At 69.8% G+C, this 57,516-nt stretch carries 49 protein-coding genes, 1 pseudogene and 1 riboswitch (2 of these 51 running past the window's edge); of the genes and pseudogenes, 33 read left to right on the top strand and 17 right to left on the bottom strand.

The features are described 5' to 3' along the window. From ACIRQP_RS31175 to ACIRQP_RS31155, 5 genes are all read left to right on the top strand, one after another. Window positions 1–527: the 3' portion of an FHA domain-containing protein gene (locus ACIRQP_RS31175; protein WP_403895859.1), read on the top strand. Its footprint begins 310 nt before the window's first position; the window shows 527 of its 837 coding nt (coding positions 311–837); the start codon falls outside the window, past its left edge; it ends in the stop codon at window positions 525–527. A gap of 16 nt (window positions 528–543) precedes the next feature. Further along, a complete protein-coding gene (locus ACIRQP_RS31170; RefSeq protein ID WP_403895828.1) occupies window positions 544–1,281 on the top strand; it encodes a MerR family transcriptional regulator in 738 nt (245 codons plus the stop codon). 53 nt (window positions 1,282–1,334) lie between these two features. Further along, window positions 1,335–1,808, top strand: coding sequence for a bifunctional nuclease family protein (locus ACIRQP_RS31165; RefSeq protein WP_006123076.1), 474 nt, complete (start codon window positions 1,335–1,337; stop codon window positions 1,806–1,808). Between the two features lie 178 nt (window positions 1,809–1,986). Then, window positions 1,987–2,556, top strand: coding sequence for a MerR family transcriptional regulator (locus ACIRQP_RS31160; protein ID WP_030353031.1), 570 nt, complete (start codon window positions 1,987–1,989; stop codon window positions 2,554–2,556). 47 nt (window positions 2,557–2,603) lie between these two features. Further along, a complete protein-coding gene (locus tag ACIRQP_RS31155) occupies window positions 2,604–4,160 on the top strand; it encodes a DNA polymerase IV (protein ID WP_403895825.1) in 1,557 nt (518 codons plus the stop codon). Here the strand turns inward: ACIRQP_RS31155 and ACIRQP_RS31150 are convergent. Then, window positions 4,055–4,453, bottom strand: coding sequence for a PRC-barrel domain-containing protein (locus ACIRQP_RS31150; RefSeq protein ID WP_403895822.1), 399 nt, complete (start codon window positions 4,451–4,453; stop codon window positions 4,055–4,057). The two genes, ACIRQP_RS31155 and ACIRQP_RS31150, sit on opposite strands and share 106 nt — an antisense overlap. Before the next feature lie 123 nt (window positions 4,454–4,576). Beyond that, window positions 4,577–4,674: riboswitch (glycine riboswitch) on the top strand. Between the two features lie 177 nt (window positions 4,675–4,851). Between ACIRQP_RS31150 and gcvP the strand changes: the two genes are divergently transcribed. After that, window positions 4,852–7,737: an aminomethyl-transferring glycine dehydrogenase gene (gene gcvP / locus ACIRQP_RS31145; protein ID WP_403895820.1), complete on the top strand. Its 2,886-nt coding sequence runs from the start codon at window positions 4,852–4,854 to the stop codon at window positions 7,735–7,737. A 131-nt stretch (window positions 7,738–7,868) separates the two neighbouring features. Here the strand turns inward: gcvP and ACIRQP_RS31140 are convergent, their stop codons facing one another. Further along, window positions 7,869–8,075: a DUF5999 family protein gene (locus ACIRQP_RS31140; protein ID WP_030353035.1), complete on the bottom strand. Its 207-nt coding sequence runs from the start codon at window positions 8,073–8,075 to the stop codon at window positions 7,869–7,871. A gap of 429 nt (window positions 8,076–8,504) precedes the next feature. Then, window positions 8,505–9,113 carry a hypothetical protein gene (locus ACIRQP_RS31135; protein ID WP_403895817.1) on the bottom strand — a complete coding sequence of 203 codons (609 nt, stop codon included), beginning with the start codon at window positions 9,111–9,113 and terminating at the stop codon, window positions 8,505–8,507. Window positions 9,114–9,616: 503 nt separating this feature from the next. On the opposite strand from ACIRQP_RS31135, the gene ACIRQP_RS31130 reads away from it, so the two are divergent. After that, window positions 9,617–11,140 (top strand): glutamate--cysteine ligase, encoded by a 1,524-nt coding sequence (locus ACIRQP_RS31130; protein WP_403895814.1) that lies wholly within the window; start codon window positions 9,617–9,619, stop codon window positions 11,138–11,140. A gap of 40 nt (window positions 11,141–11,180) precedes the next feature. On the opposite strand, the gene ACIRQP_RS31125 is transcribed toward ACIRQP_RS31130, so the two are convergent. Continuing rightward, the gene (locus tag ACIRQP_RS31125) at window positions 11,181–12,983 is read right to left on the bottom strand and encodes a substrate-binding domain-containing protein (protein ID WP_403895811.1); all 1,803 of its coding nucleotides are present in this window, start codon (window positions 12,981–12,983) and stop codon (window positions 11,181–11,183) included. 182 nt (window positions 12,984–13,165) lie between these two features. Between ACIRQP_RS31125 and ACIRQP_RS31120 the strand changes: the two genes are divergently transcribed. Continuing rightward, window positions 13,166–13,966 (top strand): CPBP family intramembrane glutamic endopeptidase, encoded by an 801-nt coding sequence (locus ACIRQP_RS31120; protein WP_403895808.1) that lies wholly within the window; start codon window positions 13,166–13,168, stop codon window positions 13,964–13,966. An 84-nt stretch (window positions 13,967–14,050) separates the two neighbouring features. On the opposite strand, the gene ACIRQP_RS31115 is transcribed toward ACIRQP_RS31120, so the two are convergent. Then, window positions 14,051–14,872, bottom strand: a complete 822-nt coding sequence (locus tag ACIRQP_RS31115) for a PhzF family phenazine biosynthesis protein (RefSeq protein WP_403895805.1) — start codon at window positions 14,870–14,872, stop codon at window positions 14,051–14,053. A gap of 139 nt (window positions 14,873–15,011) precedes the next feature. On the opposite strand from ACIRQP_RS31115, the gene ACIRQP_RS31110 reads away from it, so the two are divergent. The 4 genes from ACIRQP_RS31110 (at window position 15,012) to ACIRQP_RS31095 (ending at window position 18,670) form a co-directional block, all read left to right on the top strand. Beyond that, window positions 15,012–15,641, top strand: a complete 630-nt coding sequence (locus ACIRQP_RS31110) for a PadR family transcriptional regulator (RefSeq protein WP_403895803.1) — start codon at window positions 15,012–15,014, stop codon at window positions 15,639–15,641. 238 nt (window positions 15,642–15,879) lie between these two features. Further along, window positions 15,880–16,431 carry a Clp protease N-terminal domain-containing protein gene (locus ACIRQP_RS31105; protein ID WP_403895800.1) on the top strand — a complete coding sequence of 184 codons (552 nt, stop codon included), beginning with the start codon at window positions 15,880–15,882 and terminating at the stop codon, window positions 16,429–16,431. Between the two features lie 106 nt (window positions 16,432–16,537). Further along, complete coding sequence (locus tag ACIRQP_RS31100; RefSeq protein ID WP_403895797.1) at window positions 16,538–17,521, top strand: EamA family transporter; 984 nt, start codon at window positions 16,538–16,540, stop codon at window positions 17,519–17,521. 183 nt (window positions 17,522–17,704) lie between these two features. Then, on the top strand, window positions 17,705–18,670 hold the full coding sequence (locus tag ACIRQP_RS31095) for a DMT family transporter (RefSeq protein ID WP_403895794.1): 966 nt from the start codon (window positions 17,705–17,707) through the stop codon (window positions 18,668–18,670). 55 nt (window positions 18,671–18,725) lie between these two features. Here the strand turns inward: ACIRQP_RS31095 and ACIRQP_RS31090 are convergent, their stop codons facing one another. Next, window positions 18,726–19,445: a pyridoxamine 5'-phosphate oxidase family protein gene (locus ACIRQP_RS31090; RefSeq protein WP_403895791.1), complete on the bottom strand. Its 720-nt coding sequence runs from the start codon at window positions 19,443–19,445 to the stop codon at window positions 18,726–18,728. 23 nt (window positions 19,446–19,468) lie between these two features. Between ACIRQP_RS31090 and ACIRQP_RS31085 the strand changes: the two genes are divergently transcribed. Next, window positions 19,469–20,800, top strand: a complete 1,332-nt coding sequence (locus ACIRQP_RS31085) for an aminotransferase class I/II-fold pyridoxal phosphate-dependent enzyme (RefSeq protein ID WP_403895788.1) — start codon at window positions 19,469–19,471, stop codon at window positions 20,798–20,800. A 28-nt stretch (window positions 20,801–20,828) separates the two neighbouring features. On the opposite strand, the gene ACIRQP_RS31080 is transcribed toward ACIRQP_RS31085, so the two are convergent. Beyond that, on the bottom strand, window positions 20,829–21,851 hold the full coding sequence (locus tag ACIRQP_RS31080; RefSeq protein ID WP_403895785.1) for a DMT family transporter: 1,023 nt from the start codon (window positions 21,849–21,851) through the stop codon (window positions 20,829–20,831). A 73-nt stretch (window positions 21,852–21,924) separates the two neighbouring features. Between ACIRQP_RS31080 and ACIRQP_RS31075 the strand changes: the two genes are divergently transcribed. Further along, entirely contained in the window at window positions 21,925–22,884 is a 960-nt protein-coding gene (locus tag ACIRQP_RS31075) for a LysR family transcriptional regulator (RefSeq protein ID WP_403895782.1), read from the top strand. 72 nt (window positions 22,885–22,956) lie between these two features. Here ACIRQP_RS31075 and ACIRQP_RS31070 read toward each other — a convergent pair whose 3' ends face one another. Both ACIRQP_RS31070 and ACIRQP_RS31065 read right to left on the bottom strand, forming a co-directional pair. Beyond that, window positions 22,957–23,427: a Rieske (2Fe-2S) protein gene (locus ACIRQP_RS31070; RefSeq protein ID WP_403895779.1), complete on the bottom strand. Its 471-nt coding sequence runs from the start codon at window positions 23,425–23,427 to the stop codon at window positions 22,957–22,959. 80 nt (window positions 23,428–23,507) lie between these two features. Then, the gene (locus tag ACIRQP_RS31065) at window positions 23,508–25,613 is read right to left on the bottom strand and encodes a prolyl oligopeptidase family serine peptidase (RefSeq protein ID WP_403895856.1); all 2,106 of its coding nucleotides are present in this window, start codon (window positions 25,611–25,613) and stop codon (window positions 23,508–23,510) included. Window positions 25,614–25,724: 111 nt separating this feature from the next. Here ACIRQP_RS31065 and ACIRQP_RS31060 point away from each other — a divergent pair, with 111 nt between their 5' ends. Together ACIRQP_RS31060 and ACIRQP_RS31055 are read left to right on the top strand one after the other, a co-directional pair. Further along, the gene (locus ACIRQP_RS31060) at window positions 25,725–25,850 is read left to right on the top strand and encodes a hypothetical protein (protein WP_403895862.1); all 126 of its coding nucleotides are present in this window, start codon (window positions 25,725–25,727) and stop codon (window positions 25,848–25,850) included. Window positions 25,851–26,196: 346 nt separating this feature from the next. Beyond that, complete coding sequence (locus tag ACIRQP_RS31055) at window positions 26,197–26,424, top strand: hypothetical protein (RefSeq protein WP_403895776.1); 228 nt, start codon at window positions 26,197–26,199, stop codon at window positions 26,422–26,424. 221 nt (window positions 26,425–26,645) lie between these two features. On the opposite strand, the gene ACIRQP_RS31050 is transcribed toward ACIRQP_RS31055, so the two are convergent. Both ACIRQP_RS31050 and ACIRQP_RS31045 read right to left on the bottom strand, forming a co-directional pair. Then, complete coding sequence (locus ACIRQP_RS31050) at window positions 26,646–27,473, bottom strand: transposase family protein (protein WP_403895853.1); 828 nt, start codon at window positions 27,471–27,473, stop codon at window positions 26,646–26,648. Window positions 27,474–27,881: 408 nt separating this feature from the next. Beyond that, entirely contained in the window at window positions 27,882–28,292 is a 411-nt protein-coding gene (locus tag ACIRQP_RS31045; protein ID WP_403895773.1) for a MarR family winged helix-turn-helix transcriptional regulator, read from the bottom strand. 62 nt (window positions 28,293–28,354) lie between these two features. Between ACIRQP_RS31045 and ACIRQP_RS31040 the strand changes: the two genes are divergently transcribed. Beyond that, complete coding sequence (locus tag ACIRQP_RS31040; RefSeq protein WP_403895770.1) at window positions 28,355–29,131, top strand: alpha/beta fold hydrolase; 777 nt, start codon at window positions 28,355–28,357, stop codon at window positions 29,129–29,131. A gap of 200 nt (window positions 29,132–29,331) precedes the next feature. Here ACIRQP_RS31040 and ACIRQP_RS31035 read toward each other — a convergent pair whose 3' ends face one another. After that, window positions 29,332–30,105 carry an IS4 family transposase gene (locus ACIRQP_RS31035; RefSeq protein WP_403895767.1) on the bottom strand — a complete coding sequence of 258 codons (774 nt, stop codon included), beginning with the start codon at window positions 30,103–30,105 and terminating at the stop codon, window positions 29,332–29,334. A gap of 214 nt (window positions 30,106–30,319) precedes the next feature. Between ACIRQP_RS31035 and ACIRQP_RS31030 the strand changes: the two genes are divergently transcribed. The 10 genes from ACIRQP_RS31030 (at window position 30,320) to ACIRQP_RS30985 (ending at window position 47,424) form a co-directional block, all read left to right on the top strand. Further along, a complete protein-coding gene (locus tag ACIRQP_RS31030) occupies window positions 30,320–37,876 on the top strand; it encodes an RHS repeat-associated core domain-containing protein (protein ID WP_403895764.1) in 7,557 nt (2,518 codons plus the stop codon). After that, window positions 37,873–38,163, top strand: a complete 291-nt coding sequence (locus ACIRQP_RS31025; RefSeq protein WP_403895761.1) for an immunity 53 family protein — start codon at window positions 37,873–37,875, stop codon at window positions 38,161–38,163. The genes ACIRQP_RS31030 and ACIRQP_RS31025 overlap by 4 nt, the downstream gene beginning before the upstream one ends. A gap of 1,677 nt (window positions 38,164–39,840) precedes the next feature. Next, the gene (locus tag ACIRQP_RS31020; RefSeq protein ID WP_403895758.1) at window positions 39,841–41,112 is read left to right on the top strand and encodes a tyrosine-type recombinase/integrase; all 1,272 of its coding nucleotides are present in this window, start codon (window positions 39,841–39,843) and stop codon (window positions 41,110–41,112) included. A gap of 79 nt (window positions 41,113–41,191) precedes the next feature. After that, complete coding sequence (locus tag ACIRQP_RS31015; RefSeq protein ID WP_403895755.1) at window positions 41,192–42,061, top strand: HipA family kinase; 870 nt, start codon at window positions 41,192–41,194, stop codon at window positions 42,059–42,061. Further along, a complete protein-coding gene (locus ACIRQP_RS31010; protein WP_403895752.1) occupies window positions 42,058–42,441 on the top strand; it encodes a DUF3037 domain-containing protein in 384 nt (127 codons plus the stop codon). The genes ACIRQP_RS31015 and ACIRQP_RS31010 overlap by 4 nt, the downstream gene beginning before the upstream one ends. Before the next feature lie 243 nt (window positions 42,442–42,684). After that, complete coding sequence (gene fabG, locus ACIRQP_RS31005; RefSeq protein ID WP_403895749.1) at window positions 42,685–43,446, top strand: 3-oxoacyl-ACP reductase FabG; 762 nt, start codon at window positions 42,685–42,687, stop codon at window positions 43,444–43,446. 17 nt (window positions 43,447–43,463) lie between these two features. Further along, entirely contained in the window at window positions 43,464–44,252 is a 789-nt protein-coding gene (locus tag ACIRQP_RS31000; protein WP_403895746.1) for an SDR family oxidoreductase, read from the top strand. A 151-nt stretch (window positions 44,253–44,403) separates the two neighbouring features. Next, the gene (locus ACIRQP_RS30995; RefSeq protein ID WP_403895850.1) at window positions 44,404–45,939 is read left to right on the top strand and encodes an ABC transporter substrate-binding protein; all 1,536 of its coding nucleotides are present in this window, start codon (window positions 44,404–44,406) and stop codon (window positions 45,937–45,939) included. Between the two features lie 90 nt (window positions 45,940–46,029). Beyond that, a complete protein-coding gene (locus ACIRQP_RS30990) occupies window positions 46,030–46,722 on the top strand; it encodes a uracil-DNA glycosylase (protein ID WP_403895744.1) in 693 nt (230 codons plus the stop codon). Window positions 46,723–46,863: 141 nt separating this feature from the next. Continuing rightward, window positions 46,864–47,424, top strand: coding sequence for a hypothetical protein (locus ACIRQP_RS30985; RefSeq protein ID WP_403895742.1), 561 nt, complete (start codon window positions 46,864–46,866; stop codon window positions 47,422–47,424). A gap of 68 nt (window positions 47,425–47,492) precedes the next feature. On the opposite strand, the gene ACIRQP_RS30980 is transcribed toward ACIRQP_RS30985, so the two are convergent. From ACIRQP_RS30980 to ACIRQP_RS30970, 3 genes are all read right to left on the bottom strand, one after another. Next, complete coding sequence (locus tag ACIRQP_RS30980; RefSeq protein WP_403895739.1) at window positions 47,493–47,945, bottom strand: hypothetical protein; 453 nt, start codon at window positions 47,943–47,945, stop codon at window positions 47,493–47,495. A 183-nt stretch (window positions 47,946–48,128) separates the two neighbouring features. Next, window positions 48,129–48,644 (bottom strand): DinB family protein, encoded by a 516-nt coding sequence (locus tag ACIRQP_RS30975; RefSeq protein WP_403895847.1) that lies wholly within the window; start codon window positions 48,642–48,644, stop codon window positions 48,129–48,131. Window positions 48,645–48,722: 78 nt separating this feature from the next. Then, window positions 48,723–49,343: a TetR/AcrR family transcriptional regulator gene (locus ACIRQP_RS30970; protein ID WP_403895736.1), complete on the bottom strand. Its 621-nt coding sequence runs from the start codon at window positions 49,341–49,343 to the stop codon at window positions 48,723–48,725. A 105-nt stretch (window positions 49,344–49,448) separates the two neighbouring features. Between ACIRQP_RS30970 and ACIRQP_RS30965 the strand changes: the two genes are divergently transcribed. Together ACIRQP_RS30965 and ACIRQP_RS30960 are read left to right on the top strand one after the other, a co-directional pair. Then, on the top strand, window positions 49,449–50,672 hold the full coding sequence (locus ACIRQP_RS30965) for an FAD-dependent monooxygenase (protein ID WP_403895734.1): 1,224 nt from the start codon (window positions 49,449–49,451) through the stop codon (window positions 50,670–50,672). A 61-nt stretch (window positions 50,673–50,733) separates the two neighbouring features. Continuing rightward, window positions 50,734–51,642 (top strand): Gfo/Idh/MocA family protein, encoded by a 909-nt coding sequence (locus ACIRQP_RS30960; RefSeq protein ID WP_403895732.1) that lies wholly within the window; start codon window positions 50,734–50,736, stop codon window positions 51,640–51,642. On the opposite strand, the gene lnt is transcribed toward ACIRQP_RS30960, so the two are convergent. Together lnt and ACIRQP_RS30950 are read right to left on the bottom strand one after the other, a co-directional pair. Beyond that, window positions 51,563–53,143, bottom strand: a complete 1,581-nt coding sequence (gene lnt, locus ACIRQP_RS30955; RefSeq protein ID WP_403895730.1) for an apolipoprotein N-acyltransferase — start codon at window positions 53,141–53,143, stop codon at window positions 51,563–51,565. The genes ACIRQP_RS30960 and lnt overlap by 80 nt on opposite strands. A 114-nt stretch (window positions 53,144–53,257) precedes the next feature. Next, entirely contained in the window at window positions 53,258–53,716 is a 459-nt protein-coding gene (locus ACIRQP_RS30950; protein ID WP_403895728.1) for a nuclear transport factor 2 family protein, read from the bottom strand. Window positions 53,717–54,178: 462 nt separating this feature from the next. On the opposite strand from ACIRQP_RS30950, the gene ACIRQP_RS30945 reads away from it, so the two are divergent. The 4 genes and pseudogenes from ACIRQP_RS30945 to ACIRQP_RS30930 all read left to right on the top strand — a co-directional run. Continuing rightward, complete coding sequence (locus tag ACIRQP_RS30945) at window positions 54,179–55,360, top strand: NAD(P)/FAD-dependent oxidoreductase (protein ID WP_403895726.1); 1,182 nt, start codon at window positions 54,179–54,181, stop codon at window positions 55,358–55,360. After that, on the top strand, window positions 55,357–55,674 hold the full coding sequence (locus ACIRQP_RS30940; RefSeq protein WP_403895724.1) for a (2Fe-2S)-binding protein: 318 nt from the start codon (window positions 55,357–55,359) through the stop codon (window positions 55,672–55,674). Before ACIRQP_RS30945 ends, ACIRQP_RS30940 begins: the two co-directional genes overlap by 4 nt. Then, window positions 55,628–56,986, top strand: a pseudogene (locus ACIRQP_RS30935) (NAD(P)/FAD-dependent oxidoreductase); the annotation flags it as partial. The gene ACIRQP_RS30940 and the pseudogene ACIRQP_RS30935, both read left to right, overlap by 47 nt. A gap of 180 nt (window positions 56,987–57,166) precedes the next feature. Beyond that, on the top strand, window positions 57,167–57,516 hold the 5' portion of the coding sequence (locus tag ACIRQP_RS30930; protein ID WP_403895844.1) for a dihydrodipicolinate synthase family protein. 595 nt of this gene lie beyond the right edge of the window; the window shows 350 of its 945 coding nt (coding positions 1–350); it begins with the start codon at window positions 57,167–57,169; its stop codon lies off the right edge, out of view.

Here is a 57,516-nt window from a genome sequence, read left to right as displayed (position 1 = left end):
CTGTTTGTACGAGGTGCGGACACCGGAACGCCGAAGCCAGTCGGTTCTGCTCCAACTGTGGCGCGCCGCTGCGGGGCGCGGCGCCCGCGGAGCGCGCTTCGGAGACGACCTCGACGATCTCCATCTCGGGCCTTGAGGCGTACGACTCCGAGGTGACCGGCCAGACGTCGCTTCCCTCGCTCACGCCGGAGGCGCAGGCGGCGGTCGACGCGCTGCCGATGGGATCGGCGCTCCTGGTGGTGCGCCGCGGTCCGAATTCGGGCAGTCGCTTCCTGCTGGACGGTGAGCTGACCACGGCCGGCCGCCATCCGGAGAGCGACATCTTCCTGGACGATGTGACGGTGTCGCGGCGCCATGTGGAGTTCCGCAGGGGCGCCGACGGCCGCTTCACCGTCTCGGACGTGGGCAGTCTGAACGGTACGTACGTCAATCGTGAGCGGATCGATTCGGTCCTGCTGGCGAACGGCGACGAGGTCCAGATCGGTAAGTACCGGCTGGTCTTCTACGCGAGCCAGCGGGGCGTGTGACCCTCAGGGAAGGTCCATGCTGCGCACACCGAAGGGCGGTGCCGGATCCGGCACCGCCCCCACGGGCGAGCCGCTGCTGAGCATCGGCGCGGTGCTCGCCAGGCTGCGGGACGAGTTTCCCGGCATCTCCATCTCCAAGATCCGGTTTCTGGAGGCGGAGGGCCTGGTCGAGCCGGACAGGACCCCCTCCGGTTACCGGAAGTTCAGTCCCGGGGATGTCGAGCGGCTGGCCCGGGTGCTGCGGATGCAGCGGGACCACTATCTGCCCCTGAAGGTCATCAGGGAGCAGCTGGACGCCCTGGGGCGCGGCGAGCACGTCCAGATGCCGGGCCCCCAGCGGGGGCCGCTGAGTGTAGTCCCGGATGCGGAGCCCGGGGTTCCGACCGCCGCGCGTATCGGCCGTGACGAGCTGCTGGCCGCCGCCGGAGTTGGTGAGAGCCTGCTCGACGAGTGGGAGTCGTACGGCCTCATCACGCCGTTGACGGACGGCGGCTATGACGCCGGTGCCGTCACGGTGGCCCGGCTCGTCTCGGATCTCGGACGATTCGGTCTGGAACCACGGCATCTGCGGGTCATGAAGGCGGCCGCGGAACGCGAGGCCGGGTTGGTCGAACAGGTCGTCTCGCCGCTGCGCCGGCACCGTAATCCGCAGACCAGGGCCCGTGCCGAGGAGACCACCAAGGAGCTGGCCGCGCTCTCCACGCGGCTTCACGCGGCTCTGGTCCGGACCGCTCTCGGGGTCCGGCCGGACTGATCATGGGGGAGTCCGACTACCCAAACCTGCCGGGCACGTCCTAGGGTTGCTGTGTGAACGAGCTCGACGTTGTGGGTGTCCGGGTGGAAATGCCCTCCAACCAACCGATCGTGCTCCTGCGTGAAGTGGGAGGCGACCGGTACCTCCCCATTTGGATCGGACCGGGGGAGGCGACCGCCATTGCCTTCGCCCAGCAGGGCATGGCCCCGGCCCGGCCGCTGACCCATGATCTCTTCAAGGACGTGCTGGAAGCGGTGGGCCAGGAGCTCACCGAGGTCCGGATCACGGACCTGCGTGAAGGGGTCTTCTACGCGGAGCTGGTCTTCGCGAGCGGGGTCGAGGTGAGCGCCAGGCCGTCCGATGCCATAGCGCTCGCGCTGCGCACGGGCACGCCGATCTACGGCAGTGACGGGGTTCTGGACGATGCCGGCATCGCCATCCCGGATGAGCAGGAGGACGAGGTGGAGAAGTTCCGCGAGTTCCTCGATCAGATCTCTCCGGAGGACTTCGGGACCAACAGCCAGTGAGCGGCCGGTGAGCGCTGCGCCGGGCTTTGTCAGCGCATTCGGTCAGCCTTTCCCCGAAAGGGGCACGGGAAACCACACTCAGGGTGATTATCACTCGGCGTGGCGAGTGTGGCGATCGTTGACGCACCCCGGGTGACTGCCTACCTTCGACAGGGCAGGTCAAGGACGGAGGGTCGGCGTGAGAAGCAGCGGCGACAGTACGGCGGCGGGCGGTCCGTATCCGCTTCACGGCAGTGCCCCCGACCCCGGCGCGGAGACGGTCGGATACCGGGGCCCGACCGCGTGCGCGGCGGCGGGGATCACGTACCGCCAGTTGGACTACTGGGCACGCACGGGACTCGTCGAGCCGAGTGTGCGCCCGGCGTACGGGTCGGGCACCCAGCGGCTCTACAGCTTCCGGGATGTGGTCGTCCTCAAGATCGTGAAGCGGTTCCTGGACACCGGGGTCGCCCTGCAGAACATCAGGGCGGCGGTCCAGCATCTGCGGGCGGGCGGCTTCCAGGATCTGGACCGGGTGACGCTCATGAGCGACGGCGCGACCGTCTACGAGTGCTCCTCGCCCGACGAGGTGGTGAGCCTGCTCCAGGGGGGCCAGGGGGTCTTCGGGATCGCGGTCGGTGTGGTGTGGCGGGATGTCGAGGCCGCGCTGTCCCAGCTCCATGGGGAGCGGATCGACACCGGCGAGACGCTGATCGGCAACAACCCCGCCGATGAACTGGCCAGACGGCGGCGGGACCGGGCTGTCTGACCCGCGTCTCCGGCCGATTGTCAGTGGCGTGAGGGAGCATCGGTGATGTGAGATCCGCGCCGACGATCCTGCATCTGGACATGGATGCCTTCTTCGCCGCCGCCGAGCAGGCGGCGAAGCCGAGTCTGCGCGGAAAGCCGGTGGTGGTCGGCGGTCTGGGCCCGCGTGGGGTGGTCTCCACGGCCTCGTACGAGGCGCGACGCTTCGGGGTGCACTCGGCGATGCCGATGGCCCAGGCGAGGCGTCTGGCGCCCAACGCCGCCTATCTCGTGCCGCGCTTCGCGCTCTACCGCGCGGTCAGCGAGCAGGTGATGGAGCTGGTGGGGAGGCTCTCGCCGCTGGTGGAGCCGCTGAGTCTGGACGAGGCGTTCGTGGACCTGGAGGCGGGCGGCTCGGCCGACGACACCGCTTCGGCGCTGGCGGCGGGTGAGAGGCTGCGCAGGGAGATCAGGGCGGTGACGGGGCTCAGTGGTTCGGTGGGGCTCGCGGGATCCAAGATGCTGGCGAAGATCGGCTCCGAGCAGGCCAAGCCGGACGGCCTTGTGCTCATCGAGCCGGGTACGGAGCGCGCGCTGCTGGGGCCCATGTCGGTGCGTACGCTGCCCGGGGTCGGGCCGGCGACGGGGGACCATCTGCGCCGGGCGGGCATGACCACGGTCGCCGATCTGGCCGGGGCGGGTGAGGACGAGCTCGTACGGCTGCTGGGGAAGGCGCACGGCGCCTCGCTGTACCGCATGGCGCTCGGACGTGACGACCGGGCCGTGGTGTCCGAGCGCGATGCCAAGTCCGTGTCGGTCGAGGACACCTTCGATGTCGATCTGCACGACCGGGTCAGGGTGCGCACGGAGGTGGACCGGCTCGCGGACCGGTGCGTGGAGCGGTTGCGCGCGGCCGGGCGCTCGGGGCGGACCGTCGTCCTCAAGGTGCGGCGGTACGACTTCTCGACCCTGACCCGCTCGGAGACCCTGCGCGGGCCCACGGACGACCCGGGGGTGGTGCGGGAGGCCGCGGGGCGGCTGCTGGAGTCGGTGGACACCACGGGCGGTGTAAGGCTGCTCGGGGTGGGTGTGACGGGGCTCGCGGACTTCACGCAGGAGGACCTCTTCGCCCAGGCGGCGGCCGACGAGGCAGCCGCCTGGGCGCACGCGTCGGCGGACGGGCGCGAGCGCGAGCCGGTGGGTGCGGACGCGGCGGGGACCGCGGGTGCGGGCGCGGGAGGGGCGGTCGGTGACGGGACCGCGGCGCCCGGGGCGGCCGGGCGCGGCGGCGGTGGGCCCGCGGAGATACCGGAAGCGCCCGCCGAGCGGCGTTTCCCGGCGGGACACGACGTACGCCATCGGGAGTTCGGTGCGGGCTGGGTGCAGGGCAGCGGGTTGCGGAGGGTCACCGTACGATTCGAGGAGCCGGGGTCCGCGCCGGGGCGGGTACGGACCTTCTGGGCCGACGACCCCGATCTGGAGCTCTCCGAGCCGCTGCCCCTGGTGCCAGGGGAGGCGGGTCAGTCGTCCTGGCCGGCCAGCCGACCGAAGTCGCGTTCGGAGTCACGGTCGGACAGGGACGAGGGCCGTTCGGGTGGCTCGGGGTCCGGAAGGGCCAGGCCGTAGTGGTGGTAGAGCTGGAGTTCCTGGTCGGGGGAGAGATGCCGGCCGACACCGAAATCGGGGGCGTCGCGGATCAGCGCACGCTCGAACGGGATCCGCAGACCGTCCTGGGACAGTGTGCTGGGGGCGAGGGGGACGAAGGCGTCGCGACTGAAGAGTCCGGTACGGACGGCGGCCCACTCCGGGATCCCGGTGGCGTCGTCGAGGTACACCTCGTCGACTGTCCCGAGCTTATGGCCGTTGCGGTCGAACGCCTTGCGGCCTATCAGACTGCGCGGATCAATGTCGGTCTCCACGGTCCCTCCAACTGGTCGCAACTGGTCGCAACTGCTTGTGAATACTACAAAAGTGCAGATTTCGGACGTCGGCCACTCGAAAGTTGTGCCGAGGGCCGCGCTGGTAGGCTGGCAAGCGGCTGCTGACCCCGTGCGGGAGAGTCCTCCGGAGAGATGGCCGGAGGCGCCGAAGGAGCAAATCCTCCCCGGAATCTCTCAGGCCCCCGTACCGCACGGACGAGGTCACTCTGGAAAGCAGGGCGGGCGTCGGACGGCATCCGCTCTCACCGACGGTGAAAGCCGGGCTGCCTCCGGGCGGGCCGGTGAAGCTCTCAGGTCGAGATGACAGAGGGGGAGGCCGTTCGGGCACCCGTGTCTCGGTGCCCCTCACAGGTCGCGTCGACCAGGAGGCCTCCGCAATGACCGTCAACCGCATTCCGCTCTCCCAGCTGGAGCGAGGCACCCCCTTCGAGCAGCGCCACATCGGGCCCGACGCGCCGGCGCAGGCGAAGATGCTGGCGCAGGTCGGCTACGGCTCGCTCGACGAGCTGACCGCCGCCGCGGTGCCGGACGTCATCAAGAGCACGGAGGCTCTGCGGCTTCCGGGGGCACGCACCGAGGCCGAGGTGCTGGCCGAGCTGCGCTCCCTCGCGGACCGCAATCAGGTGCTCGCGCCGATGATCGGGCTCGGCTACTACGGCACGTACACGCCGTCGGTGATCCTGCGCAATGTCATGGAGAACCCGGCCTGGTACACCGCGTACACGCCGTACCAGCCGGAGATCTCCCAGGGCCGGCTGGAGGCGCTGCTCAACTTCCAGACGGTCGTGGCCGAGCTGACCGGGCTGCCGACCTCGGGGGCCTCGCTGCTGGACGAGGGCACCGCGGCGGCGGAGGCCATGGCGCTCGCCCGCCGGGTCGGCAAGGTCAAGGGCGGTGTCTTCCTGGTGGACGCCGACGCGCTGCCGCAGACCATCGCCGTGATCGAGACCCGCGCCGAGCCGACCGGTGTCGAGGTCGTCGTCGCGGACCTGAGCGAAGGAATTCCGGCCGAGGTCGCCGAGCGCGGGGTCTTCGGAGTGCTGCTCCAGTACCCGGGCGCCTCGGGGGCCGTACGGGACATCAGGCCCGTGGTCGAGCAGGCGCACGGCCTCGGCGCGATCGTCACCGTCGCCGCCGATCTGCTCGCGCTGACGCTCCTCACCTCACCGGGTGAGCTGGGCGCCGACATCGCGGTGGGCACCACCCAGCGCTTCGGGGTCCCGATGGGCTTCGGCGGACCGCACGCCGGATTCATGGCCGTACGCGAGAAGTTCGCGCGCAGCCTGCCGGGCCGGCTCGTCGGGGTCTCCGTGGACGCCGACGGCAACAAGGCGTACCGGCTGGCGCTCCAGACCCGCGAACAGCACATCCGCCGCGAGAAGGCCACCAGCAACATCTGTACCGCGCAGGTGCTGCTCGCCGTCATGGCCGGGATGTACGCGGTCTACCACGGCCCCGAGGGGCTGCGGTCCATCGCACGCCGTACCCACCGCTACGCCACGCTGCTCGCCGAGGGGCTGCGTGCCGGCGGCGTCGAGATCGTGCACGGCGCGTACTTCGACACGCTGACCGTCCGCGTCCCGGGCCGCGCCGCCGAGATGGTCGCCGCCGCCCGTGAGGGCGGGGTCAATCTCCACCTGGCCGACGCCGACCATGTCTCCCTCGCCTGTGACGAGACCACCGGCCGTACGCAACTGGCCGCCGTGTGGACGGCCTTCGGTGTGAGCGGGGACATCGAGGCGCTGGACGCGGCCACCGGGGACGCGCTGCCCGGCGCGCTGCTGCGGACCGACGACTATCTGACGCACCCCGTCTTCCACCAGTACCGTTCCGAGACCGCGATGCTGCGCTATCTGCGCCGACTCGCGGACCGTGACTACGCGCTGGACCGCGGCATGATCCCGCTCGGCTCCTGCACGATGAAGCTGAACGCGACCACGGAGATGGAGCCGGTCACCTGGCCCGAGTTCGGCGCGCTGCACCCCTTCGCGCCGGCCGAGCAGGCGCAGGGCTATCTGACGCTGATCAGGGAACTGGAGGAGCGGCTCGCCGAGGTCACCGGCTACGACGCGGTCTCCCTCCAGCCCAACGCCGGTTCGCAGGGCGAACTCGCGGGCCTGCTCGCGGTACGGGCGTACCACCGGGCCAACGGCGACACGGGACGCACCGTCTGTCTCATCCCGTCCTCCGCGCACGGCACGAACGCGGCGAGCGCGGTGATGGCCGGCATGAAGGTCGTCGTCGTCAAGACCCGCGAGGACGGCGATGTCGACGTCGAGGACCTGCACGCCAAGATCGCCCGGCACGGTGCCGAGTTGGCCGTCCTGATGGTCACCTACCCGTCGACGCACGGGGTGTTCGAGGAGCACATCGGTGACATCTGCGCGGCCGTGCACGACGCGGGCGGCCAGGTGTACGTCGACGGCGCGAACCTCAACGCGCTGGTGGGGCTGGCGAAGCCGGGCAGGTTCGGTTCCGACGTGTCGCATCTCAATCTGCACAAGACGTTCTGCATCCCGCACGGCGGCGGCGGTCCCGGCGTCGGCCCGGTAGGGGTACGGGCCCACCTCGCCCCGTATCTGCCCAACCACCCGCTCCAGCCCGCGGCCGGGCCCGAGACGGGTGTCGGCCCGATCTCGGCGGCTCCGTGGGGCTCGGCCGGCATTCTGCCGATCTCCTGGGCGTATGTACGGCTGATGGGCGGCGAGGGCCTCAAGCGCGCGACGCAGGTCGCCGTGCTCGCCGCCAACTACATCGCCAAGCGTCTGGAGCCGCACTACCCGGTGCTCTACACCGGTCCGAACGGACTGGTGGCCCACGAGTGCATCGTGGATCTGCGGCCGCTCTCCAAGGCGACGGGCGTCAGCGTCGACGACATCGCGAAGCGGCTGATCGACTACGGCTTCCACGCGCCGACAATGTCGTTCCCGGTGGCGGGGACCCTGATGATCGAGCCCACCGAGAGCGAGGACCTGACCGAGATCGACCGCTTCTGCGAGGCGATGATCGCGATTCGCGCGGAGATCGAGAAGGTCGCGTCGGGTGAGTGGGCCGCGGACGACAACCCGCTGTGCAACGCCCCGCACACGGCCGCCGCGTTGGGCGGTGCGTGGGAGCACGCCTACAGCCGCGACGAGGCGGTCTTCCCCGCCGGGGTCTCGGCGGCGGACAAGTACTGGCCGCCGGTGCGCCGTATCGACGGTGCGTTCGGCGACCGCAATCTGGTCTGCTCCTGCCCGCCCTTGGACGCGTACGACAACTGACGCCTACGTCCTGTCCGGCCGGACAGGGCCTACGGGCTCGCGGGGCCGGACATGCGTCGGGGCCGGTGCGGAGGAAGGTCTCCGGGCCGGCCCCAGTCATTCCGGCGGCGTTCGGACGCCGCCGGGCGGCGTCAGGCCGCCGTCACCACCTGTTCGGTCCGCAGCGGCCGGTGCGGGGCGATGATCTTCCCGTCGGGCAGCAGTTCACCGGTGTCTTCGAAGAGCAGAACGCCATTGCACAGCAGACTCCAGCCCTGCTCCGGGTGGTGAGCCATCAGTCGGGCGGCGTCGCGGTCGGCGGAGTCGGCTGTGGGACAGGCTGGTTGGTGCTGGCACATGGGCGAGTTCTTTCGCTGTGTCGTAGTGAGTGTCCTGCGGCTCGATGTGGTCATGGCCGCCCCCCGTATTCTGTCTGGTCCAGTCCTAGGTCGTGTCTGACACATCCCGCCTGGCCTCCGGGCGGACGGCGCTATTTATCAGACACGCCCTAGTGTTGCCCTACGGACGGCAATCCGCAGGGATTTCGCGGCAGCGCTTCCTTCTGCTCAAGGACGTGTCACCCAGCCGGATGGTTCAGTTCAACTTGACCATCTTTTTGGGTGGTTCGGGGTGGCCGAACCGGGCCAGGCCGGGCTCGCCCTTCGGGTGGACGGCGCTACTTTCAGGACACGCCCGGGGCTGGATGGACAGAAAGGTACCCCGCGACCATAGCGGCCGCGGGGTACGGGAGGATTACGCGACGCGGGCGCGCTGCCCGCGCTCCGGTTTCACGCCGGTGTACGCAGGAGTGGCGCGGGCGCGAGCCGCATTCCGATCATGGGCAGCAACTCGGCGACCAGGTGTGGACGGTGGGCCGCGATGCCGGGCGGGGCCGGCGCGAGAGGCACCAGGATGTCGGCCGGCGCGGGGGACCCCGTGGAGGCGTCCGCTTCCGTGTCCCCGTGCAGCCAGAGCGTCAGCATGTAGAGCTCGGGCACCGAGAGCAGCCGGGGCTGGTACGCGGTCCCCAGGGTCTCCGCTTGCCGTACCGCCCGCTCCGTCGCGGTGACGTACGGGCCCTCGAAGAAGCGCGAGAAGGCCCAGCCGTCCGCGGTGAGCATCGTGTCCGCGGCGGCGATGGCGCGGTCACCGCTGCGGATCAGGAAGCGCCAGCCGGCCAGCCTGGTGCGTGGCGTACGTCCCTCGGGGGCGGTCGCCCGAACTGCCGGGCTGACGTGGTCGAGCACATGGACAGGCAGCGGGAGTTCTGGGCTCAGCGGCCCCTGGACGGACTGCAGAGCGGGGGTGCGGGCATCGCGCACGGCGGTAGGGGAACCGAGTGCCGCGAGAACGCTGCGCAAGGCGGGCGCGGGAGCCGGGGGAACATGCAGATGCATGGTGGGTTGCCTCTCACTCAGGAGACAGGGGTGACGCTTGAGGTGGAGCATGGGCGGGTGCGGACGTCGCTGTCAGCGTGCGGGGTCAGAGGTGGGCGCATGGCTGTACGGCCGATGCCGACTCTCTGCCTCGTATACGGGAGTTTATACGACACGTGTTCGTGCCATGTTTCTGCTAGCTGTCCCGCATATTGCGGACAAGGCACTATTAAGTCCATCTCCTGCGTAGTTTCTGCTGATAAGCGTGGAACGCAGGCGTCTGGCCTGGGGCGTTTCATCCGGCGCGGACGGCCGAAACTCGTCGGCGTTTTTCGCGGCCGGTCGGGCAGTGGATACAGAACGCCACGCCATGCCAAAGGAATGTGCCGCACGACCGATGTCCACACTCTACTCGGTACACGGCGTCGGCGGGGCGTTACGGATCACTCCGTGTGGGCATTATCGATCGTGACGCGAGCGCCCGGTGCCGCGGGCTGCCCACTCGATCGAGGAGGGACACTTCGATGGGTGAGAAGGTCGAGGCGGGCGGTTCCGGACTGTCCGATCGCCAGAAATACCGCAGAAAGCTGCAGCAGTGCCTGGCGGTGCTGGGGCGACTCCTGGCGGAGGAGGGGTTCGATCGGCCCAAGAATCTGATGGGTCTGGAGATCGAGCTGAATCTCGCGGGCTCCGACGGGATGCCCCGGATGACGAATGCCGAGGTGCTGAAGCGTATCGCGAGCGGTGATTTTCAGACCGAACTCGGAATGTTCAACATGGAAGTGAACGTGGCTCCGCACCGGCTGGCCGGACGGGTTCTCGACCAGCTCGCCGAGGAACTCCGTACCGGCCTCGGATATGCCCACCGCAAAGCGAGTGAGGTCGATGCGGGGATCGTGATGATCGGAATTCTCCCGACCCTCACCCGGCATGACGTGGTCTCCGCGAATCTCTCCGACGTCGACCGCTACACCCTGCTCAACGAACAGATGCTGGCGGCCAGGGGCGAGGATTTCACCCTCGACATCGAAGGGGTCGAGCGGCTCACATGCACCTCGTCGTCGATCACTCCGGAGGCCGCCTGCACCTCCGTGCAGCTCCATCTCCAGGTGACGCCCGACCGGTTCGCCGATGTGTGGAACGCGGCCCAGGCCATGGCATCGGTGCAGGTGGCACTCGGTGCCAACGCGCCGTTCCTGTTCGGCCGGGAGCTGTGGCAGGAGTCCAGGCCGCCGCTCTTCGAACAGGCCACCGACACCCGGCCGCCGGAGCTGAAGGCTCAGGGGGTACGTCCCAGAACCTGGTTCGGGGAGCGCTGGATCGACTCCGCGTACGACCTCTTCGAGGAGAATCTGCGCTACTTCCCGCCGCTGCTGCCGATCTGCGACGACGAGGACCCGATGCGGGTGCTCGACAGTGGTGGGGTGCCGGAGCTCCAGGAACTCGCACTGCACAACGGCACGGTCTACCGCTGGAACCGGCCGGTGTACGAGGTCGCCGACGGCGTACCGCATCTGCGGGTGGAGAACCGCGTCCTGCCCGCGGGCCCCACCGTCACCGACGTGATCGCCAACACCGCCTTCTACTACGGGCTGGTGCGCGCGCTCGCGGAGGACGCCCGGCCGGTCTGGAGCCGGCTGCCCTTCGCCGACGCGGCGGCCAACTTCGACCTCGCCTGCCGCCATGGCATCGACGCGGAGCTGCGCTGGCCGCGCCCCGGCCGGGCCTCCGGTCTGACGACCGTGCCGGTGGTGAAGCTCGTACGCGACGAACTGCTGCCGCTCGCCGCCGCCGGTCTGGACGCGTGGCAGATCGAGCCGGCGGACCGTGACTTCTATCTCGGGGTGATCGAGGAGCGCTGCAAACGGCGGATGAACGGAGCCTCGTGGCAGGTGGACACCTTCCACCGGGCGCTGGAGGCCGGGCTGGAACGGGACGCCGCGCTGGCGGCCACCACCCGCCGCTACTGCGAGCTGATGCACCGGGGCGAGCCGGTGCACAGCTGGCCGCTGGGGTTCCGGGGGTCCCCCGCCGACGGGATCGGCTGAGCCGTGCCGTACGCCCCGGCGCCCCGTCGGCGGGCCGTACTCAGGGCCGGCCGGCCGCCGTCGAGTCGGGGCCGGTCAGTCCGGCCGACAGCATGACCGCCCGGAGCAAAACGGCCTGGATCTCGGCGGGATCGCTCACCTCGTAGCCCGCGCCTCCGGTGGCCCTGGCGATCGTGTCGACCTCGTTCCGGTCGGCGTCCGGGCCCACCGCGATCGCGATCAGCGGTACCGGGCGGCGGCGGTCCACGACGGTCTTCAGCCGCTTGATCAGTTCGGCCCGTGAGATCGAGTCGTCGTCCTTGTTGGAGCCGTCGGTGAGGATGACGAGCGCGTTGAACGTGCCGCTGACGTACGTGGCCACCGCTTCCCGGTAGGCGGCCAGTGTCGTGTCGTACAGACCGGTGTCGCCGCCCGGGACGGGCTTGAGCGCGGTGAAGGCATCCGAGAGCCGGTCCCGGTGGGTGCCGCCGCCCTTCACCGGCTCGCCCAGCGGGGCCGTTTTCTCCAGCTCGCGGTAGTCCTTGGCGCCGTCCAGCCGGGTGGAGAACTCCCACAGGCCGATCTCGTCCTCGGGGGTGAACCCCGCGAGAGCCCGGAGCAGCGAGGCTTTCGTGACATCCATCCGGCTCTGGCCGCCCCGGCCGGGCACGGCCGCCGCCATGGAACCCGAGGTGTCCACGACCGTCGTCAGCCGGGCGCTGCGCACCGTCACCGTCCACAGGCCGAGCGCCCACTGAAGCGACTCCGAGGACGGCGGTCCCGCGTCGTTCCCGTCGTACGGCTGGGGGGAGAGGCCGCCCGCCGTACGCACCAGGGTGGGGTTCGGCGCGGTGTCCGCCACCCGGAAGCCGTGCTCCTGGAGCGTGCGGTACGCGGCCTCGTCGCCGAGCAGCGCCATGAACCGCATGGCGGCGCGGCTCTGGTCGGTGGTCAGCTCCGTCTCGTCGACGAGGCTGTACGGGTAGTCGAGTACGGGCGCGCCGTCCGTGGGATAGAAGAGATTGAGGTTGGCGGCGCCGCTGCTCGCGGAGTTGTGGGCGAACGCGGCCTGTTCGGAGAGCAGCACCGCCTCATTGCGGCGGGGGCTGCCCCTCTCCGCGCCCGAGTCGTCCTGTGCCAGCGTCTCCAGCACATGCGTGTCGGTGCCGGAGACGTGCTGGGTGAGGAGTTCGGCGGTGGCGGCGGTACGGGTGTCGCCGTCGGCGCCCTCCCGCCGCGAGGACTCGGCGATGCTGCTGAGCGCGAGCAGCCCCGTGGCACTGTGGGCGGGGTCGCCCGAGCCGAGCAGCAGCCCGTCGCCGCCGGTCGCCGTCGCGGCCACCTCCGCCCATGTATAGCTCTTGCGGGGCCACCCCAGGGCGCGCGCGGTCGTGGGGACGGTGGCCAGCGTCACCGGAGAGAGGGCGACCGTACCGGCCGGGGTCAGTGAGACGCCGTCGCCCAGTCCCTTGGCACGCTCCACCCAGATGTCGGAGTCGGGCACCCATACCTGGTACCCGGGTGTCCCGGAGCCGTCGGCGAGCACGGCGGCGATCTGGTGGTTCTCGCGTGCCTCGACCCGTACGTCGAGACAGTGGCCGTCGGTGGTCACCCGGTCCCGTCGCGCGCGGTCCGCGATGGCGCGCAGCGCGGGGGCGATATCGGGGGAGGCCGCCAGGTCCAGCCGTACCGGAGCGTCCGCGCAGGGGTCCGCGAAGGAGAGGAGACCGCTCTGTGCCGCCACCCCCGTCCCCGCCGCCACGGCCAGGACCAGCGCGGTGGCGATGGAGACGGTACGACGACGCGGTGAACGGGCCCTGCCCGTACCGGTCGCCTTCGCGTCGGGCAAGCTGTGACGTCCCATGGCAGTGGCGCCCCTCCTTCATGAAGGGTGTACAAGGGCTGGAAGAGTGGACGAGAACGGGCCTCGCCACGCGAACGGCGAATTGCTCCCCCGGCCTGTCGCGCGCGATCTTCGTACCTGCATTCGAGACCCTAGCGGCACCGCGTGAGGCATGAGGCGGGATTACCCAACTGGAGGCAGGTGTGCAGGCGGAGGCGGGCCAGGAGGACGGTTTCCAACCCCGGGAGGCCATCTCACGCGGGACGTTGCGGTCCGAGACGGTACTCGTACTGGCGCTCTCGCTCGGCGCGAGCGGAGTGTCCGCGCTGATCAGCTTTATCGGCTCGCTGACCAGACCGGAGGCGCTGAGCGACCAGGCGGCGAAGCTCAACACGTCGGCGGCGCCCGGCCGGCCGTGGCTCGACCTCACCTGGCAGCTCTTCGGGATCTGTACGGCGCTGGTACCGGTCCTGCTGGTGGCGCATCTGCTGACGCGGGAGGGCAGCGGGCTGCGCGCCATCGGCTTCGACGGCCGGCGGCCCTGGCCCGACCTGGGGCGCGGCACACTGATCGCGGCCGGTATCGGGAGCGCCGGGCTGGCGTTCTATCTGGCGATGCAGGAGGCGGGCTTCAATCTGACCGTGGAGCCGGAGTCGCTGCCCGACGTGTGGTGGAAGTTTCCGGTGCTGATTCTCTCCGCGGCGCAGAACTCCGTGCTGGAGGAGGTCATCGTCGTCGGGTATCTGCTGCGCAGACTGGGTCAGCTGGGATGGTCGCCGATGGCCGCGCTGGTGGCCAGCTCGGTGCTGCGCGGCTCGTACCACCTGTACCAGGGGATCGGCGGCTTCATCGGCAACATGGTGATGGGCGTGGTGTTCGTACTGCTGTACCGGCGCTGGGGGCGGGTCGGGCCGCTGGTGGTGGCCCACACACTGCTCGACATCGGGGCGTTCGTCGGATATGCGCTGCTGGCCGGGAAGGTGGGCTGGCTGCCCACGGTGTAGCTCCGCGTCCATTGTCCGCGTCCGGCGGATGAGGTGGTGAAGGGGCGTACGGGATGTTCATGTCCGTACGCCCCTTCCGCCGTCTCAGGGGGAGCTGAGCAGCTCGCCGTCGATGACCGTCACCGCGCGGCCGGTGAGCAGGGTCCGTTCGCCCCGCAGCGAGGTGTGGACGAGGCCGGTACGGGCGGAGACCTGGAGGCCGGTCAGTTCGGTACGGCCCAGTCGCGCGGACCAGAACGGGGCGAGCGCCGTATGGGCGCTGCCGGTCACCGGGTCCTCGTCGATCCCGACGCCGGGGAAGAAGCCGCGGGAGACGAAGTCGTAGCCCAGGCCCGGGTCCCCGGCGACGGCGGTGGCGATGATGCCGCGCCGGGAGAGAGCGGCGAGCGACGCGTGGTCGGGGGTGAGCGCGCGTACGGCCCGCTCGTCGGAGAGTTCGACCAGCAGATCGCCGATGTGCTCCGAGGTGTCGTGGACCGCGACCGGCGCGGCGCCCAGCGCGGACGCGAGCCCGTCCGGGACCGGTACGGGCGTCAGCGAGGACGTCGGGAAGTCGAGGGTGAGCGAGCCGTCCTCGTGCGCGACGGCACCGAGGATCCCGGAGCGGGTGGCGAAGCGCAGGGCGCCGCTCGCGCGTCCGGTGGAGCGCAGCACATGCGCGGTGGCCAGTGTGGCGTGGCCGCACAGATCCACCTCGGTGGCCGGGGTGAACCAGCGCAGCGCCCAGTCGGCGTCGCCGCCGGGCGGCAGCGGATGGGCGTAGGCCGTCTCCGAGAGGTTCACCTCGGCGGCGACCCGCTGGAGCCAGCCGTCGTCCGGGAAGCCGGCGGAGTCCAGGATCAGCACCCCGGCGGGGTTGCCCGTGAAGGGGCGGTCGGCGAAGGCGTCGACGATTCGAATACGCATGGGCGGAGCGTAGAGCGCACGGAAAGCCGCAGGCCAAGGCCAATCGGGGAACCGCGGCCCGATAGTGCTTGCCGAGTGAGCTATTCCGATATATCGTTGACGCATCGCGACAGATCAACGATGTAAGGAGTGAGTAGCGATGCGTTCACATGGACATGACCATGGACACGAGCGGGAGCACGGACACGGTCCGGGGCCCGGCAACTGCGGACCCGGTCACCTGGGCCGGGGCGACTTCGAGGGGCGGCGCGGGGCCTTCGGCCCGTTCGGGCCCGGCTTCGGCGGACCCTTCGGCGGCGGTGGCCGCGGGCGTGGCGGCGGCAGGGGACGGGCGCGGCGCGGTGATGTACGCGCGTCGATCCTGGCCCTGCTGAAGGACCGGCCCATGCACGGATACGAGATGATCCAGGAGATCGGCGAGCGCAGCGGCGGGGCCTGGCGCCCCAGCCCCGGCTCGGTGTACCCGACGCTCCAGCTGCTGGAGGACGAGGGGCTGATCACCAGCCAGAGCGAGGGCGGCAAGAAGCTGTTCACGCTCACCGAGACCGGTCGCACGGAAGCCGAATCGGGACCCGAGGCCCCGTGGGAAGAGGCCGGCCGGGGCATCGACTGGGACACGATGAACGAGATCCGTCAGGCCGGCTTCGGGCTGATGGAGGCGTTCGGACAGGTCTGGAAGACCGGCACGCCCGAGCAGCGCCAGAAGGCTCTGGCGGTGATCACCGAATCACGCAAGAAGCTCTATCTGATCCTCGCCGATGAGGACTGAGCGCGCTTCGGCGCGTGGCGGAGGCCCTGCGGTCAAGCCTGTACCCGAGGCGCCGCGGGGCCTCTTCGTGTCCCCGCCCGCCGCGCGGAGGCAAGGCGGCGCGCCTCGCCGGGGAGATGCGGGGGGCGATCTCATTCGCAAGGAGGAGGGCCGGTCCGGATGTGCCCAACTCCGGTGGGATGCGGAAATGCTCCCCGCCGGGGATGTCCGGCAGGCCCGGGACTGATGGGGTGAGAGGGTGCAGAGCCCACCTCCGCGGGTGCCGGAACAGTCCGCACCGAACCGACCCGATACCGCGTCCGCGCGCGCCGATGTCGAGGCCCGGCTGACCCCGGAGCTGGCTTCCGTCGTCTCGGGCGCGCGCAGAAGGGCGCACCGCGACGGTGACAGCCAGATCGACACCGCCCATCTGCTGCACTCGCTGCTGGAGACGGACCCCGAGGTTCGGGCCGCGTTCGACGGCGACCCCCAACTGGCACGGGTGCTGGGCTATCTCGTCCAGCGGAGCATCGGCTACGGACTGCGCTGGCAGGGAACCGTGGAGGACTCCGGGGCCGTGCCCGCGGTGCGGGACCACCCCGTGACGGGCTGGTCGCCCCCGGCCGTCACCGCCATGGCGGGCGCGCTGGAACGCGCGGAGCGCCGTGGTGAGCCACTGGCCGGCGGACTCGATCTGCTCGCCGCGCTCTCCGCCGACCAGGAGTGCCGGGCGGTCGATGTGCTCGAACGGGCCGGGGTGGACGCGCGGTCGCTCTCCGGGCGACTGTCCGGTACGTCACGATCGGTCTGACCACGGGCGATTCGGCCCGCCGCGTCATGGCGTCCCGGCGGAGATCGGCTGTCTCGACAGGTGTCATGAGGGTGACGCTCCTGACGTCGGCTGTCATGATGACGACATGCGCATGTCTCAGGGGAGGAGCGTCGGCCTGGGCCTTGCCCTGGCGTCGGCGTTCGCGTTCGGCGGTTCGGGCGTGGCCGCCAAGCCGCTGATCGAAGCGGGGCTCGACCCGCTCCATGTCGTCTGGCTACGGATCACCGGCGCCGCCCTGGTCATGCTGCCGATGGCCTGGCGCCATCGTGCGCTGGTACGGCGACGGCCCGCGCTGCTCGCCGGATTCGGCCTGCTGGGCGTGGCGGGGGTACAGGCCTGCTACTTCGCCGCGATCTCCCGTATCCCCGTCGGGGTCGCGCTGCTCATCGAGTATCTGGCCCCCGCGCTGGTCCTCCTCTGGGTCCGGTTCGTCCAGCGGCGGCCGGTGACCCGCGCCGCCGCGGTCGGGGTCATTCTCGCGGTGGGCGGGCTCGCCTGTGTGGTCGAGGTCTGGTCCGGGCTGAGCTTCGACCCGGTGGGGGTGCTCCTCGCGCTCGCCGCCGCCTGCTGCCAGGTCGGCTACTTCGTCCTCTCCGACCAGGGCGCCGACGGCGAGAACGCGGCCGATCCGCTGGGCGTGATCGCGTACGGACTGCTTGTCGGGGCCGTCGTACTGACGGTGGTCGCCCGGCCCTGGGGGATGGACTGGTCGCTGCTCGGCGGGAGCGCCGACATGGGCGGGGCGAGTGTGGCCGCGGCGCTGCTGCTCGGCTGGATCGTGCTGATCGCCACCGCGCTCGCGTATGTGACCGGAGTGATCTCCGTACGCCGTCTCTCGCCGCAGGTGGCCGGGGTGGTCGCGGCTCTGGAGGCGGTCGTCGCGACCGTACTGGCCTGGGTGCTGCTGCGGGAGCATCTCTCCGCGCCGCAGATCATCGGCGGCGTGGTGGTGCTGACCGGTGCGTTCATCGCCCAGTCGTCGACGCCGAAGGCGCCTTCCGGGCCGATGGCGGGCGGTGCGGGGGTGGGCGACCCGGCGCGGTTGTCCGCCGGACACACCGCGACGTAGGGTGCTGATCATGCACTTGACCGTTCTTCCGCCTCCCGCGTCGTAACGCGGGCGGCCATCCGCTGACGAAGACCGGGCTCGGACAGGACACGCCGTACAGGCGCCTGTCCCGAGCGGTTCGTCGCTGCCCGCGCGCCGGAGCCGAGCGACCACACCATCCCGCTCTTCACACGGAGACATCACGTGTCGAATCCTGTTTCCTCCGTTCCTCCCGGCCTGCCCGTCGGACGGAGTCTGTTCTTTCTGATCGTCGCCGGGGTCGCCTGGGGGACCGCCGGCGCCGCCGCCTCGCTGGTCTACCGGATCAGCGACCTCGGACCGCTCGCGCTCTCCTTCTGGCGCTGCCTGGGCGGTCTCGTTCTGCTGCTCGGGGCGCTCGTGCTGCGGCGGCGCAGGGAGCCCACGCCCGCGGAACCGCGCCGACGGCGGCTGTTCCGGATCCTCGGTACCGGTATCGGTCTCACCGTCTTCCAGAGCGCCTACTTCGCCGCCGTGGAAACGACCGGTCTCGCGGTCGGCACGGTCGTCACGCTCGGCGCCGGGCCCGTCCTCATCGCGCTCGGCGCCCGCGTCACCATGGGCGAGCGGCTGGGCGGTGGCGGTCTGGTCGCGGTGACGGGCGCGCTCGCCGGGCTCGGAGTGCTGGTGTTCGGCGATGAGGGCGGCTCCGTACGACCGGCCGGTGTGGCGCTCGCGATCCTGTCCGCCGCCGGGTACGCGGGGATCACCCTGCTCACCCGGTGGCTGGGGCGCGAGGGCGGCGCCGGCGACTCGATGGCCACCACCGCGTGGGCGTTCGCCATCGGTGCCGTCCTGCTGCTGCCGATCGCCTGGGGCGAGGGACTGCTGCCGCATACGGCGGAACCGGCCAGGGTGGTCTGGCTGCTGGTGTACGTCGCGGCCGTGCCGACCGCGCTCGCCTACGCCCTCTACTTCGCCGGGGCCGCGGTGGTGAGGGCCGCGACCGTCTCGGTGATCATGCTGCTCGAACCGGTGAGCGCGGCGGTGATCGCGGTCGCCCTGCTCGGGGAGCGGCTGACCTTCGCGACCCTGCTGGGTACGGTCCTGCTGCTCGCGGCGGTGACCGGTCTCGTGGTGGCCGAGGCCCGGCTCGCGGCGGTACGGCGCCGGGCGGCGGCGGTGGTCTGACGCCGCCGCCCGCACTCCGCGTGGTGTCGTCCGTGGTGTCGACCGTGGCGTCGTCTCAGAGCACGGAGAGATAGTCGGGCAGTGCGATGGCCGGGTCGAGATCGTCGGACGGGACGGGCATGCCGTAGCCGCGCGTGAGCGGAACGACCCCGGCCCAGTGCGGCAGCGTCATGTCCTCGGGATCGTCGTTGGGGCCGCCCGTACGGACCTTGGCGGAGACCTCGTCGAGATCGAGACGGATCACGGCGGTCGCGGGCAGTTCACGGGCGTTGGCCGGGCGCGAGTCGTGGGAGCGGCCCGGTACGACATGGTCGACGATCGCGTCGAGCGCGGTGCGCCGTTCCGCGGGGTCGGTCACCTGGCGGGCGATGCCGTGGACCACGACGGAGCGGTAGTTGATCGAGTGGTGGAAGGCGGAGCGCGCCAGCACCAGACCGTCGACATGCGTCACGGTCAGGCAGACGGCGAGGCCGGTCCCGGCCTCGTCGTCCGCGCTCTCCGTACCGGCGCCGCCACCGCCGTCGGCCGACGTCATGCGCAGCGGACGTGAACCGGTCGAGCCATGGACGTACAGCCGCTCGTCCACCCGGCCGTAGAGCGTCGGCAGGACGACCGGAGCGCCGTCGCGGACGAAACCGAGGTGGCAGACATACGCCTCGTCGAGTATCCCGTGCACCAGCTCGCGGTCGTATGCCGCGCGCTCCCGGGCGCGGGTGGGGACGGTGCGCGGGGTGGGCTGGTAGGCAGCGGTGCTCTCCGGCATTGCGCTCTCCATTGCACTAGTGCATAATCTTCTTTGTGCTAGGAGAGTATCGGATTGTGGGTCGGCGCGCGGCGGAGATTTCCGCCGACGTGGAGCGCGCGGTGGGTTCCGGGGAGCTGGCCCCGAACCAACTTCTCCCGCCGATGCGGGAGTTGGCGACGAGGCTCGGAGTCAACCCGAATACGGTCGCGGCCGCCTACCGGAGCCTGCGGGACCGCGGGGTGATCGAGACGGCGGGGCGCCGGGGGAGCAGGGTGCGTGCCCGCCCCGCCAGTACGGCGCGTGGCTCGATCCGGGTCGAGGCGCCCCCCGGTGTACGCGATGTGTCGGAGGGCAACCCCGATCCGGCGCTGCTGCCCCCGCTGCACGACGCCCTCGCCGCCGCCGCGCTGCACAACGCGGAACATCCGGGGCTGTACGGACAGGCGCCCGTCGACCCGGAGTTCGCACGGCTCGCGCGCGCGGGGCTCGACGCCGACGGCGTGCCGGCCGGACCGGTCGCCGTGACCTCCGGATCCCTGGACGCGATCGAACGCGTCCTGGCGGCCCATCTGCGACCGGGCGACGCGGTCGCCGTCGAGGATCCGGGCTGGGGGAGTCTGCTGGATCTGGTGCCCGCGCTCGGGCTGCGGCCCGAACCGATGGGCGTCGACGACCAGGGGCCGCTCCCCGCCGGCCTGGCGCGGGCGCTGCGGGCCGGTGCCCGCGCGGTTATCGTCACCGACCGCGCGCAGAACCCCACCGGTGCCTCGGTGGGGGCGGCCCGCGCCGGGGAACTGCGCGCCCTGCTCGCCGACCGTCCCGAGGTGCTGCTCATCGAGGACGACCACGGCCATGGCATGGTCGATCTGCCGCTCCACCCGCTCGCCGGGACCACGGGCAATTGGGCGTTCGTACGCTCCACCGCGAAGGCGTACGGCCCGGATCTGCGGATCGCGGTGCTCACCGGGGACGCCCTGACCGTGGACCGGGTGACGGGGCGTCAGCAGCTCGGTCCCGGCTGGGTCAGCCGGCTTCTCCAGCGCGCCGTCGTGGAGCTGTGGACCTCGGGGGCGGTGGATGCGCCGGCCGTGGCGCGGTCGTACGGCGAGCGGCGCGACGCGCTCGTACGGGCCCTGGCGGAGCGGGGCGTCGAGGCGCACGGACGCAGCGGGATGAATGTCTGGGTGCCGGTGGCCGACGAGACCGGAGCGGTGGCGCGGCTGCTGCACGCGGGCTGGGCGGTCGCGCCGGGCGCGCGCTTCCGTATGGCCACGCCGCCCGGCGTGCGGTTGACGGTGTCGGAGATGACGGGCGACGACATCGGGCCGGTCGCCGACGCGGTGGCATCGGCGGCCGGCCCGGCGCCCGCGCGCACCTACGGCTGAGTCGCGCACTGACGGCTGAGTCGCGCGGCTACGGCTGCGTCGCGGGCCGCTTCCTGGCCCTGCTCTGGGTGAGCGCGGCTCCCGCGAGGACGATCAGGGCGCCGACGGGGGTGTTCCAGGTCAGCTCCTCGTCGAGCAGCGTGACACCGGCCGCCGTGGCGATGACCGGGATGAAGTACGTGACCATCTGGCCCGTCGTCGGGCCGACCTCGGCGACCACTCCGTACTGGAGCAGGATCGCCAGCCCGGTGCCCAGCGCGCCGAGCACCAGCACCGCGAGCAGCGGACCCACCGGGAACGAGGTCGGCATGGTGGTGAACAGCGGTGTCACGACAGCGAGTTGCAGCATGGCGAGGAAGAGCTGCGCGCCGGTCAAGGAGAGATGGGAGCTGCTGTTGCCCGCCAGGGTGCGGCGTACGTAGATCCAGCCGATCGGATAGCTGAGCGACGCGAGCAGCGCCATCGCCGTACCCGTGACATCCACACCGGAGAAGCCCTGCCAGGCGCCCAGCACGGTCAGCACACCGAGAAAACCGAGGCCGAGCCCGGCGACCCGGCGCCGGGTGGGCCGGTCCTCGGAGAGCGCGACCAGCGACAGGGCCATGCCCCAGAGCGGCGACGTGGCGTTGCAGATGCCCGCGAGCGTCGAGGGAATCGTCAGCTCGGAGTAGGCGAACAGCGAGAACGGCAGCGCGTTGAGGAAGAACGCCGCGACGGCGAGATGCCCCCAGGTGCGGAGCCCGCGCGGGAGGCGGTCCCGCTTGACCGCCATCGCCACGGCCAGCACCGCCGTACCGAAGAAGAGCCGGCCGAAGGTGACCTGGAAGGGGGCGAAGCCGTGGGTGCCCACCTTGATGAGCAGAAAGCTGAAGCCCCAGATGAGCGCCAGCACCGCGAACCGGACGCGCCAGTCCACGGCGGGGAAGGTACGGCGGGTGCCCGGAAGGGCCGGATCGACGGCAGCGGGCGTGGCCGCGACGGCGGGGGACAGGGCGGTGGCCCCGCCGGCGGACGGGTCCGGCCCGGGACGGGGCGGGGTGGCGGTGCTCATGCGGACAGCCTGGCGTGGACCATCTCGTAGGACAAGCGAGATTATCTCCACCATTCTGATTAGTATTGCTTACATGTTGAATCTGGAGCGCCTGCGCACGCTGGACGCCCTGGCCCGCTACGGCTCGGTGAGCGGCGCCGCCGAGGGACTGCACGTCACCACCTCCGCGGTCTCCCAGCAGATGGCCAAACTGGAGCGGGAGGTGGGCCAGCGGCTGCTGGCCAGGAACGGGCGCGGTGTACGGCTCACCGACGCGGGGCGGCTGCTCGCCGATCACGCCGCGCGGATTCTCTCCCAGGTCGAGGTCGCCCAGTCGGACATCGAGGCGCAGCGCGGCCGGGCGGTCGGGGAAGTGCGGATCTCGGCCTTCCCGACGGCCGCCCGCGGGCTCCTCCCGGCGGCGATCCGCGCGCTGCGCGAGGGCCATCCGGAGCTGCGGGTCCGGTCGCGTGAGCTGGAACCCGAGGCCGGGATCCGCGGGGTCGTCAGGGGCGATCTCGATCTCGCCGTGGTGCTGGATTGGAGCAACAAGCGGCTGCCGGTGCCGGGCGGCCTGGCGACGGCGCATCTGCTCGACGACGTCCCCGATGTGGCCATGCCCGCGGACCATCCGCTCGCGGGCCGGTCGGAAGTGGAACTGGAGGAGTTCGCGGGCGACCCCTGGGTCTCCTGGCCGGAAGGCGAATTCTGCTACGAGTGGCTGATATTCACGCTGCGCTCGAAGGGGTTCGAGCCGCGGATCGCGCATCTCGCGGGGGAGCACCACACGCAGCTCGCGCTGATCGCGGAGGGACTCGGGGTCTGTGTCGCGCCCCGGCTGGGACGCGGCGCCGTGCCGGTGGGCGTGGCGGTCGTGCCCGTACGGCAGCGGATGCGCCGGCACGTCTACGCCGTGTGGCGGACGGACGCGGACCGCCGTCCGTCGATCCGGGCCGCGGTCGAGGCGCTGGAGGAAGCGGCCGAGGCCGCGAACCAGGTGGTCGGGGGCGGAGCGGGGCGGCCGGGGGCCTCACCTCCTGCCGACGAAAAGTGAAGCCCGCCGGCCGCCGGTCATGGGTGCGGACGTCCGCCGGTCATGGGTGCGGACGTCCGGACAGGCATCAGGTCACGCGAGCGTGATCGAGTCCCCGGCCACCTTGATCGGTGTCGCGGGCAGCGGCTGCGTCGCGGGTCCGGCCTTCACACTGCCGTCCGCCGCACTGAACCGGCTGCCGTGACAGGGGCAGTGGATGATCCCGTCGGAGATGTCCTTCACGGCGCAGCCCGCGTGGGTGCACTTGGAGGAGAACGCCTTGAACTCGCCCGCCGTGGGCTGGGTGACCACCACGCCCTGGTCGGCGAAGACCTTTCCGCCGCCCTCCGGGATCTCGGAGGTCTTCGCGAGGACATCGGCCGGGCCCGCGCCGCCGCCCGCTCCGTCGTCGGGTGTCGTGGACGTGGGCTTCCCGGCAGCGGACTCCTCTGGAGTGTCCGAGCCGCCGCACGCGACCAGCGCCGCCGCCAGCCCCGTCGCGCCCGCCGCCGCGACCACGGTCCGGCGTGTGACGACCCGTGCCGTCCCCTGCGTTCCCGTCATACCGAGCTCCGTTCCCTGGTGGGCTCTGTGCCGGCCGGTCGGCCGTTCAGCGATAGGTACGGCTATACCCGTCGCGATGTTCAGATATCGAGAGACTTCTTGAAGAAGGCCAGTTCGTGGCGCAGAAGAGTGTCCGCCTGCCCCACCCGGGTGACGAGATGGCCCGCCCCCGGCAGCGGTAGTACGGTGTGCGGCCGGCCCGCGGCGAGCAGCGCGGCGGAGAGCCGCAGCGTATGGGCGGGGAAGACATTGTCGTCGGCGAGCCCGTGGACGAGCATCAGCGGCCGGGTCAGCCGGTCCGCGTACGGGATCAGCGAACAGCGGTCGTAGTTCTCCGGCTGGATGTCCGGATGGCCGAGATAACGCTCCTCCCAGTACGTGTCGTACAGCCGCCGGTCGGTCGGTGCCGCGCCCGCGACCGCCGCGTGGAACACATCGGGGCGGTGCAGTACGGCGCCCGCCGCCAGGTAGCCGCTGAACGACCAGCCCCGGATCCCCACCCGCGCCGGGTCCAGCGCGTCGTACCGCTCGGCCGCCGCGTGCAGCGCGTCGATCTGGTCGGTCAGGACGGGCGTCAGCCGGTCCCCGAGGATGGCCCGCTGCCACGCCACGCCGCGCCCGGGGGTGCCGCGCCCGTCGGTGGCCAGTACGGCGAACCCCTGCTCCGCGAACCACTGGCACACGGCGGTGTACCAGCCGCCGCCCTTCGTCACCACCCGCATACCGGGGCCCGCGTAGGGGCTGAGCAGCACGGGCAGCTTGCCCGCGTCCGGTGTGTACCAGGACGGAAGATGCAGGCGGCTGCGCAACTCCCGCTTCCCGAGGGAGAGATGGACCGGCCTGGGGGTGACCAGCGGCTGTTCGGCGAGGACCGCGATCCGGCCCGACGGGGCGCCGCCGCGCACCACCGTGACCGTATGCCCGTCCGGGGTCCTGCTGTCGAGGACGACGGTGTCGCCGCCCGCCGAGGCGGTGTGCACCCCCGGCTCGTCCGTCAGCCTGACGAACCCGGTGTCCGGCGCGTACGACCAGACATGGGTCTCCGTCGGCTCCTCGCTCGCGGTGAAGAAGACCCGCTCGCCCACCACGCCCAGCACCGCGTGGACCTGGAGTCCGTCCGGCGCGAGGGCGTCACCGACCCGCAGCGAGCGGGCGTCGTCGCGTACGCACGGCAGGACCGCCGTCCCCGACGCGGTGTGCAGGGGAGCGCCCGGCGGACACTCCACCCAGTGCTCGTCGGTCTGCCGGTACAGCCGCTCGACCTCGCCACTGGCCGGGGCGACGCGCAGGATCCACAGTGTGCGCTGGTCCCGGGTCTGGAGGCCGACCACCGGGCCGCCGCTCTCCCAGCCGGCGCTGACGACGTACTCGAAGGCCGGGTCCCGCCAGACACCCACCGGAGCTTCGTCCCCGGGGGCGCGCTCCGGCAGCCGTACGGGGGTGTGCCGGCCGTCGAGCGTGACAACGCGCAGCGAGGTGCGCGCGTTGGCGGTGCCCGCCGCCGGATACGGCACCGAGCGCGGCGCCCACGCGGGATCGGACGGATCGCCGAGGTACCAGCGGCGCACCATCGAGGTGTCGACCCGGGCTACCAGCAGGGCGTCCCCGTCCGGCGACCACCAGTAGCCGCGCGCCCTGCCGATGGACTCCGCGGCGACATGATCGGCCAGCCCATAGGTCACGTCGGGGGTCTCGGGCCCGGCGAGCGGCCGGTCGTCCGTACCGTCGGTCCGTACGACGCGCAGCGCCCCGCCGCTGACGTAGGCGACGTGGGCGCCGTCGGGCGAGGGGCGCGGATCCACGACCGGGCCCTCGGTGCGGACCCGCCACGGAGCGCCGCCGTCCGTCCGTACGAGCCAGAGTGCTCCTCCCAGCGCGTACGCGACGACCCGCGCCTCCCGGTCGGTGGCGTACCCCACCACTCCCACCGCGGTCTCGCGGGCCCGTTCGCGGCGTATCCGATCCGCGTCGGAGGCGGGCTCGTCGCCGACGGCCGCCGCGGGGTCGGCGAGAATCCGCTCCTCGCCGTTCTCGTACAGCCACAGCGGGCTGCGCGGATCCACGCCGGACACGGACCGTACGAACAGGACGCGTTCGCCGTCCGGTGACACGGTGAACTGGCGGGGGACACCCAGCGAGAAGCGGCGGGTGCGGGCGAATCGCAGCGGAAAGCCGGTGGTCTCCATGGTCTCCAGATATCCCTTGTCTCTTCCGGGCACGCCGGAGGAACCCCGGGCGCACTCCGACAGGCGAAAACGACCGAGCGGCGCCCCACCACCCCGAAGTAACCAGGCGCAATGCTCACCGAAGTCACCGCGACCCGCTATGTCACGCCCTTGCGTGAGGGCGGCTCGCTTCCGGGGATCGTCGAGGCCGACGATCTCGGTACGTACGTCATGAAGTTGTCTACCAAACGCCTCTGACCTGCGGTGATTTGATCTGCGGCGCTTGTTACCTGCACAGATGAGTCTTTCGACGTCTTTCAGGGGCGTGCCGTGTTATGCAGTCGGTTCTCCCCACGGGCTCTCCAGGACCGCCGAGGCTCCCCAGATTCTCCCCGGCGCTTGCCGTGGCTCGGGGCGATTGCGACACGGGTTCCCCGTCCGCCCAGGGCGCTGCGGTAGGCACGATGAGTGACAGAGGCGGCGGCAGATCGACGTCTGGTGCTACGCAGGCGGATGGTGAAGGGCATGGTCCCTTCGGGCCGATGGGATGCGAGCATGCGAATGCAGTGGAGAGCGGCGCCTGTTGCTGGGCAGAATCCCTGTTGTGGCTCCGATGCTGACCGATATGCTGTCCGACCGGCTGAACGCGCTGGTCAAGCATCCGTTCCACCGGGAGAACGGTGAGCGGCGGGTCGGCTTCATCGAGGACTTGCACGAGTGCCACACCGAGGACTACGTGACGTTCCAGCGGGAACTTCTGCATGCCACACTCGCCACGAACCGTGCGCGTGCGGCGCGCTCGCGTGGGGCGTCAACTGCGCTCCATCGGTGACGCCATGGCATGGCGGGCATTCCGGTATGACCGGCACTACGTATGTGCGCTGCGCCGCAACGAATCGCCGGGACCGATGACACTCAGTAAGGAGGGCACGGTCCATGAGATCCAGTTCGCGCAGCAGCAGTGGATCGAGAACAGGAGCTTCGCTTCCTACTGCTGCACGACATCACCGACTGAGTCTTTCCCAGTAATGGATCATGACGTTGTGTGATCGTTCAGATGATTCGGTCGTACTCGAGCTGGAGCAGGACGAGGGCTGCAGCGGCGATCTGGGTGATCCGGCTGGGGTCAAGGCTGACCCGTCGCAGGGCCTTGAAGGTGGTCTTGAGTAGGGAGTTGGCCCGCTCGCACACGCCGTGGATGCCGTAGATGACCTTGTTGTGGGTCTGCTGGGCCTCGGTCAGCTCGCCGCCGGCCGGCTTCTTGACCGGGTGGCGGAAACCATCGCCGGCGTTTTCGTACCCGAGGTCAACCAGGGTCGGCACACCCAGCTCTGCCGCGAGATGGTTGAGCGCGTCGATCAGGCCGTGCCGGCGGGCACAGGTGGTGTCGTGCTCGCGGCCGGGGCGGACCGGTGAGACCCGGATGGGCCAGCCGTCCGGAGCGGAGATGACCTGCACATTCCCACCGTGATGCCGGTGCTTGCCTGACCACCACAGGTCCGCGCCGTTGGGCCCCGGAGCCGCGACCCGGCCGGTGCGGACCACGGTGCCGTCCAGGTTCAGATGCGTCAGCCCGGCCGCCTTTGCTCTCGCCAGCGCGGTGTGCAGATCCGGCGCCCCGGCCGCAAGGACGGTCAGTCCTTCGTGCAGGTACCGGTAGGCGGTGGACGACGACACCTCGTTGTCGCGGGCGAGTTGGGCCAGGCGGGTGCCGTCGAGGAACCAGCGCAAGATGAGCACAGCCTGCCGGAAGCAGCCCAGCGCACGCCGCCCCCGGCGGTTACCGACCGAGGCGCGGTGATCGCTCAGCAGCCGGGCCAGGTGCTCGGCAGTGGACCGGCGGACATCGAGCACGGCGGTGTATGTGACACTGGTCAAAATGTGAGGTCCCTCAGTCCGATCTTTCTGTCGCAAGATCGTTCCTATCAGGGGCCTTACGGCTGCACGGACTTGAAGGCGAACCGCGCAGCTCGACATCCTGGCCCTCGGCATTCAGCTTGAACAGCTTCAAGTCGGTCACGCGCGTGTCCCCTCCCCGTGGTTGCCACAGAGAGGCAATCGCATTCGTAGCCGCAGTATTCCGAACCTGCAGGCATCGAACTGCCGACGCGGTTGATGGGGGGCGTCGTACCCCCTCAACTCATCACCTTGGTCTCTATGGCGGTCGGACAACGACGCTACGCTCGCCGAACGAGTCGCCGTATCTGCTTGTCGGTCAGTTTGGCAAACCACCGCTCAACCAGGTTCAGCCGGGGAGCCGACCAAGACTCGTTCCCGACCACGTTCTGGCTAGCCCGCCAACAATCGCTCGAGTATGTCGCCGAGCACGGCGAGCTCGTCAGCTCCGAGTGTGCTGAACGACGTGCGAGCGACCTCCTCCGTGATCTCACGTCCCTCGGTGAACACGCGTTCTCCCTCGGGGGTCAGCTCCGGACGGATCGCACGTCCGGCCCCGGCGACGCGTCGGATCAGCCCGCGTGCTTCGAGCCGCGCGGCGAGCGTGCCGAATGCCTGATCGGTCTGAAACGTCAGGACGGCGAGGTCATGCAGGGACGCGCCGGGGTGGGCCCGCAGGTGGCGCAGAGCGTCCCACTGCACGAGCGTGACGTTGAGCGGGCGCAACGCTTCGCTCGCTGCGCGGTGTTGCTTGACCTGAAGGCGCTTTACCGCGTGGCCCATCTCCGGGATCGACATTGCCATGTCCAGAGCTTAGCCGAGCAAGGCACCTTGCTTATATAAACATGTTGATACATGATGGCCGCATGAGTGCACCGATCTCCATCAACATCCCCACATCCTTTGGCGATGTCCCGCTCACCGTGGACCAGCGCGGCACCGGTCGCCCGGTCGTCATCCTTCACGGTGGGGCCGGACCGACATCCGTCACCGGCTTCGCCGACCTCCTGTCCGACGCCACGGGCACACGCGTCATCACTCCGACTCATCCCGGCTTCGGCGGTACCCCGCGCGCGGAGACCCTGACCACGATCGGCGGCCTCGCAGAGGTCTACGCCGGCCTGCTCGACGCGCTCGAACTCAACGACACCACCGTGATCGGCAACTCGATCGGCGGATGGATCGCGTCGGAGCTGGCATTGCGCCACCCCGCGCGCTTGGGGCGCGTCGCGCTCGTGGATGCGGTCGGCGTCGAGGTAGCCGGACACCCTGTCGCCGGCGCGCTCCCGCCCTCCCAGCTGGCCGAGTACAGCTGGTACGACCCGTCAAAGGCCCCCCGCCTGGACCCTGCAACGCTGCCACCCGGAGTTCTCGAGATCCTCGCCGGCAACCGCGCGGCGCTCGCTCTGTACGGCGGACCCATGACCGACGCGGGCCTCCTTGCGCGGCTCATCGATATCGATGTGCCCACGCTCGTGCTGTGGGGTGAGGCGGACCGCATCGTGGATGTCGACTACGGTCGCGCCTTTGCGGCGGCGATTCCCGGGGCACGATTCGAGCTCCTGTCCCGGACCGGGCACGTGCCGCAGATGGAGACGCCCCAACTGCTGCTGGAAGCGCTTCGAGCGTACGTCGCGGGCTAGCCGCAATACCGGTAACTTACGGCTTTGGTGTGCGTCTGACCCGTTTGGGTTTGGTGGCGTCGATGATGGTGATGGTCGGAACGCGTGGGCGCTTTGCAGTGTTGAGGGCGGCGCGTTTGAGGGGTCAGCTGGCGACTTTGCGTTTGATGACGCGGGGGTTGGACCGGCGGCGTCGTGGTGGCAGGAGGCGTTCGAGGAGTTCAGCGTGGGTGGCTTTGACGGCGTGGGCGAGTCTGCCGGGGGGAAAATGCCGCCTGGTCGGTGACCTGGCGGCGCACGACGCGCAGTGAGCGGGTGAAGGAGATCCGGTCGGGGTCCTGGTCGGCTTGTTGTGCGGCCTGGTGCGTCAGGTGTCGGATGGCGTGGTGGACGAGCAGGAATCCGTAGAGTTCCTGCTCGGCGCCGTCCGGGTGCTGTGATCGCAGTACCAGGTGGGAACCGCCGAGGTGGGTCTTGATCTCGTCGAGGGTGGACTCGAACTCCCATCGCTGGGCGTAGAGGGCGGCCAGTTCCGCGGCCGGGGCCTTGTCCGGGTCGAGGATCGTGGTGATGAGCCGGTAGACGCCCTCGTGGCCGGCGATGGTGTACTCCACCGCGCGTACCGGTACCCCGCGACGGGTGTGGTGGATGTCGGTGCGGTCGAAGATCTCGGTGAGGTAGGAGCCGTCCGGCAGTTGCTCGACCACGGGCAGCACGAGGTCTTTGCGGACTCGCCACAGCAGGTCCGCCCCCGTCGCCGCAGCCTTGCACCACAATGCCACGCCGTAGAAGCCGCGGTCGGCCGGCAGCAGCATCCCCGGGCGCAGAGACACCAGAACCTTCGGGGCCAGGGTCTGTTCTCCGGTAGGGAGAGGTCCGGTCGCGGCGTCGAAGATGACATGGGTGCCGCACTCCACCAGGCCGACCATGCGCATCTGCGGGTAGCCGGCGTTCTGTTCGCCCCGTCCGGAGCGGGGCGGACGGGGCGAACGCATCCACGTGGGCCTTCGTGTCGGGCAGGTCGAACGTGGTGCCGTCGATCGCGGTCAGCCGCCAGTCCCGGTAGAAAGCACCCTGCGTACCCGGACGCCAGAGCTTTCCGCCGCAGAGCTGCAGAAGCAAGCGAAGCAGCCGCAGCAGTTCAACGGCACGGCGGGCCCGGTCTCCCCGGCGAGTGCGGAGGCGGCTGAGCCCACCACGAATAATGCCGTGTATGCCTACGACGCGGCCTCGCGTCTGGTCGGGGTGACGGACCCGTCGGGTGAGACGGCCCGCTACCGCTACGACGCGGCGGGCAACCGCCTCGGGGTGGACCGCTTCGCGTCGAGCACCCTGTCCGTTCTCTCCTTGGTTCCGGTCCGCGCCCAGGCGGGTGCGAAGGTCACCCTGTCCGGTACCGGCTTCTCGCCCACGCCGGCGTCGAATTCCGTGAAGTTCGGTACGGCGGCAGCCACGGTCGACTCGGCGACGGCGACCCGCCTGGTGGTGACGGTCCCGGCTGCCGCAGTCAACGGTAAGGTGTCGGTGACTACGGGCGGAACGACCGCCCAGTCACCCGAGTCGTTCACCTTCGCGCCGACGCCTTCGGTCTCGAAGATCGAGCCGGACATCGGCGGCGCGGGCAGCCAAGTGGTCATCACCGGCGCCAATTTCGCAGGCACCGCCACCGACAACGTCGTCCGCTTCGGCGGCGGCATGGTCGCGGAGGTGATGGCGACCAGTACTCCCACGGCCCTGACCGTAGTGGTACCGGTCGGCGCGGGGGACGGCCCGATTGAGGTCGCCACCCCGGACGGCGAGGCGACATCCGCCACCAGTTTCGACATACGCTCCAGCGGCGGCGAGATGGAGATGTCCGCCGAGACGTCGCTGACCGACGAGACCCCGCCGACTCTCTCGGTCACCAAACCCGGCAACATGGCCCAGGCGCTCTTCGAGGCCCCCGCCGGTGCGGACATCAACGTCGGCATCACGCAGTCGACTTTCAACTCCGACATGCGGGCCCGGTTGGTGGATCCCCTGGGCGACAGCGTGAAGAGCTTTACGTTCGAGGGGCCTGAAGGCGAAGGGGAGTTCACCGACCTGCCTGCGGCTGGTCTGTACGCGCTTGTCCTGGAGACGGGATCGGGCAACTTCGGTACCGCCGTGGTCACGCTGTCGACTCCCCTGACGAGTGCGTTCACCATCTCCGGACCTCCTGTCCAAGCCGTCTTCGAACGATCGGGACAGGACCGACTCCTCACCTTCTCGGGAACGTTGGGGACATCGCTGAGTCTGGCCATCGATGCCAAGGCGCTGCCGCACCCCCCGTGGGCCCGTCTCTACGGACCGAACGGCGCCGAGGTCGAGTCCGCCTTCATCAGCGGAGGCAAGGACGGCGGCATGGACCTGGACACGCTGAGCCAGTCCGGGACCTACACGCTGATGCTGGATCCCGCGGAAGGAGACGCCAAGGGCACCGTCACAGTGACCGCGTCGCGGTACGCCGAAGCGGGCACACTCGACCCGGCCGGAGCGGCGCTCAACGTTTCACTCACCCGACCGGGTCAGCAAGGGCGCGCCCAGTTCGCCGGCACGGCAGGTCAGCGTGTGTCCCTCGGCGGTACGGCCACCGGTTTCGGCTCGTCGACCCGGGTCGATATCCGCCGGCCCGACGGCGCGCTTCTGGACTACTTCAACGTGTCCGACGGCGACGCGGGTGATGACTGGGACAGCGAACCACTGCCCACGACCGGGACCTACACGGTCAGCGTGCTGCCGGCCAGCGACGTCGGGACCGGTGAACTGACGCTCATCCTGTCGCGCCCGGTGGTCCTGCCGCCGCTGCTGACCACGGCCGGCTCCACGTCGGCGACCGTCGGACGGATCGGTCAGGACGTGGAGTCCTCCTTCCAGGGACAGACCGGGGCCGCGCTCTCGCTCGGCGTCACCGGCAACACCTTCGGGCAGTACATCGATCTGACGGTCCTCGCGCCGTCCGGCGCGCGGGTGATCGACGAACTGAACGTGTCAGCCGGCGATTCGGCGACGATTCCGCTGCCCGCACTGCCGGAGACCGGCACGTACCGCGTCATCCTGGATCCCTATCAGGGGGCGGTCGGATCGGTGGGCCTCACGCTCTCCACCGAGGCTCGGACCGCCCTCACCGTTGACGCGGCGGCCGGAGTCACCGCGACAGTGACCCGTGCGGGACAGCGGATACATGCCCGGTTCACGGCGCCTGCCACAACCTCTCTCGGCCTGGGCATCACCGCGAACACCATCGCCGAGTCCACGGAGATCAGGCTCATCGGCCCCGATGGTGGGGCCGGCACACTTGTCGGCCGTGCCGGGAGCAAGGCGTCCGAGGCGTTCTACCTGACCGGTCTGACGGCGGGAGCGGCGTACTCGCTGGTCTTCGAGCCGGCTGAGGCCGCGACCGGCGGGATGACGCTCTGGCTGTCGAAGCCGGTCAAGGCGGGCACTCTCTCGACAGCGACGCCCGCGCTCACCGGCGAGATCACCCGTCCGGGGCAGCAACTGGAGTACACCGTCAATGTTGCCGCGGGTGCGGCCTACGGCGCGGCGGTGACCTTCGACGGCACCACCCTCGGTGCGAGATCACAGCTGGTCCACCGGGCACCTGGTGGTACGGAGGCCAATCTCGGATCGTTCACCAAGACGGCGGCCGAGGGGGACCTGCTGCCACCGTTGGCCGCGGGCGCCCACCTGCTGTTCGTACGTCCCGATGCCCCGACAACCGGAAAGACCACGGCCACTCTGGTACCCGACGTGAACGGTGGATCCCTCGCCACCACCGGCACGCGCAAGCCCGTCGCCATCGCCATGGCGGGCCAGAACGGACACTTCACGTTTACCGGAACCCAGGGGCAGAAGCTTACGCTCGGTCTCGACTCCCCGCCCGCCGCGTGGTCGTTGTCGGTGTTCGGTCCGGACGGCAAGTGGCTGGTCGACGGGCGTTCGATGAGCTCGACCGCGGTGACGTACGCGCTGCCGACGCTTCCGGCCACCGGCACCTACACGCTGTCGGTCGACCCGAACACCCTGAAGACCGGCACTTACACGCTGGGGCTGACCGCCGCGGCGGCGGTCGCTGCAGCGGACAGCACCGACGCATCAGCGGGCGGACCGGGCAACGGGAGCACGCGGACCGACAGTGCTGACACATCTCCGGCTGCCCGTGTCACCCCGGCCGGTCCTGACGCCTGGCAACCGGGCAAGTCCAGTCTGGCGGGGCGGGATTGGGTCGCGGCTCGCGGCAAGGCGCCGAAGGCGCCGTCGGCGCTGCGGGGCCCGCCTGGTGCCACCGCGCTGAGTGGGCACATCCTCAAGCTCGACGGCAAGCCGCTGGCCAAGGTCACCGTCTCGGTCGGCAAGAAGTCGGCGAAGACGGACGCCCGTGGCCGGTTCCTGCTGAGCGGTATCAGTGACACGGCGACGACGCTGGTGGTCGACGGCGCGAGCGCGAACAACTCGAAGCGCCAGTACGGCCGTTACGACATCCGGATCACCCCGAAGGCCGACCGGACGGTCGATCTCGGATTCCCGGTGTGGATGACACCGCTGGATACGAGGAACACGGTCAAGTTCGCCGCCCCGGCGAAGGCCGACGTCGTGCTGAAGACCCCGAAGATCCCGGGACTCGAAGTCCGGATCCCGAAGGGCTCGGTGGTCCGTGACGAGAACGGGAAGCCGGTCACGGAGCTGGGGATCACGGCGATCCCGATCGACCGGCCGCCGTTCCCGCTACCGGAGAACGGCATCGTGCCGGTGTACTTCACCGTGCAGCCGGGCGGCACGTACGTCTTCCCCAAGGGCGCGCAGATCGTCTACCCGAACTACACGCGTGAAGCTCCGGGCACCCGGGTCAAGTTCCTCGACTACGACCCGAAGAAGAAGGGCTGGCACATATACGGCACCGGTGAGGTGTCGGCGGACGGCCGCCAGGTCGTGCCCGACCGGGAGACGCGTGTCTGGGCATTCCACGGCGCGATGTTCCACACCGACGACCTGATGCCGTGGGACACCTCCTGGCTCCAGGACGCCATCGACTGGCTCTCCGGGGACCCGGTCGAGCTGTCGACGGGCCTCCTGACCGACTCCCGTACGGACCTGGCTGTCGCGGACTCCCACGGTGGCGCCGAACTCACCCGGACGTACTGGCAGGCCGACGCCACAAAGCGCGCGTTCGGCATCGGCCGCGATTTCTCCTACAACGCGTTCCTGCACTCCAAGAACCAGTGGCAGGAGGTCGATCTCTATGTGCCGGGCGGCAGCAAGGTCCACTTCACCCGAACCTCCCCGGGGACCGGCTGGGACGGGGTCTTCGAACCGCTCGACACCTCCTCGGAGTTCCAGGGTTCCAAGATCACCTGGCAGGGATTTGTCGGCGGCTGGCACCTGACCTTCCGGGACGGCACGGTGTGGGTGTTCCCGCAGTACGCGCCACTGAAAGAAATCCGGGACCGGCACGGGAACACCACGACGCTGACTCGGCTGAACGGTAACAAGGGTGAGATCACCCGTATCACCAGCCCCGGCGGCAAGTGGATCTCGCTGACCTACGACCCGCTGCACCGCCGCGTCACGTCCGCGAGGGACAACACGGGCCGCACCACCTCGTACACGTATGACGACGCGGGCCGTCTGGAGACGGTGACGGATCCGGCGGACGGGGTCAGCCGGTACACATACGACGGGGCGTCGAACCGGATCAGGACGGCGGCCGACGCACGCGGTATCACGTACATGACGAACGAGTTCAACGCGGACGGGCGGGTGGAGAAGCAGACGCTCACCGAGGGCGCGACGTACTCGTTCATGTACACGCAGACCGGGGCCGGGAAGGTCACATCGGCGAGTGTCACGCAGCCGGGCGGCTCGGTACGGCGGGTGGAGTTCGACGCGGACGGTTACGGCGTCAAGGACACTGAGGCGTACGGGAGTCCGCTGGCGAGGACGACACAGTACGACCGGGGTCCGAGGCACCGGATCGACGCGGCGACCGATCCGTACGGCCGGCGTACGGAGCTGACGTACGACGCGAATGGTTACGTGACTCGCACGACGGAGCTGGCGGGGACGGCGCAGGCGCGCCAGTCGGGTACGGCGGTGTACGACGGTCCCTATGACCAGCCGACCTCCGTGAGCGACCCGTTGGGGAACACCACCACGCTTGAGTACGACGCGGAAGGTGATCTGCGGACGGTCAGGGACCCCGAGGACCGGGCGACGACGTTCACGCTTACGTCCGACGGTCAGCCTGAGACGGTCACCGACGCGTCGGGCGCGATGACCGAATACATCTACCGGCACGGTGAGCTGCTGTCGGTGAAGGACGCTGAGGGCCGTACCGGGGGCCAGTTCCTGGACGCGGCGGGCCGCCCGACGGCGGTCACGGACGAGGTGGGTTCCCGTACGACGCTGACGTACGACGCGCTCAACCAGACACGTCAGGTCACCGATCCGCTGGGCCGGTCAACAGTCCTGGACTACGACAAGAACGGCAACCTGATTGAGCTGACGGATGCTCGTGAGAACAGTACGAGGTGGGCGTACGACGACGCCGACCGCACGGAGTCGGTGACGGACCCGCTGGGCGCGCAGGCGCTGTTCGGGTACGACCTGGCGGGCCGGCTGACGAAGGCGACGAGCCGCTCGGGCCTGGTCGCGACGGCCGAGTACGACCTGCTGGGCCGGGCGAAGAACACCAAGTATGGCGTGAACGTGGCGGGCGTGGCCGAGTCGACGGTGACGTACGCGTACGACGCGGTGGATCTGCCGAAGACGATTACCGACACGCAGGCGGGCACGGAGAGCTTCGACTACGACGTGTACGACCGGCTGAGGACGGTGACCGGCCCGACGGGCACGGTGGGCTATGACTACGACGCGGCGGACCGCCGCAAGGAGATGACGGCGGCCGGGAGCACGACGCTCTACGGCTACGACACCTCCAGCATCCTCACCTCGGTCACCTCGGGCGGGCAGGAGGTGACGTTCGGTCTGGACGCGGTGGGCCGTGAGAAGACGGCGAACCTGCCGGGCGGCATCACCCGTGCCACCACACTCGACAAGACGGGCGTGGTCTCAGCGATCGACTACACGCGCGGCACCGCGGATGTCGGCGACTTGACCTACACCCGCGACACTCGGGGCCTCCAGACGGGCCTCACGGGAAGCCTCGCCTCGGTAGCGCTCCCCGCCGCAGAGACGGGGGCGGTGTTCGGCAAGGACAACAGGGTCACGTCCTTGGGCGGCCGTTCGTTCACGTACGACGCGGACGGGCAACTCAAATCCGACGGCAAACGGACGTACGACTGGAACGCGAGGGGCCAACTGTCGGGCCTGGACTCGGTCGGCGAGGGTCCCTCGGGCCTGTTCACGTACGACCCCCTGGGCACGCGAAGCTCCAAGAAGCTGAGTGACACAACCCAGAAGTACCTCACCGACGGCTCGAACCCGCTGGTGGAACAGGATGGTGCCGGCGCCGCGAAGGCGACGGTTGCCACATCGGGCCTGGACCAGTACCTGACCCGTACGGAGAACGGTGCGACGCAGGTCTACCTGACCGACGCGCTGGGTTCGGTGGTGGGCCTGGCGAACGTGGACGGCACGGTCGCGACGAGCTACACGTACGACCCGTACGGCCAGCCGACCGCTTCGGGGGCGGCATCGACGAACCCGTACACTTTCACGGGCCGTGAGTCGGACGGCACGGGCCTGCTGTACTACCGCAACCGATACTACGATCCGGAGTCGGGGCGTTTCATCTCGCAGGATCCGATCGGCTACACGGCGGGCACGAACCTCTACCAGTACGCGCTGAGTTCGCCGACAACCTACACGGACCCCACGGGCAACAGCCCGATGCTGGCCGGCTGTGTGATCGGCGGCCTGAGCGAGGCGGGCCTTGACTGGCTGGGCCAGCGTCTCTCGGGCCGGAAGGTCGACTGGGGCCAGGTGGGTACGTCGGCGGCGCTGGGCTGCGCGGGCGGTATGATCGGCAAGATCAAGTGGGCGGCCCCGGCCAAGAGCTGCAAAATCCCGATCCCCAACAGCTTCACGGCGGACACCCCAGTCCTCCTCGCGGACGGTACCCGCAAACCGATCAAAGACATTCAGGTAGGCGACCAGGTCCTCGCCACGGACCCGGAGACAGGCGAGTCGGGCCCCCGCCCGGTCACGGCCCTGATCAAGGGCACGGGCGACAAACAAATGGTCGACATCGCCCTGACGGGCGGCAAGACCAGCAGCACCCTCACCGCGACAGATGGCCACCCCTTCTGGGTTCCTGCTCTCGGCCGCTGGATCGAAGCCGACGAACTCACCACCGGCCAATGGCTCCAGACCAGCAACGGCACCTGGATCCAGATCGCAGCCGTCACCCACCACGCAAAACAAACGACGGTCTACAACCTCACGGTCGACGACCTCCACACGTACTATGTACTGGCGGGCGAGACGCCAGTGCTCGTTCATAACTCTCGCGCTGGAAATCTTTGTCCGCACCCAGACGCGGAAGGACCTCATACGACATTCCGTCGGGACGGAACGACCGGCGAGATCGACCATTATGAATCCTATGACCGACCTTCAGACCCCCGGGATCCGAGGCCATGGGTCCCGACGAAGCGAGTCGACGTGAAGGGTAAACCTCACTACGACAAGAAGACCAAGACTCGTGTCCCGACGCCGCACGTAAACCTTCCGGACGGATCAGCAGTGCCTGCGGAACCCTGGGAGATCCCTAGAAGGAACCCATGATTTCGGCCCTGAAGTTTCTCCAGAAGTGGTATGCATCCGCCTGTGATGGGGACTGGGAGCACTCATACGGTATTCGAATCGAAACAATTGATAACCCTGGCTGGATCCTCACCGTCGACCTGGTCCGAACTTCGCTGTATGGTCGGACTTGCGATAGGGAAGATCAATCCGTTGATGGGTCTTGGATGTCGGTAAAAAGTGACGGAATCAAGTTTGTTGCGGCATGTGATCCAGGTTCACTGGAGAGGGTAATCGATTATTTCATCGAATTCTCTGATGTCTCCTGAGCCTGTAGGATGGCCAGTCGCTTGACCGCAATCCAGTGGATAAAAACTCCGCTTCCGGCTGGGCCATGGGACATTTTTGACGCAGTAGCTGACAGCAACGTCAGGGGGCAGGTGCCGCGCTATGCGGCACCTGCCCCCTGACGTCGGAGCGGTAACGGGCGCCGAAAACTTCAGAACCGGAGGCACCCGCAGACCCACCCGCACGGCGGACCTCGCTCCGGAACTCGTCGCGGTCGATGCGAAAGCCGCAGATCAGGCTCACGTCACCTCGGTGCCTGACACTACCGGGCGCCGGCCTCCAACGGTGTGCGGGTCTGCCGCAAGCATCTGTCGAGCGGGGGTGGCAAACCTCGGCCGTGACGCTCGTTTGACGCTCCGATCACATCGGAGCCGTCCCGATCACCCGCAAAGCACGTCTGAGCTGCAGTTATGCCGCCTTCTCCGACTGGCACATGTTTCCGATGACGCACCATGTGGAGTCCGTTGCGATCCTTGAATCGGTGCAAAGGGCTCCTGACCTGCGATTTTGCGTGTGCGCATTATGTGTGATGTGGGCGTTACGGGCGATATCTTGACGCTGAAATGACGCTCGTGACGCTCATTTGACGCTCGTTCTGATGGGGTAACAGGAGCCCGATTGGACAGGTCAGGGCCTGTCAGGGTGGCGTACATCAATGGGGCGTCGAGGGTGGCGACGCTCTGCGAGGAGCCGCTGGGCCCCGATGGTCAGTTGTCGCGGAAGAGGCCAGCCAGCGCTGTGACCTGCCACGATGAGGGGTCCTTGCTCGCTGACCTGCGCAAATGGTCTTTCGGTTGTTTCACGCTCATGCCGGTTGATGGGGTTGGAAGTCCCAGAAAAGTCCCAGAGGACTCCCACGGCTGACGGACGCCCTTTCGGTTCTACTCGACGTAGGACAGAGCGTCGGGGCCGGGGCCTGTGCGCTGGCGGTCGGACTTGATCCTGACCAGCAACTCCGACCATCCCGACGAGCCACAGCAACATCCCGGAGCCGTGGAACCCCGGCGCCCACCCGACGCGACAGTCGGGCCGCCAACCTGCCCCAGCCCACGGGATTCCGCACCAAGCAAGCACAGAGTCCCCGTCAGCGAAGCGACGAGGACTCATGAACGATCGAGGCTAATGCGGCGCGCGATGTAGACCACGATCGCCGGTTAGCCAAACCGGCGATCGTCGCGACCATTGAGGAGTTCGCGTTCGGCTGTGCTTGGCGGTGGAGCCTGCGGACACCACGTATCCGCCACGCATGTCCGAGCCACGTTTACCGCAGCGGCCTTCGCAGCGTCTCTTGAGGATCTTCGTCATGCCCTCTTCTCGAACCGCAAGTTCCAACGCTCATTCCACCCGATCCGGAGCAGTCACCAGGGCCTTTCTGAACGTACAGGAAACCGCCGAGTACCTCGGTATCTCGTCACGCACGCTCTATGTCTGGCGACACCGTTGACAGGGGCCACCGAGCTTTCGGATGGGAGAACGCGGCCGTGTCACGTACCGGCTGGAGGCGCTCGACGCGTGGGTTCGTGAACAGGAGCGGCTTGATTCGCGCTCCAACACTGCCCTGAACCCGCTTAATGCGCCCTATGAGGGCCGCTCCGGCGCCGCTCTCGACCTCTAACACGTCATTTTGAAGTAGTACCCCCGACTTGGGAGAGCAACTGATGGCCGGTTACATTGAAGACCGCTGGATCAAGAAGAAGAAGGACCCGGCCACCGGGAAGAAGGAGAGGACTGCTCGCTTCGGGAAGGGGAAGCGGTACCGGGTCTCTGGAATACCCGGAGTCCGTGACCGTTCGTTCGATACGCTTGAGGACGCCAAGGCGTGGCTTCGGCGGTCCGCCACGGACGAAGAACGTGGCGAGTTCGTTGACCCGCGCGACGGCACTATCACGTTGGCCGACTACATCGCCACTTACTGGATGCCGGGTAAGCACGGGGCCCCGAAGACCCTGGAAGGTCACGAACGGCGGGTCCGTCTTCATATCATCCCTCATTTGGGTAGCCTCCCACTGAGTCAGGTCACGGCGGCCGAGTTGCGGACTTACATCGCGAAGTTGGAGAGCACTGTCTCCTCCGTCGACTACCTACGCGGAATCCTCTCGGAGCTGTCCGGGATTTTGGAGACAGCCGTGGATGACAAGCGACTTGCCAGGAATCCCATGCGGGCCAAATCCGTGAGGTGGCCCAAGGCGGGCAGGCCACGGCGAGAGGCGTGGCCCTTGGAGACCGCGCTCCAGGTTCGTGATGTCATCAGCCCCCGGCACCGTATAGCTGTGGTCCTGGGGCTGGGGTGCGGACTTCGCCAGGGTGAGGTTTTCGGGTTGAGCCCGGAGGACATCGATTACGCACGCGGTGTCCTCCACGTGCGCAGGCAGGTGCAGACCATCGACGGAAAGCCGTACTACGCGCTCCCGAAGTCAAGGATGTCGCGCATCGCGGACATGCCGACCTCGGTTGCTGAAGCGCTGAAGCGGCACATTGCTGAGTATCCCTCTGTCGAAGTGGAACTCCCATGGGGCAGGCCCGGGCCTGACGTGCCGACGAAGCGGTTCCCCCTGCTGCTCACGACGCGCTTCCACAATGCCGTGGCGGTGAACACTTTGAACACGTACACGTGGAAGCCTGCGCTGGCTAAGACCGGCATCATTCCGCCGCGCCGAGAGGGGGCGAAGCCATGGCAGTGGGCGGCGGCGCCCAAGGACGGGTTCCACGTGCTGCGGCATACCTACGCCTCCATCATGCTGGAGGCCGGTGAGTCTGTGGTCACCGTGGCACGGTGGATGGGGCACGCGTCGCCGACCATTACGCTTGATTACTATGCGCACTTCATGCCGGAGGCCGGGAACAAGGGCCGAGCAGCCATCGACGGCTTGCTCGGCGCACCGGGGGAGCGGGCCGTCGGCCGAAACTCCCCAGATTCTCCCCAGACGTGATCGTGGCGATTTCCCGGCCTGCGGACTTTGTGTGGCATCCCGTGGATCACAAGGTGCCTGAGCCGTATAGCCTGGGGAAATGCTCACCGAAGTCACCGCGACCCGCTATGTCACGCCCTTGCGTGAGGGCGGCTCGCTTCCGGGGATCGTCGAGGCCGACGATCTCGGTACGTACGTCATGAAATTCACCGGCGCGGGACAGGGCCGCAAGACCCTGGTCGCGGAGGTGATCTGCGGGCAGCTGGCCCGCAGGCTGGGGTTGAGAATCCCCGAACTGGTGCGTATGCAACTCGACCCCGTCATCGGACTCTCCGAGCCGGACCAGGAAGTACAGGAGTTGCTGAAGGCGAGCGGTGGGCTGAACCTCGGCATGGACTATCTGCCGGGATCGATCGGATTCGACCCGCTGGCCTACCAAGTGGGGCCGGAGGAGGCCGGGCGGATCGTCTGGTTCGACGCGGTGATCAACAATGTCGACCGCTCCTGGCGCAACCCCAACATGCTTGTCTGGCACGGTGACCTGTGGCTCATCGACCATGGCGCGACCATGATCTGGCACCACAACTGGCCCGGTGCGCGGGCTTCCGCGGCGAAGCCGTACAACGCCTCCGACCACGTACTCGCCTCCTTCGGTCCCGACATCGCGTCGGCCGCCGCCGAGCTGGCGCCGCTGGTCACCGAGGAGTTGTTGACGGAGGTCACCGCCGACGTACCGGACGAGTGGCTGGTCGACGAGCCCGGCTTCGACTCCACCGACGAACTGCGCCGCGCGTATGTGGAGCCGCTGCTCGCGCGGGCCGGCACGATCCACGAGCGCCTCACCCTCGACGCGCCCACCACGAACAGCCCGTCGCGGGCGCCCGGTTGGCTGGCCGGCCGGCTGTCGCCCGGAGCGCGGACCACGCGCCGGACGGCTGACGAGCAGAGCGCTGGGGGCGGCGGCCGGTGAGTACGAAGGACGTCTACGAGTACGCGCTGCTGCGGGTCGTGCCGCGCGTCGAGCGCGGCGAGTGTTTCAACGCGGGCGTACTGGTCTACTGCCGCGCCCGGTCCTACGTTTCGGCCAGGACTCATCTGGACGAGGCCAAGCTGAGGATCCTCGACCCGGAAGCGGATGTCGTAGGGGTACTGGCGGCGCTGCGTGCGGTCGAGAGCGTCTGCCGTGGCGGCGACGCGGCCGGGCAGGCGGCGGACGACGACGCGGGCAGGCGGTTCCGGTGGCTGATCGCGCCGCGCTCGACCGTCGTACAGCCCGGTCCCGTGCACACCGGACTGACGGACGACCCGGGGGCGGAGGCCCAGCGGCTGCTCGACCTGCTGGTGCGCTGACGGGCCGCTCACACGAGCCCGAGGTGACGCGGCGAGGTGACGCGGGCGAGGTGATGCCAGTGGTGTGATGCCAGTGGTGTGATGCCAGTGGTGTGATGTCGGCGCCGGATCGCGGCATCGGCGCGGTCGGCCGTTGACACCGCGTGCCGTGGCTTCTAGCGTCTGTCTGCTGGACCTACTAAGCGGTTGCTCAGCGGTCCTTGTGATCGGGAGCCGCGGGAGCCTAGGACGAGGAGAACAGGGATGTCCACCACCGAGCAGCGCGTAGCCGTCGTGACCGGGGCGGCGCGCGGCATTGGCGCCGCCACCGCGGTACGGCTGGCGGCGGAGGGCCGCGCCGTCGCCGTACTCGACCTCGACGAGGCGGCGTGCGAGGACACCGTCGAGAGGATCACCGCGGCCGGCGGCAGGGCGCTCGCCGTCGCTTGCGATGTCTCCGACAGCGCGCGGGTGGAGACCGCCGTCGCGCGGGTCGCGGCCGAGCTGGGGGCGCCGACGATCCTGGTCAACAACGCGGGTGTGCTGCGGGACAATCTGCTCTTCAAGATGAGCGAGTCCGACTGGGACACCGTGGTGAACGTGCACCTCAAGGGTGCCTTCCTGATGGCCAAGGCGTGCCAGAAGTACATGGTGGACGCCCAGTTCGGCCGTATCGTCAGCCTCTCCTCCAGCTCCGCGCTCGGCAACCGGGGCCAGGCCAACTACGCGGCGGTCAAGGCCGGTCTCCAGGGCTTCACCAAGACCCTCGCCAAGGAACTCGGCAAGTTCGGCATCACCGCCAACGCGGTGGCGCCCGGCTTCGTCGTCACCGAGATGACCGCCCAGACCGCCGCCCGTATCGGCATGGGCTTCGAGGAGTTCCAGGCCGCGGCGGCGAGCCAGATCCCGGTGCAGCGCGTCGGCAGGCCGGAGGACATCGCCAACGCCATCGCCTTCTTCGCGGGCGAGGAGGCCGGTTTCGTCTCCGGCCAGGTCATGTACGTCGCCGGCGGACCGCTCAACTGAGGCCGGGGGTAATGGACATGACGGAGCGGACAGGACAGCCGGAGTCCGAGCGGCAGGTGCCGGACAGCGGGAAGGTCGCCCTGATCACGGGCGCGAGCCGGGGCATCGGATACGGAGTGGCCGAGGCGTTCGTCGCCCGCGGCGACCGGGTGTGCATCACCGGCCGGGGCGAGGACGCGCTCAAGGAGGCCGTGCGGAGGCTCGGTTCCGACCGGGTGATCGCGGTGGCGGGCAAGGCGCACGACGAGCAGCACCAGGCGACGGCCGTCGCCCGAGTCATGGAGGAGTTCGGCCGGGTCGACTTCCTGGTCAACAACGCGGGCACGAACCCGGTCTTCGGCCCGATCGCCGAGCTGGACCTGAACGTGGCCCGCAAGGTGTACGAGACCAACGTCATCTCGGCGCTCGGCTTCGCCCAGCGGACCTGGCGGGCCTGGCAGAGGGAGAACGGCGGCGCGATCGTGAACATCGCGTCGGTCGCCGGGATCTCGGCGTCCCCCTTCATCGGCGCGTACGGCATGAGCAAGGCGGCGATGGTCAATCTGACCCTTCAGCTGGCGCACGAGTTCGCGCCGGCGGTACGGGTCAACGCCATCGCGCCCGCCGTGGTCAAGACCAGGTTCGCGCAGGCGCTCTACGAGGGCAGGGAGGCGGAGGCCGCGGCCGCCTACCCGATGGGACGGCTCGGGGTGCCCGAGGACATCGGCGGCGCCGCCGCGTTCCTCACCTCCGACCAGTCCGACTGGATCACCGGACAGACGCTGGTCGTCGACGGGGGCATCTTCCTCAACGCCGGGGTGGGGTGACGATTCCCGCCGTCAAACTCCCCAAAAGCCCCACCGGATCAGCGTATTGATCCGGTGGGCGCTGCGGTATGGTCTGCCGATCCATGGCTGAACAAGGAGCGTGAACGTGTTCAACCGGACAATTCGGCGGGCCGCCGGGGCCCTGGCGGCCATGTCTCTGCTCGCGGGATGCGGCCTGTTCTCGGACGATGACACGGAGGCCGGTCAGAGGATAACCGTCGGCACGACGAGCGAACCGAGCACCCTCGATCCGGCGGCGTCCTGGGACAACTCCTGGGAGATGTTCCGCAATGTCTTCCAGACCTTGGTGAGCTTTCCGACCGGCAGTTCGTACCCGCGGCCCGATGCCGCGCGGACATGCCGGTTCACCGACGCCGCCAACCAGGTCTACCAGTGCGTGCTGCGCGACGGGCTGAAGTTCTCCGGCGGCGATCCGCTCGACGCGGCGGCCGTCAAGCACTCCTTCGACCGGATCCGGAACATCAACGCGCCGGGTGGCCCCGCCGGTCTGCTGGAATCCCTCCGCACGGTGGAGACACGCGGGGACGACACCGTCGTCTTCCGGCTGCGGAGGCCGGACGCGACCTTCCCGTTCATCCTCGCCACGCCCGCCATGTCCCTTGTCGCGCCGGCCGAGTATCCGCGGGACAGGCTGCGGCGGGACGGCGGGATCACCGGCTCGGGGCCGTACGAACTCGCCTCGTACACCAGCGGGGACAGGGCGGAGCTGACCCGGAACAAGAACTACCGCGGATTCGCCGAGCACCGGAACGACGCCGTCACGATCCAGTACTTCAAGGACTCCGACACGGTCTTCCGCGCCCTGCAGAAGAAGGAGATCGACGCCATCTACCGGGGTCTCACCTCGGAGCAGGTCGTCGAACTCGAACACAAGGGACCGCAGAACAAGGATCTCCAACTGGTCGAGACCGTCGGCGCCGACATCCGCTATCTGGTGTTCAACCCCGCGGATCCGGCGGCCGGCAAGCTCGCGGTACGCCGGGCGGTGGCCCAGATCGTGGACCGCGACGCGCTGGTGGCCAAGGTCTACCAGGGCACGGCCGAGCCGCTGTACTCGATGGTTCCCAAGGGGATCTTCGCGCACACCACCAGCTTCTTCGACCGGTACGGCGACCCCGATGTGAACGAGGCGAAGGCGATCCTCGACGGCGCGGGCATCAGCGGGCCGGTGCCTCTCACCCTCTGGTACACCACGGACCGCTACGGGTCGGGGACGGCCGCGGAGTTCAGCGAGCTGGAGCGCCAGCTCGAAGCGTCGGGACTGTTCAGGATCACCCTCCGGAGCAAGCCGTGGAAGCAGTTCCAGGCGGGCTACCAGAAGGGGGAGTATCCCGTCTTCGGCCGCGGCTGGTTCCCCGACTTCCCGGATCCGGACAACTTCATCGCGCCTTTCGTCGGCACGAACAACGCGCTGAGCACGCCGTACGAGAGCCCGGAGATCACCCAGAAGCTGCTGCCCCGGTCCCGGCGGGTGAGCGACCGCGCGGCGGTGAACGCGGAGTTCGAGCGGGCCCAGGAGATCTTCGTCGATGACGTACGTCTCCTCCCGCTGTGGCAGGGCAAGCTGTATGTGGCGTCGACCGACGACATCGGCGGCGGCGAGCGGGCCCTCGATCCGCAGACGGTCATGCAGATGTGGGAGCTGAACCGGAAAGCCAGCTGGTAGCGGCCTTGTCACCAGCCGCCGGAGGCCGTTGTCAGTGGTCCCCGGTAGGTTCAGTGGTGCACAAGTGATCGCTTACCGGAGGTTGTTGACGTGACCGACACCGACATGCTGCCCGAGTCCTGGCGCGGCGTCCTCGGCGATGAGCTGCAGAAGCCCTACTTCAAGGAGCTGACCGAGTTCGTCGAGGAGGAGCGGGCGAAGGGGCCGGTCTATCCGCCGCGCGAGGAGGTCTTCGCGGCGCTCGACGCCACTCCGTACGACAAGGTGAAGGTCCTGATCCTGGGCCAGGATCCCTACCACGGCGAAGGGCAGGGACACGGCCTGTGCTTTTCGGTGCGGCCCGGTGTCAGGACCCCTCCCTCCCTGCGGAACATCTACAAGGAGATGAAGGAGGAGCTGGGGCACCCGGTGCCGGACAACGGCTATCTGATGCCGTGGGCCGAGCAGGGTGTGCTGCTGCTCAACGCGGTGCTGACGGTCCGCGCGGGTGAGGCCAACTCCCACAAGGGCAAGGGCTGGGAAAAGGTGACGGACGCGGTGATCCGCGCCGTGGCCGAGCGGCCCGACCCGGCGGTCTTCGTCCTGTGGGGCGCCTACGCGCAGAAGAAGCTGCCGCTGATCGACACGGAGCGGCATGTGGTGGTGAAGGGCGCGCACCCCTCGCCGCTGTCCGCGAAGAAGTTCTTCGGGTCGCGACCGTTCACACAGATCGATGAGGCCGTCGCCGCGCAGGGGCACGAGCCCATCGACTGGCGCATCCCCAACCTCGGCGACCTTGGCTGATCCGCCGGACCGGCCGACAGGCTCGGGCTGTCCGCCCGAGCCTGAAGGTGTCATTGTCCGTCATGCCGGATAGCGTCGTGTTCGTCGGATGGACTGGACGGCGTGTGGACGGCACGTGGACGGTATGCGGAGGCGGCGGTGGTGAGGGAGCGGCAGGAGGCGTCGGAGGACGCCTTCATCACCAGGATCGGGCAGGCGGTCATGCTTCTCCACGGCGGCGACCGCGAGGAGGCGCGCAACCGGTTCGGTGAGCTCTGGACGGAGCTGGGGGAGGCGGGGGACGCGTTTCACCGCTGCGCCCTCGCGCACTATTTGGCGGATACGCAGGACGACCCGGGCGATGAACTGGCCTGGGATCTGCGGGCGCTGACGGCCGCGGACGGGCTGGGGGAGTCGGCGGCCGATGGCGGGGCGGCCGAGGTCCGGGGGGACGACGACCGGGGGGACGATGGCGGGGCGGGCGGCGACCGGTTGGCGGAGGCCCGGGAGAGCGTGCCCGGGACCTCTTCGGTCGTACGGGCCTTCTATCCGTCGCTCCATCTCAATCTCGCCGCCGACTATCTGAAACTCCAGAGGCCGGAGGCGGCCCGGCTCCATCTGGACCGGGCGCGTGACGCGGCGGACGCCCTGGGGGACGGGGGAGATGTGAACGGGGTCCGGGCGGGGATCGACCGGCTGGAGCGGCTGCTGCGGGAGCGGTGACAGCGGGTGTGTGTGGGCGGGGTTGGGATTGAGGGGCTGAGGTTGAGGAGGCTGAGGCTGGGGGGCCGTCAATCGCCGTAGGTCTCATGGCAGATACGGGCCTGAGGGCTGTCCTCCGGCCACTTGCCGTACCTCTCACCGAGGGCGCAGACATCGACGACGGCCGGTGCGGACGGCGGCGCGGAATGGCGCTGTCCCTGGGGGTGGTCCTGGGGCCGCCGCTCCGGCCGGGACGTGGCCGGAGGCCGCTCGGAGCCGCTCGTCCGGTCCGGGCCCGCCGGCCGGTCCTGGGCCGGCGGGCGGGCTTCGGCGGAGGAGCGTGGAGCCGCTTCCGGGGCCGGCGGGGGGACGGCCGCCTCCAGTGCTTCCTTGGCGGGGGCCTCGATGATCAGTGGCTCAGGCGCTCCCGGGCCCTCGATGCCGCTGCTCGTTCCCGGGTGTGGCGCGGGACCGGGCGAGGGGTGCGACTCCACGGCCACACATCCGGAGACGGCGGTGACCGCCATCCCCATCAGGATCATCGCCGCGCTTCTCGTTCGGTTGGTTCGGTGCACCCGGGCAACTCTGCTGGTTGGGGGCGATGTTGGGGAGCGGAAGCGCGCGGATTGGCCCGGACGGGTGACGCCGGGCCGGCTCGCCGCGCGCTCGCTCGGATCGGCCGGTCGGCCGACCGGCCGGGTGGTCGGTCAGCCGGTCCGTCGAGGTCAGTCGCCCGTCGCGCCGTCGATCCGCTCGCGGAGGAGATCGGCATGGCCGTTGTGCCGGGCGTACTCCTCGATCATGTGGGTGTAGATCCAGCGGAGGGTGAACGGGTCGCCGGTGTCGCGGCTGCGCGGTCCGACGCCGAGATCGTCGAGCGAGCGCGGCGCGGCCAGTTCACGGGCGCGGGCGATCTGGGCGCGCCAGGTGGTGTACGCCTCCTCCCAGGTGTCGGCCTCGCCGGGGTGGAAGTCGCCGTCCGGGTCGGCGTCGGTGTAGTAGAGCGGCGCGGCCCCCTCGCCGGCCAGCCGGTTACGGAACCAACTGCTCTCCACCTCGGCCATGTGCCGTACCAGACCGAGCAGGGTCAGACCGGAGGGTGGCACGGATGCCTCTCTGAGCTGTTTCTCGTCCAGGCCGGAGCATTTCAGGGCCAAGGTCTCGCGGTGGTAGTCGAGCCAGCCCTCCAGCATCTCGCGTTCGCCGGCGAGGGTGGAGGGCTCGGTGCGTTCGGGTGTCACCTCGGTGAGTGTCATGGCGGACATCCTCATGGATGAGCCGCCGATGTGGCGAGGGCTTATTGCCCGGGGCGGACGGCGCTACTTCTCCGACACGGCCGGGGCGCCGTCCGGGGTCCCGAGCATTCCGCGCAGCAGCTCGGCGAATCCGAGGCGCAGCGCCTCCAGGGAGGGTACGGAGTCGTGGTACGAGCCCGCCGCGCACGAGAACATCAGCCCCTCGCACCAGGCCACCAGCGAGAGCGCGTGCCGCTCGGGCTCGGCGGAGCCCGCCGCCGTCATCATCGCGACCAGTGGCTCGCGGAAGCGCCGACCCGCCGCGTCGTAGTAGGCCCGTAGCTCCGGTCGGCGGGTGGCCTCAAGCGCCAGTTCGTAACGGGAGACGAGCAGTTCGGGGTGGCCGGTCAGATAGCGGTGCAGCGCGAGTGCCAGCGCGTCGGCGGGTTCGCCCCGGCCGCCCGTGCCGACCGGCATCTCGTCCGGGGTGAGCACCCGCGCCTCGCGCTCCGCCTGCCGCCGTACCGCCGCCTCCAGCAACGCCTGCCGGGTGCGCGCGTGGTTGGAGGTGGAGCCCTGGGGGAGCCCGGCCAGCTCGTCCACCGCCCGGTGGGTCAGCCCGCGCATGCCGCGTTCGGCGAGCAGGGCGAGGGCGGTGTCGGCGATCAGTTCGGCGCGGGAGGACCCGGTGGAGCGTGCGGCCATGGAGCCAATCTATCCCGCTCACTACAGCTGTAGTACGGTGGCGAGGTCACTACAGCTGTAGTTCCGGCTTCGGTGTGAGAAGCGATCCGAGGAGAGTGAGACGTCATGGACCAACCCCGCGCCCTCGTCATCGGCGGTGGCATCGGCGGACTGACCGCGGCCGTGGCCCTGCGCCAACGGGGGTGGGCGGTCACCGTGCTGGAACGCGCGCCGGAGCTCACCCCGGTCGGCGCCGGCCTCGGCCTCGCTCCCAACGCGCAGCGCGCGCTCGATGTCATCGGGCTCGGTGACCAGGTCCGCGCCCTCTCCGCCTGGCAGGGCGACGGCGGACTGCGCGCCCCCGGCGGTCGCTGGCTCTCCCGTATGAGCGGCAAGGCGACGGCCGACCGCTTCGGCGGCCCCCTCGTCCTGGTCCATCGCGCCACTCTCGTCTCCCTCCTGACCTCCGCCCTGCCCGAAGGCGTGGTGCGCACCGGCACGGCCGCCGGGCTCGCCGACGCGGGCGATGAAGTGCGGCCGGCCGTCGTCAGCACGCCGGACGGTGAGCTGGAGGCCGAACTCGTTGTGGCCGCCGACGGCATCCGCTCCGCCGCACGCGAGAAGCTGTTCCCGGACCATCCCGGCCCGCGCTACACCGGATCGACCACCTGGCGCGTGATCGTCCCGGCCCCCGGGCGGCCGTTCGCGCCGCACGAGACCTGGGGCCGGGGACGGTTGTGGGGCACCCAGCCGCTCAAGGACGGCCGTGTCTACGCGTACGCCATGGCCACCGCGCCCGAAGGCGCTCACGCACCCGACGACGAGCGGGCGGAGCTGCGCCGGCTCTTCGGCGACTGGCACGACCCGGTGCCGGGGATCATCGAGGCCGCCGACCCTGCCCAGGTGCTGCGGAACGACGTCCACGAGATGGCCGTACCGCTGCCCGCGTACCACCGCGGCCGGGTCGCCCTGCTCGGTGACGCCGCGCACGCGATGCGGCCCACACTCGGCCAGGGCGGCAACCAGGCCATCGAGGACGCCATCGTCCTCGCGCACCATGTCGGACCGGCCGGCGCCTTCGGGACGGCCGCCGAATCCGCCGCGGGGCTCGCCGCCGGACTCGCCTCCTACTCCGCCGACCGGCTGCCGCGTACCACCGCGATCGTCCGCCAGGCCACCGGAACGGGCCGGATGACGGCCGTTGGCAATCCGGCCGCCGTCGCCGTACGGGACGCGCTGATCGTCGCCGTCTCCCGTTTCGGGCCCGGACTCATCCTTCGCGGCTTCGCCGGGATCGCGGACTGGCGGCCTCCTGGGCACACGTATGCTTCCGGGACACCGCGTCAGTAGTGCGGACAGACACGCGAACCCGCATGTCGACGACGTGTGAGGACAGGCTGGGGAGGCCCTTGTGAAGGTCGGCTGCGTCGGGCTCGGCGACATCGCGCAGAAGGCGTATCTGCCGGTGCTCACCACTCTTCCCGGGGTCGAGCTGCATCTGCAGACCCGTACCCCCGCCACCTTGACGCGTACCGCCGAGGTCCATCACATCCCGGCGGCGCGGTGCCACGCCGATCTCGACTCGCTGCTCGCCCAGGGCCTCGACGCCGCGTTCGTGCACGCCCCGACCGCCGTACACGCCGAGATCGTCACCCGGCTCCTGGAGGCGGGCGTACCGACCTATGTCGACAAGCCGATCGCGTACGACCTCGCCGACTCGGAGCGGGTGGTGCGCCTCGCGGAGGAGCGGGGCGTCAGCCTCTCCGTCGGCTTCAACCGCCGCTTCGCGCCCGGGTACGCGCAGTGTCTGGAGCACCCGCGCGAGCTGATCCTCCTCCAGAAGAACCGGGTGGGTCTCCCCGAGGACCCGCGCACCTTCGTCCTCGACGACTTCATCCATGTCGTGGACACGCTGCGCTTCCTGCTCCCGGGACCGGTCGAACACACCGATGTACGGGCGCGGGTCCGGGAGGGACTGCTGCACCACGTCGTGCTCCAGCTCTCCGGCGACGGCTTCACCGCCATCGGCGTGATGAACCGGCTGAGCGGCTCGACCGAGGAGATCCTCGAAGTGTCGGGACAGGACACCAAGCGCGCTGTCCACGATCTCGCGACGGTCATCGACCACAAGGGGCAGCCGAGCGTCCGGCGGCGCGGCGACTGGGTTCCGGTGGCCCGCCAGCGCGGTATCGAACAGTGCGTCCTGGCGTTCCTCGACGCTGTACGGGCCGGGAACACGCTCAGCGCCAGGGACGCGCTGCTGACTCACGAGCTGTGCGAGCGGGTGGTACGTGAGGCGCTGGACCAGTCCGCCGCCTGAGCGAGCGCGCGCCGCCCTCCACCGCGAAGAACATCGCCAGTACGGCCAGCGCGCCATGGACAGCCCAGTCGCCGAACCGCGCGTAGAGGGTCGTGCCCCGGGCCAGCGGGACATCGAAGACGGCGGCGGCCGAACGGTCCGTACCGATCTCGTCGGAGACCTGTTCGCCGTTGGGGCCGAACACCGCGCTGACGCCCGTGAGCGTCGCGTGCACCATCGCCCTGCCGGTCTCGGCCGCCCGTAGTGCCGCCAGAGAGGCATGCTGCTCCGGCGCCCAACTGCCCTGGAACGACGAGGTCGAGGACTGCGCCACCAGCACCTGCGCGCCGTCCCTGACCAACCGCCTGCTCATATCGGGGAACGACGACTCGAAGCAGATCAGCGGACCGAAACGGAGTCCGCCCCTGCCCTCGCCCGGCAGCACCATCACCGACTGTTGGGTGCCGCGAATACGGTCCTCACCGGCCGCTTTGCCCACCGAGGTCACCCAGCCGAGCACGGCACGGGCCGGGATGTACTCGCCGAAGGGCACCAGCCGCATCTTGTCGTAGACATCGCCCGTCGGACCGTTCGGCCCCACCAGGACACCGCGCTTGTATATCCCCGCCCGGCCCGACGGGTCCGTACTGCGCGCGTCGACATTGACCAGGATCCCGGCGTCGACCGTGCGGGACAGGACGGCGATCCGTGCCGCCAGATCGGGCCGTGCCGCGAGATCGGAGCCGACGCTGCTCTCTCCCCACACCACCAGATCGAGATCCTGTCCGGTCAGCGTGCGGGTCAGTTCCTCACCGCGCGCGAAGCGGTGTTCCACGGAGCCCGCACCGGCGACCACACCCGGCTGGACGACGGCGATCCGCGCCAGGCCCGACCGCTCGGGTTCCGGGGGCCACCACATCACCGATCCCACGGTGACGGCGCATGTCACGAGGCCGGCGGCCGCCGCGCCGCGCGCCCGGGGCACCGAGATGAGCAGGGTCAGCGCGGTGTTCACCGCGACCACCAGCAGACTCACCAGCCACACCCCGCCCACCGAGGCGAGCCGCAGTGCGGGGGAGACCTCCCACTGGCTGGCGCCGAGCAGGCCCCAGGGCCCGCCAAGTCCCTCCCAGGACCTGACGAGTTCGATCATCAGCCAGCCCGAGGGGAGCACGGCGAGCGCGACGGCGGCGCGGCCCGCGGACGGCGCCCCGCCGAGCACGGCGTGGACCAGCCACCCCCACAGCGCCCACAGCAGCCCCAGCAGCGCCGCCAGCACCACGATGAACACATGCAGGCTCGGTATCAGCCAGTGGTGCACGGCGATGACGAATCCGATACCGCCCAGCCAGCCGTCCAGCGCCGCGCGGCGGCCCGTGGGCTCGGACCGTATGAGCAGCATCCAGGGCACCAGCGCGGCATACGCCAGCCACCAGAGGGACGGTGAAGGAAAGGCGAGGGCGGGGAGCGCACCGGCGGCCACTGCCGACGCGCCGCGCCACCAGGGCGATGCCGTTCGCATACCGCGCCTCCTGGACGAGTAAGTCCGAACTCGCATCCGTGTAGTAGCACCTTCCCCTGATCGGGGGAGACGAAGCGGATACGGTGCAGGCGCGTCCGGCGCGTCTCCCGCAGGTCAGCGGGCGCTGGCCGGAACGGAGGCGCGCCGCCACTTCTCCTGGACGATCACGGTGCGCAGCTGCCAGCCCTCCTCACCGCGCAGCAGCTCGAACGTGAACCCGCCGCCGCTCATCAGATCCTCGCCCGACTCGTGCCGCAGCGGGCTGAGATAGTCGGCCCGCAGCTCGGCGCGGTCTCCCGGATAGCCTCCGAGGTCCTGGATGCGCAGCCGCCGGTTGACGATCAGATGCTGACGCACGGTGAAGGGCCGCAGCGTGCCGGCCAGCCAGTCGGCGATCTCGGTGGCGGGCCCCTCGATACCGCCCGCCGCGGTGTAGTCGGCGCGGCCGTCCGGGGTGAACAGGGAACGGAACCCGGGCCAGTCGGCGTCGTCCATGGCCACGGCGTAGCCGGTGATCACCTCATCGATCGCCAGTCGGTCCATCACGGTCGCGAGATCCACACGCTGTGTCATCGGTTCAGTCTCCGGTAGCGGGAGCCCCAGGCCAAGGGCCATGAGTGGTCAGAACGACATCCGGACACCTACGTGGCCCATTCAGCGCCACCCGAATCCTGCGCCACCCGAATCCTGCGCCACCCGAATCCTGCGCCACCCCAATCCTGCGCCACCCCAATCCAGCGCCACCCCAATCCAGCGCCACCCCAATCCAGCGCCACCTGAATCCAGCGCCGGCCGAAGAACTCCATCTCGGCGACGGCGGGTCCCCGGCCGGGACCCTGCTCGAGGGTGAGGTCGTCGCGGACCTCGTGAGCGCGCTGCGCGCCATCGAGTACGACGTGCTGCCGACCTGCCGACCTGCCCGCGCCGCGGGGCCAAGGCCGGGCAGGCCCGGTTTCCGGTCTGCGCGTCGGAGCAATGTGACAAGCCGGTCGGCGGACCATGGTGGACCACAGTGCTATGTGACATAGTACTGGCATGGGTGGTGCGGAGGGATCTCCAGATGTGGTTGTCATCGGGGCGGGCATGGTCGGTGCCGCCTGTGCTTACTACTGTTCGGCGGCGGGTCTGCGCGTCACCGTGATCGAGCGCGGGGCCATCGCCGCCGGGACCACCTCCGCGTGCGAGGGCAACATCCTGCTCTCCGACAAGGAGCCGGGACCCGAACTCGATCTGGCGCTGCTCTCCTCTCGGCTCTGGAGCGAGGTCGCCCAGGACGTGGGCGCCGAGCGGCTGGAATACGAGAGAAAAGGCGGCGTCGTGGTCGCCGCCTCGCGGGCCACGGCGGACGGTCTACGGAAGCTCACCGCCGTACAGCGCGCGGCCGGAATCGACGCGATCGACGTGTCCTCCGGCGAGGTCGCCGACCTGGAGCCGCGCATCACGCCCGACGTGGTCTCGGGCGCGTACTACCCGGGGGACTGCCAGGTGCAGCCGATGCTGGCGGCGGCCCGGCTGCTCCAGCGCGCCCGTGGCCGCGGGGCCACCGTACTGTCGGGGACGGAGGTCGTCGGATTCGTACGTGACGGCCATGGCACTCTCACCGGTGTCCGTACGGACTCGCCCACGACGCCCGTGATCCACGCCGGCCATATCGTCAACGCCACTGGTACCTGGAGCGGACAGACCGCCCGGCTCGCGGGCGCGCCGGTTCCGGTGCTGCCGCGCAAGGGCTTCATCCTGGTCACGGAGCCCCTGCCCCGGGTTATCCGGCACAAGGTGTACACCGCCGAGTACGTCGCCAATGTGGCCAGCAGTGACGCCGGGCTGGAGACCTCGGTCGTGGTCGAGGGCACCCGGGCCGGGACCGTACTGATCGGGGCCAGCCGCGAGCGCGTCGGCTTCGACCGCTCGATGTCCCTGCCGGTCGTGCGCAAGCTCGCCGCACAGGCCATCGCCGTCTTCCCCTTCCTCGCCGAAGTCCGGCTCCTGCGCAGCTACTTGGGCTTCCGCCCCTACTGCCCGGACCATCTGCCGGTCATCGGCGCGGACCCGCGTGCCCCCGGGCTCATCCACGCCGGAGGGCACGAGGGGGCCGGGATCGGGCTGTCCACCGCTACCGGACATCTGATCGCGCAGGTCATCACCGGTACGGAACCCGACCTGGATCTCGCACCGTTCCGCCCGGACCGATTCGAGGAGGAGGTGGCGGCGGCGTGAGCCCGAAGGACGAGACTTCCCACGGACCGAGCCCCGCTCGCCTCCCCTTCCGGTTCCGGTTCGACGACCGGACGATCGACGCCTCGGCGGGCCAGACCATCGGCGCCGCGCTCATCGCCGCCGGGCACCGCTCCTGGCGCCGTACCCGCGTCGACGGCGCTCCGCGCGGTGTGTTCTGCGGCATCGGGGTGTGCTTCGACTGTCTGGTCACCGTCAACGGCCAGCCGAATCAACGGGCTTGTCTGATCGAGGCCGCGCCCGGTGACCATGTCCGTACGCAGGAGGGAGCGGGCCATGACGACCTCGCGTGCTGAGCCCGCCGCCGCGCGGCGCGACCACTACGATCTCGCCGTCCTCGGCGCGGGCCCGGCCGGTCTCGCCGCCGCCGTCACGGCCGCCGCCGCCGGGGCGCGCGTCGCCCTGATCGACGCGGGTCCGCGCCCCGGTGGCCAGTACTGGCGCCACCGCCAGGGCGACGACGGGGCGTCGCACCACGGCTGGCCGGCATTCCAACGGCTCCTGCGCGGGCTCACCGACCACACCGACCGGATCGCACTCCTGCCGGGACACTCCGTCTGGCACATCGAGCGGACCGCCGACGGGTTCCGCACCCATACCGTCGCCGCCCACACCGTTGCCACCCACACTCTGAGCGGCGGCGCCGAGCGGGTGATCGACAGCCGTACGGTCGTGGTCGCCACCGGCGCGTACGACCGCCAACTGCCCTTCCCCGGCTGGACATTGCCCGGTGTCTTCACCGCGGGCGGCGCGCAGGCGCTGCTGAAGGGGCAGGGCGTACGCGCCGGCCGGCGGATCGCGATCGCCGGCACCGGTCCGTTCCTCCTCGCCGTCGCCGCCGGTCTCGCCGAGGCGGGCGCGGACATCGCCGGGGTCTTCGAGGCCGGGCTGCCGACCGCCTTTGTACGGCATCCGCTCGCCGTGGCCCGTAACCCCGGCAAACTCGCCGAGGGCGCGGGGTTCCTCCGTACGCTGCTGCGCCACCGCGTGCCGTACCGGACCCGTACGACCGTGGTCGCCGCCCATGGCGAAGGCGAGGTCTCCGGGGTCACGGTGGCCGCGCTCGACGCGCGGTGGCGGATCGTGCCGGGCAGCGAGCGCCGCGTCGAGTGCGACACGCTCGCCGTCGGTTACGGCTTCACGCCCCAGATCGAGATCCCGCTCCAACTCGGCTGCGGCACGCGCCGCGACATCGACGGAAGCCTGGTCGCCGACGCGGACGGCCGTCAGCTCAGCACGGTTCCCGGGGTCTATGTCGCCGGAGAGGTCTGCGGGGTCGGCGGCGCGGAGCTGTCCGTGACCGAGGGCCGGCTCGCCGGACTCCACGCCGCGTACGCGACGGTCGGCGCCACCCCGGACCCGGCGGCGGTGCGCCGTCTCTCGCACCGGCGTGCCGCCCTGCGGTCCTTCGCCACCGCCCTGCACGCGGCGTATCCGGTGCGGCCGGGGTGGACGGGATGGATCGACGACGACACCGTGGTGTGCCGGTGCGAGGACGTCACGGCAGGGGCGATCACCGAGGTCATCGAGGAGCTGGGAGCCACGGATTCCCGCGCGGTGAAGCTCTTCGCACGCCCCGGTATGGGGCTGTGCCAGGGGCGGGTCTGCGGATACGCCACCAGTTGTCTGGTCGCCGCGCGCACCGGACGAGAACCGACCGAGGACGATCTGCGCTCCATGGCGAGCAGGCCCATCGCGCAGCCGGTACCGCTCGGTGCCCTGGCCGAGGACGCGAACACCGTCGCTCGGCGAAGTCAACCGGATCAACAGAGTCTCCATGGAGGTCAAATGAACACGTCAGCGCCCGCACAACCGCAAGAGCGAACTCCGTCCCGCCGCATACCCTGGCACGGCGTGCTGGTCGCGACAGCGCTGCCGCTGCGCGACGGCTCCGCGGGCCGGCTGGAGGTGGACTTCGACGGCTACGCCGACCACGTGCGGTGGCTCGCCGAGAACGGATGCGACGGCGTCACCCCGAACGGGTCGCTCGGCGAGTACCAGACCCTCTCGCCGGAAGAGCGCGCCCGTGTGGTGACCACCGCGGTCGAGACCGCCCCCGAGGGCTTCACGGTCATGCCCGGAGTGGCCGCCTACGGCGCCGACGAAGCCCGCCGCTGGGCCGAGCAGGCCGCCGAGGC

This window comes from Streptomyces sp. NPDC102274, assembly GCF_044766385.1.
Lineage (GTDB): Bacteria > Actinomycetota > Actinomycetes > Streptomycetales > Streptomycetaceae > Streptomyces.
This window is presented reverse-complemented; position numbering and strand designations above follow the sequence as displayed.

What these genes read in the sequence shown, in the direction of transcription:
- ACIRQP_RS31135 (WP_403895817.1), bottom strand. Translation starts at nt 9,113, where the DNA reads ATGCATCTGCATGTTCCCCCGGCTCCCGCGCCCGCCTTGCGCAGCGTT.
- ACIRQP_RS31130 (WP_403895814.1), top strand. Translation starts at nt 9,617, where the DNA reads ATGGGTGAGAAGGTCGAGGCGGGCGGTTCCGGACTGTCCGATCGCCAG.
- ACIRQP_RS31065 (WP_403895856.1), bottom strand. Translation starts at nt 25,613, where the DNA reads ATGGAGACCACCGGCTTTCCGCTGCGATTCGCCCGCACCCGCCGCTTC.
- fabG (WP_403895749.1), top strand. Translation starts at nt 42,685, where the DNA reads ATGTCCACCACCGAGCAGCGCGTAGCCGTCGTGACCGGGGCGGCGCGC.
- ACIRQP_RS31015 (WP_403895755.1), top strand. Translation starts at nt 41,192, where the DNA reads ATGCTCACCGAAGTCACCGCGACCCGCTATGTCACGCCCTTGCGTGAG.
- ACIRQP_RS31060 (WP_403895862.1), top strand. Translation starts at nt 25,725, where the DNA reads ATGCTCACCGAAGTCACCGCGACCCGCTATGTCACGCCCTTGCGTGAG.
- ACIRQP_RS30945 (WP_403895726.1), top strand. Translation starts at nt 54,179, where the DNA reads ATGGGTGGTGCGGAGGGATCTCCAGATGTGGTTGTCATCGGGGCGGGC.
- ACIRQP_RS31115 (WP_403895805.1), bottom strand. Translation starts at nt 14,872, where the DNA reads ATGCGTATTCGAATCGTCGACGCCTTCGCCGACCGCCCCTTCACGGGC.
- ACIRQP_RS31110 (WP_403895803.1), top strand. Translation starts at nt 15,012, where the DNA reads ATGCGTTCACATGGACATGACCATGGACACGAGCGGGAGCACGGACAC.
- ACIRQP_RS31170 (WP_403895828.1), top strand. Translation starts at nt 544, where the DNA reads ATGCTGCGCACACCGAAGGGCGGTGCCGGATCCGGCACCGCCCCCACG.
- ACIRQP_RS31070 (WP_403895779.1), bottom strand. Translation starts at nt 23,427, where the DNA reads ATGACGGGAACGCAGGGGACGGCACGGGTCGTCACACGCCGGACCGTG.
- ACIRQP_RS31075 (WP_403895782.1), top strand. Translation starts at nt 21,925, where the DNA reads ATGTTGAATCTGGAGCGCCTGCGCACGCTGGACGCCCTGGCCCGCTAC.
- ACIRQP_RS31035 (WP_403895767.1), bottom strand. Translation starts at nt 30,105, where the DNA reads ATGCGTTCGCCCCGTCCGCCCCGCTCCGGACGGGGCGAACAGAACGCC.
- lnt (WP_403895730.1), bottom strand. Translation starts at nt 53,143, where the DNA reads ATGCGAACGGCATCGCCCTGGTGGCGCGGCGCGTCGGCAGTGGCCGCC.
- ACIRQP_RS30980 (WP_403895739.1), bottom strand. Translation starts at nt 47,945, where the DNA reads ATGATCCTGATGGGGATGGCGGTCACCGCCGTCTCCGGATGTGTGGCC.
- ACIRQP_RS30970 (WP_403895736.1), bottom strand. Translation starts at nt 49,343, where the DNA reads ATGGCCGCACGCTCCACCGGGTCCTCCCGCGCCGAACTGATCGCCGAC.
- ACIRQP_RS30950 (WP_403895728.1), bottom strand. Translation starts at nt 53,716, where the DNA reads ATGACACAGCGTGTGGATCTCGCGACCGTGATGGACCGACTGGCGATC.
- ACIRQP_RS31080 (WP_403895785.1), bottom strand. Translation starts at nt 21,851, where the DNA reads ATGAGCACCGCCACCCCGCCCCGTCCCGGGCCGGACCCGTCCGCCGGC.
- gcvP (WP_403895820.1), top strand. Translation starts at nt 4,852, where the DNA reads ATGACCGTCAACCGCATTCCGCTCTCCCAGCTGGAGCGAGGCACCCCC.
- ACIRQP_RS31125 (WP_403895811.1), bottom strand. Translation starts at nt 12,983, where the DNA reads ATGGGACGTCACAGCTTGCCCGACGCGAAGGCGACCGGTACGGGCAGG.
- ACIRQP_RS30965 (WP_403895734.1), top strand. Translation starts at nt 49,449, where the DNA reads ATGGACCAACCCCGCGCCCTCGTCATCGGCGGTGGCATCGGCGGACTG.
- ACIRQP_RS31045 (WP_403895773.1), bottom strand. Translation starts at nt 28,292, where the DNA reads ATGGCAATGTCGATCCCGGAGATGGGCCACGCGGTAAAGCGCCTTCAG.
- ACIRQP_RS31100 (WP_403895797.1), top strand. Translation starts at nt 16,538, where the DNA reads ATGCGCATGTCTCAGGGGAGGAGCGTCGGCCTGGGCCTTGCCCTGGCG.
- ACIRQP_RS31025 (WP_403895761.1), top strand. Translation starts at nt 37,873, where the DNA reads ATGATTTCGGCCCTGAAGTTTCTCCAGAAGTGGTATGCATCCGCCTGT.
- ACIRQP_RS31140 (WP_030353035.1), bottom strand. Translation starts at nt 8,075, where the DNA reads ATGTGCCAGCACCAACCAGCCTGTCCCACAGCCGACTCCGCCGACCGC.
- ACIRQP_RS31020 (WP_403895758.1), top strand. Translation starts at nt 39,841, where the DNA reads ATGGCCGGTTACATTGAAGACCGCTGGATCAAGAAGAAGAAGGACCCG.
- ACIRQP_RS31040 (WP_403895770.1), top strand. Translation starts at nt 28,355, where the DNA reads ATGAGTGCACCGATCTCCATCAACATCCCCACATCCTTTGGCGATGTC.
- ACIRQP_RS31000 (WP_403895746.1), top strand. Translation starts at nt 43,464, where the DNA reads ATGACGGAGCGGACAGGACAGCCGGAGTCCGAGCGGCAGGTGCCGGAC.
- ACIRQP_RS30995 (WP_403895850.1), top strand. Translation starts at nt 44,404, where the DNA reads ATGTCTCTGCTCGCGGGATGCGGCCTGTTCTCGGACGATGACACGGAG.
- ACIRQP_RS31090 (WP_403895791.1), bottom strand. Translation starts at nt 19,445, where the DNA reads ATGGAGAGCGCAATGCCGGAGAGCACCGCTGCCTACCAGCCCACCCCG.